Below are 57,671 nucleotides of genomic sequence, written 5' to 3' on the forward strand. Positions count from 1 at the left end.
TCGCGCATGTGCAAACCTGGAATCGAACGACATGAACCCTTAATGCTACCTTCACCACCATCAGCAAATGCGATCACTGGGCGGTGATATTTGTCTTTGATACGCGAAGCTAGAATACCAATTACGCCTTGATGCCAATCACGTTGAAACAGAGCCAAACCAGAAGGCAAATCGTCTTTACCAAATTCAAGGCGCTCACAAAAAGCCATCGCTTCTTGTTTCATGCCCTCTTCGATCTCTTTACGTGTTTGGTTCAAGCCATCTAACTCGCTCGCCATTCGACGCGCGGCATGGATGTTATTACTCATTAGCAGCTCAACACCAAAGGACATGTCATCCAATCGGCCAGCCGCATTGATACGTGGACCAAGCGCAAAACCAAAATCGGAGGCAACTAAACGCTTAGCATCTCGCTTAGCAATTTCAATCAAGGCTTGAATACCCGGACGCGCTTTGCCTGCACGAATGCGTTGTAGCCCTTGGTGTACCAAGATTCGGTTGTTTTCATCAAGTGGTACCACATCCGCAACAGTACCCAGTGCCACTAGATCAATCAGTTCCATCAACTTGGGTTCTGTCATGCCGTGTTGAGCAAACCAGCCCAACTTACGCATATGAACACACAATGCCATCATCAGGTAAAAGGCGACACCCACACCGGCTAGCGCTTTTGAAGGAAATGCGCAGCTTTCTAGGTTGGGATTGACCATTGCATCTGCAATCGGTAATTCAGAACCAGGCAAGTGATGATCAGTAACCAGTACATCAAGGCCTTTCTCTTTAGCAAAGCGAACACCGTCAATTGAAGATACACCGTTGTCGACTGTCATGATCACTTCAGCACCAAGTTCGATCGCCTGTTCGACAACCTCAGGGCTCAAGCCATAACCATCTTCAAAACGATTGGGGACCAGATAATCAACATTAGAGCTGCCCAACATTCGCAGAGCAAGCACAGACAACGCGGAGCTTGTCGCGCCATCGGCATCAAAGTCACCAACAATGATGATGCGCTTTTGCTGCTGAATGGCTTTGAACAACAATTCAACCGCAGCATCAATACCGCCCAGTTTTTGATAAGAGTGCAAACCTTTCGCAGCTGTCTCTAGCTGGTCAGCACTGTCGATTCCGCGACTCACATAAATGCGCTTTAACAAGTCAGGTAAGTGAGCAGGTAAGACTGAAGTGTCGACCTCAGGACGGCGTTGGATCTCTATCATATAAAAATGGGCCTGATATCAATCAGGCCACTCCTTAAATCAAAAACAGGGGGGAATAATAGGTAATAAAAAATGAAGATTACTGCTCTAAACGCTGAATAAGTTGCGCTGGAGGTAAGTAACCACTCACCAACTCACCACTTGCTAGCACGATAGCCGGAGTGCCATTGATGCCAAGCTCACGACCGAGTTGGTATTGTTTAGCAATGATCTGCTTTTGCTCTGCTAGGTCTTTACCAGACGCTGGCATTTGACGATTGACTTTAGCATCATGCATAGCTGTTTTTGGATCATCAGACGCCCAGATTGCCGCCATTTGATCGGCAACTTGCCCTGTCGCACCTTGGCGTGGGTAAGCCATGTAACGAACGGTGATACCCAGATCGTTGTAGCCTTGCATTTGGCTGTGCAGACGAACACAGTAGCCACACGTAATGTCAGTAAATACTGTCACAACGTACTTTTCGTTATCTGCTTTGTATTCGATAACCGTATCCGACATCGCTGCGACTTTTTCAGCATTCAGTGGAGCTTGACGCTCAGCCAAAACATCACTGAACTTACCGTTTTCATCCAAAGAGTAAAGTGTACCGGCTAGAAAGTGATCCCCCCCAGGAGAAGAAAAGATAATGCCGCTGTTGGTTTGAACTTCTAAAAGACCATCGATATCCGAAGGAACAATCTTATCGACCTTAATACCGATTTTTTCAAAACGCTTAGTTAACGCAGCTGTATCAATAGCTTGAGCTGGAGCAGCTTCTACGGCTGTTGATGTTGTTTCTACTTTCGCTTCTGATGCATTACATGCAGTAATCATGAGAGGAAGCGCTAGTAGAGGAAGACGGCGTAATACGCTCATTAGGTTCACCTTAAAAATAAATGGATTTAAGCACGTGGGTGATGCTGAGCGTGAATTTGCTTCAGCCTTTCAGTCGCCACGTGAGTATAAATTTGGGTGGTCGATAAGTCACTATGTCCAAGCAACATCTGTACGACCCTGAGATCGGCACCATAGTTCAGTAAATGAGTGGCAAAAGCATGTCTCAATACGTGTGGTGACAATAGATCCGTATCGATACCAGCAATAACCGAATAATGCTTAATACGGTACCAGAACGTTTGACGAGTCATTTGCTTCGCGCGTTTACTCGGAAAAACCACATCCGAGCTGTTATCACCGAGTAATTGTGGACGACCTTGTTCAATAAAAGTCTCTATCCAATCGACGGCGTTTTCGCCCATTGGCACCAAGCGTTCTTTACCGCCCTTACCAATAACACGCACCACGCCCTGTCTTAGGCTGATGTTTTCCATTGTCAAACTGACGAGTTCCGTAACACGCAAACCGGTTGCATAGAGTAACTCAAGCATCGCCTTATCGCGAAGCTCAATGGGGTCGTTTGGATCTGGCGCTTCAAGCAGCGAATCCACTTGCTCTTCACTCAAATCTTTTGGCAAGCGCTTCGGCAGTTTTGGACTGATCAACAGCGCACTAGGATCGTCGGCTCTTACTTTCTCGCGGTGTAGATATTGAAACAAGCGACGAATGGCCGACAACATACGAGCACGGGAAGTCTGCTTAAAGTCAGCATCGGCTAACCAACCTTGATAATCCTGTAGTCCTGAAAGACTAATAAAATCGAGGCGGTAATTGTTCTTTTCCATCCACGTTAGAAGCTTAGACAGGTCGGTACGGTACGAGACAAGCGTATTCTCCGATAATCCTCGCTCCATCCACATAGCATCTAAAAACTGTTCTACTAGACCGTGGTCTGCGCTCTGCCCTTGAGGCGACTGCATAGTGTTACTCACAATATTGGAAACTGTTTTGAGAGTATGCCAGAGCAAATATGAATGCCATAAAAATTACGACTTGAGCGGATAATCGCTGCAATCGAAGTCGATTTATGGTTAGAATTCGCCATCTGAAATTAAAATTGAACGTTTGCTATGAAAATTGGATTATTTTACGGCTCAACCACCTGCTACACAGAAATGGCAGCAGAGAAAATTCGCGGCATTATTGGTGAAGACCTAGTTGATATCCATAACGTGAAAGAAACCCCTCTTTCATTGATGGCGGACTACGATCTTTTACTGCTCGGTATCTCAACTTGGGACTTCGGTGAAATCCAAGAAGATTGGAATGAACTGTGGGAAGACATTGCAACCACGCCAATGAAAGGCAAGGTTGTAGCGCTGTTTGGTTTAGGTGACCAAGAAGGCTACGGCGAGTGGTTCTTAGATGCGATGGGTCTATTACATGATGAGCTGAAAATCGCTGGCGCTGAGTTTGTCGGTTTCTGGCCAAACGATGACAGCTACGAGTTCGAAGCGTCTAAAGCTCTCACTGAAGACCAATCTCAATTCGTTGGTTTGGCGCTTGATGAAGATTCACAATACGAACTGAGCGACGACCGTATCGCTAGCTGGGTTGAACAAGTACTGGTTGAGTACAGCGAAAAGCTATAACCAAACAGAAGTACACTCAGCTAAGTAACTCAGTAGCGAAGTAGCGAAGTAGCGAAGTAGCAGAATATTAAAAGATCACAGAATACAAAAAGGCCTCATTACTGCGAAGTAATGAGGCCTTTTCTATTTCATGTCGAAGGACAATGTCATCTCAACGGAAGATTAAACAGTCTCTTCAGCCATCTCTTGCTCTGTTGATTTACCAACGAAGAACATACAGATGATTGCGGCAGTTGTTGGAAGCAACCAACCCATACCGATTTCGAACAACGGCAGCATGTTCATTGCAGATACATCTATACCTGCAACTTTAGCACCATCGATAAGAGCAAACAGTAGAGACACTAATACCACTACGCGGTAAGCCGCTTTTGGATTAGGAAAACGGCTGCGCAAGAATGTCAGTGCGACCAATGCGATTGCTACTGGATAAAGTGCAAACAGAACTGGAACAGACAGATAGATTAACTGAGAAAGGCCAACGTTCGCTACGGTTGCACAAGCTACACCGTTGATGATTACCCAGGTCTTGTAAGACAGAGGTGTTAGCGAGCTGAAGTAATCAGAACATGCTGATACAAGGCCAATCGCCGTCGTTAGACAAGCCAATAGTACGATCACAGAAAGCACGAGTTGACCTGAAGGGCCAAACAAAGATTGGACGTATAAGCTTAAGATAGCGCCGCCATTATCTGCACCCGCTGCAACTGTTGCGCTTGTTGCGCCCAGGAAGAACAGAGAGATGTAAACAAATGCTAGACCCGCTGCCGCAATACAACCCGCACTGATTAGGTACTTAGTTGTTGCTGCGCGGTCAGTCACGCCTTTACTGCGAATTGCGTCAACAATCAGCATGCCAAACATCAAAGCAGCAAAAGTATCCATGGTGTTGTAGCCTTCAAGGAAACCTTTGGTCAGTGGCTGAGTGATGTACTCACCGTGAGCCGCAAGGACATCACCTTGTGGGTTAATGAACACAGCAACTGCCAGTACAACCAAACCAACGAATAGTGCAGGCGTAAGTACCTTGCCAATAACGTCAATAAGCTTACCTTGTGACCATGAGAAGAACATCGCTACCACAAAAAATGCAATCGAAAAGAGAGTTAGATGAACTTGAGTCGCATCAATGAAGAACGGCTTCACCGCCATCTCATAAGCAACAAGACCGGTACGTGGTGCAGCAAATGCAGGACCGATGATGATGAAGATCAGCACAGCCATGATAGTTGCTGCTTGCTTAGGAAGATCTTTCGTTAGATGACCCCATGAACCACCAGCCACTGCGACCGCAACGATAGTGATTAACGGCAGACCAACGGCAGTCAGCAGAAAACCAGACATCGCTGGAAGAAAGTGATCACCAGCTAATTGGCCAGCTAGAGGTGGGAAGATGATGTTACCCGCACCTAAGAAAAACGCAAAAAGCATAAAGCCCAATGCCATTATATCTGTTAGTTTTAGACTCTGTTTCACAGATAATCCTTAATTATATTTATGAGTTTATGTTGTGCTTACATGAATGTTACAGCGAGAAGCTGCCAATCAATCTTTAAAATAGTCGCGCATAATGACGAAACACTCGGCTAGCTGCAAGTCACCATAAAAAAACACCATATAAATTTGCATATATAAACAAAAAGTAGTGAATTAAACTAAATATACGCAGATTAACATAATTATCAACCAATCATTGTTAGCAACAATAGATGAGCAATTAGAATATTAATTTACACAAACAGTTAACATTAGAGCTAATCACTTAAAATATCTCGATAATCAGAATATTCATGAAAGACAAAACGATAAATACTAAAAGCTTCAATTTTAAGAGGTTCTCTATTTACGGAGGACAGAGCGGCATGCCTGTTAGCACCGATGGAGTACTACTCGGCTCATGGATTAACCTTGCCCCTGAATCATTAGTACTCGATATAGGGACAGGAACAGGGCTATTAGCCTTAATGGCAGCACAACGTTTTGAGGATGCTTCAATCTCTGCGATCGATATTGATCAGCACGCCATTGATGCTGCCACAGTCAATATTGAGCAGTCGCCTTGGCAAGATCGCATATCCCTTCATCACGACAGCGTGTTAACCACGGATTTCTCGCAACAATTTGATGCCATAATTTGTAATCCGCCCTACTTCAACTCTGGTGAACAGGCACAGCAAAGTCAAAGAGCCACCGCTAGACACACCGACAGCTTGGATCACCTTCAACTTGCCCAGTGTTGTTTCGAGATAACAACTGATGCCGCCACCGCCAGTTTTATACTGCCGACGCCCGAAGGAGAAGGCTTCATAAAACTTGCCGAGCAATGTGGTTGGTACCTAGCAAAGCGCCTTGATGTGAAAACAACCGACAAAAAACCGCCAAGCAGAATCCTGTTTGAACTATCTAAAGATCCTGTTAGCGAGCAAGATTTGCAGCGTGAATCGCTTACGATCCATCACGATGGCGGTTATAGCGAGGCATTTATTGCCCTTACTAAAGATTTTTATCTCAAGATGTAGCAAATACCATGTGATCCTAATCACTAATGCTTCTATAATGTCCGACTACTCTTTTTTATCGTCTGCTTTTTGAGGCAGAAACATTTATTGCTTGTGGAGAAACAACAGTGATCAGAACCTTTGCAGAACTCGATCTAAACCAAGAGCTGCTTAAAGCAATTGACGAAATGGGCTACGAACGCCCAACACAGATACAAGCTGAAGCAATCCCACAAGCGTTAGATGGAAGAGACGTTTTGGCTTCTGCGCCAACAGGTACTGGTAAAACAGCATCATTTGTATTGCCAGCACTGCAATACCTACTGGATTTCCCACGTAAGAAATCTGGCCCTGCACGTATGCTTATCCTGACGCCAACGCGTGAGCTAGCAATGCAGATCACCGAACAAGCACGTGAGCTTGCTAAATACACCAGCCTAAATATCTTTACGATCACGGGCGGTGTGATGTACCAAGAGCACGCAGATATCTTAAGCACGACTCAAGATATCGTAGTCGCAACACCTGGTCGTCTGATGGAATATATTGAAGGCGAGCGTTTTGACTGCCGTGCGATTGAATGGCTGGTTCTCGATGAAGCTGACCGTATGCTAGACATGGGCTTTGGTCCTGTTGTTGACCGTCTGTCTGCAGAGTGTCGCTGGCGTAAACAAACTTTACTTTTCTCAGCAACGCTAGAAGGTAAAGGTATTGAAGGTTTCACTGAAGACCTTCTGAAAAACCCAGCAGAGATCGATGCAAAATCGTCATTGCGTGAACGTAAGAAGATCACTCAATGGTATCACCGTGCCGATTCAGCTAAGCACAAGCTTGATATCCTAAAACATATCATCACAGAGCAAGCTGAACGCAGCATCATCTTCTTGAAGACTCGTGACCGCCTAGGTGACCTACGAGCTCAATTAGAAAGTGCACAGATCCCGTGTGTATGGATCCAAGGTGAAATGCCTCAAGATCGTCGTAACAACGCGATTTCTCGTTTCCGCGATGGTTCTATCAACGTACTGCTGGCAACTGACGTCGCAGCTCGTGGTATCGACCTTCCAGATGTAAGCCACGTTATTAACTACGACATGCCGCGTACAGCAGATGTATACCTACACCGCATCGGCCGTACGGCTCGTGCAGGTAAGAAAGGTAACGCGGTTTCTATCATTGAAGCGCACGATCAACTAATGATTGAACGTGTGGCTCGTTACACTGAAGATGCGATCAAAGAGCGCTTCATCGAAGGCATGCGCCCAACGCATAAGAAAGCCGCGGTAACAAAGAAGAAAAAACCGAAGAAAGAAGACAAGAAAGCGGTCGCGAAGCAAAAAATTGCTAAGAAAAAGAAAATCGCTAAGAAAAAGAAAGCCGTTAAGAACAAGTAATCGAACCGCCTTTCAATGATTCAATAAAAAGCCCCATGCAGTTATCTGCATGGGGCTTTTCTTTGTCTGGCTTATTATTGTCTGGCCTGTTATCAGGCTAAATAACTCGTTTCTAATTTTAATTACAGGCTAAAGCCGAAGTAACTCGTTAACCAAGAGTGACTAATTAACCAAGAGCTATTAGTTTTGCTCTTCACGCTTGAAGACTAACTCTTTCGCGTTCGACTCTTCTTCAACGAAGTAGTAACCCGCAGTATCAAACCTGGTTAGCGCTTCCACTGAATCGATTTTGTTCTCAATGATGTAGCGAGCCATCATGCCACGCGCTTTCTTGGCGTAAAAACTGATCACCTTGTACTGGCCATTCTTGCAGTCTTTAAAAACTGGCGTGATGATTTGACCATCAAGGCTCTTCGGCTTCACCGCTTTAAAGTATTCGTTCGATGCTAGGTTGATCAACACATTATCGCCTTGAGCATTCAACGATTCATTCAGCTTGTCTGTGATGATGTTGCCCCAGAACTGGTACAAGTTGGTGCCACGCTCATTAGCTAAGCGTGTGCCCATCTCTAGGCGGTAAGGCTGCATCAAATCCAATGGCTTCAATAACCCATATAAGCCAGAAAGCATACGCAGGTGATTCTGTGCGTAGTCAAAATCATCGTCCGACAGTGTTTCAGCATCTAAGCCTGTGTAGACGTCACCTTTGAACGCCAAAATAGCTTGGCGAGCATTCTCTTGGGTAAAGGTCTCGCTCCATTGCTCAAAGCGCGCTACGTTCAGCCCAGCAATCTTATCGCTTACCTTCATCAGTGCTGATACATCAGCAGGTGTCAGCTTACGACACACTTCAATAAGCTCTGCAGAGTGCTCAACAAACTCTGGCTGGCTGAAGCGCTCAGTCGCTAATGGTGATTCGTAATCTAATGTCTTGGCTGGAGAAACGACAACTAACATAACTTTACCCTAATCGGTTATCTAACTGGATGCAGCTAGAGTATAGAAAAAACATCAACTTGTCTTTATGACTCTTCCTATTACTTTGATAGACAGATCTAGCTGTAAGTCGCTTACAAAGAAGAATCTCTTACAAAGAAAAATCGATAATAAAGAAAATATCGCAGGCAAAGAAAAAGGCTAAGGTCGAAACCTTAGCCTTTCTAATGATTTTAGGATGAGTGATGAATCACTCCAACAAGATTACTTCTTCTTGTTGTTAACCCAAATACCATCTTCCAATTGAGCCTTAAGCTCTGGGAAATCATCCGCATCGAACGTGGGTACTTTACCCGCGTCTAATTGACGGTTGTAGTCTTTCGCTAGCTTAATCACGATGCCCGATAGCAAGATGATCGCTACCAAGTTAACAATCGCCATTAGGCCCATCGATACGTCAGCTAATGCCCATACCGTTGGCAGTGTCGCGAGAGAACCGAACATAACCATACCCAGTACAACGATACGGAACAGCACTAGGCCCTTCTTGTTGTTGTGCTCTAAGAAGATAAGGTTTGTTTCTGCGTACGAGTAGTTTGCAATGATTGAAGTGAAAGCGAAGAAGAAAATCGCTACCGCTACAAAGATACCACCCCATTCGCCGACTTGTGCTGTTAGTGCACGTTGCGTGAGTTCGATACCCGTTACTTCACCGTGCGGTACATACTCACCAGACATCAGGATGATTGCTACTGTTGCAGAACAGATAACAATCGTGTCCATGAACACGCCTAGCATTTGCACATAACCTTGTGATGCTGGGTGCGGTGGGTAAGGCGTAGCAGAAGCTGCTGCGTTTGGCGCAGAACCCATACCCGCTTCATTCGAGAACAAACCACGTTTGATGCCGTTAATCATCGCTTGTGCGATTGCGTAACCTAGGCCACCCGCTGCTGCTTCTTGCAGACCGAATGCACTCTTGAAGATAAGAGCCAGAACTTCAGGCACTTTCTCAATGTTCATTAGCATTACGTAAATAGCGATAGCTAAGTAAGCCAGTGCCATAATTGGAACAATGATTTCTGCAGTGCGAGCAATCTTACGGATACCACCGAAGATAACGAATGCAGAGATGATTACGATACCAACACCAACGTAGCTGCGCTCAAAGTCGAATGCCGTGTTCATTGCGCTTGCAATCGCGTTCGCTTGAACCGCGTTGAATACAAGACCGAATGCAATGATTAGGAAGATAGAGAATAGAACCCCCATCCAACGCATACCTAGGCCTTTCTCCATGTAGTATGCAGGGCCGCCGCGGTAGTTACCGTCGTTATCACGCGTTTTGTATAGCTGTGCCAGTGTGCTTTCTGCAAACGATGTTGCCATACCTAGCATGGCAATTAGCCACATCCAGAAGATAGCGCCAGGGCCACCAGCGGTTAGTGCTACAGCAACACCAGCCATGTTACCCGTACCGACACGTGCTGCTAGACTAGTACAAAGTGCTTGGAAAGAGGAGATACCTGCACTGTCTGCTTTACGGCTGTTTCTAAGAACAGAAAACATGTGGCCGAAATGGCGGAATTGAATGAAACCTAGTCGTACAGTGAAGTAGATACCCACACCAACGAGTAAGTAAACTAAGATAGATCCCCAAAGGAGATCGTTCATCAAATTGATTAAGTCTGTCACGTGAACCTCGTAATTGAGTTTAAGCACCGATCTTGCTTCCTAGCCTTCCTCTAGATCACCTATGCCAGTGTCAATAGTTGTGTCGGCATTAGATTTATATTTATTTGTTGCGATCTAGATTGTAAATGTCGCTTCATGCATCCATTTTACGTATCGGTGTATTTTTTGACGGGCGGATAATGCAGCGAGACGGCCTAAAAATCAATATGAAAATAAACACATATTAAAATGACATTTCACTAATAAGACACCTTTTGTTAACACAACTTTCAACAATAGCGCCTAATAAAAGTCACATTGTCAGGACATAATATCAACAAAAACTAAGGCACTATCAAAACAAAAACACCATCCTGTAAAAATGACGTCAGCCTAGGTTTTACAAGGTATAGTGAAGATCTGTGTTTTTTCTAGGGTAATGAGATCCCTATACTACACGGCACAATGCGCACTTAAATGCACTGTAGTCAAAATGCTATTCCATTTGCACAATGAATTAACATTCAATCCCCCCTAATTTAATCGTTTACTTAAGTTTGTTTGCTTGTTTTTTGTACACGAAAATCCCCGAAATGTGTGAGCATGCATAATAAAACAGAACAAAAACTTCATACATTTGAAACAAATGAGAAACAAATCAAGGTTATTGTGAACTTAAATATGATATTTAATGGTTCGTAAGAACGAATCCCACGGAAGGAGATATGCTTATGGATAGCTTTCAATTCGATGAATTATCAGAACTAGAAATGCCTCGTACCACTCAAAAAACACGCTCTAAACCACTCAAACGTAAATGGCGTGAAATTGAGGCAATCAATGATCGTAGACAGCTTGAGAAAGAGCTTAGAGAGATGAACCTAGGTCTCGATTTTAGCCTTGACGATATAAAGCTTTAATCAGCACGATAAGAAATCGGATAGCAAAAAGCACCTGTATAGGTGCCTTTTTTATTTTACGAGGTATTTAATCCGCTCAAAGCGTCATTTGGGAACTAGCCCTCTAAAATAGAGAGCATCTAAAATAGTCACGCTTCAACATGACAACTGGCTAAACGCACTCTTGTTCATTTTGTCGAACACGAGCCGCGAGTTGGCGGTATTCATCAGCAATTGTCTCTCCAAAGACAGGGTCGTCTTCAGGTTGAAGCCATTGAGACTCCACCTCTTGCCAATCTTTAACTGTGAACGACTCAACAATCATTGGTAACACATGCTTCTCTTCATATTCCATGTGTTTTCGTTGAGCTTTAACAAAAGCTTCAAGCTGCTCAATAAATACTTGTTGAGGAACCACCGCATCTTGAAGGATCATATCGACCACACCTAAAAAGTCCGCCGTTTTCTCAGAAAGCAATTGATGCTCCAGTTCCAAGTCTTCAATCACTTGATCACTGCCATATTGCTTAAGGTAGTAACGATAAATAACATCTTCTTTCGGGTGATGCACCTTGTCTGAATGGTCCATGAGATAATGAACCACCTCTGCGATCAGGCTATAGTTTATTTCTCGCTCCTGTTTCAGAAACTCTAACTTACTATTGAGTATCGCGAGCAAACGAGCCATATAGCCATGCTCTCGTCTTATCCTTTCAATCATCATAGTATTGCACTCCATTACACCTACTGTTTATAAGTGTATACGAAGATGCTGATTTATGATTTGACCCTGCTCAGAAAACCACCAACCTATACTTATGTTGGTAAACGCCAGTCGATAGATTGTTGATCCATAGAAGAAAGTAGCTTGTTGGTTGTTGAGAAGTGCTGACAACCGAAGAAACCACGGCGTGCTGATAATGGTGATGGATGAGGTGCAACCAACACATGGTGCTTGTCTGCATCAATCGCTTGGCCTTTCTTCTGGGCGTGTGCGCCCCACAACAAGAAGATGATCGGTTCAGAGCGCTGATTGAGCTCTGCAATAACGGCATCGGTAAAGGTTTCCCAACCACACTTAGCATGTGAGTGGGCTTTTGCCTCTTCTACTGTAAGGACAGTGTTCAACATCAACACCCCTTGAGATGCCCAAGAATCGAGGTAGCCATGACTCGGGATCTCAAAGCCCTCTATATCTTGTGCAAGCTCTTTGTACATATTACGTAGAGAAGGAGGGATTTTTACACCTGGCAGTACAGAAAAAGCTAAGCCATGAGCTTGGTTAGCGCCGTGATAAGGATCTTGCCCTAGGATAACCACGCGTACGGACTCGAAAGGCGTCATATCGAAGGCACTGAACACCTGCTCTTGAGGGGGGTAGACGGTTTTCCCACTATTGCGTTGCTGTTCAACAAACGCGAGGACACTCTGAAAGTACTCTTTGTCACGTTCATCATTAATAATGGATTCCCAAGTCTTTGGTGCGCTCATCGTTTTACTTCCCAATCATCAAGGTTTCTAGGGGCTTTCGCCAGACAAAAAATAGCTGTATCGGCTAACTGTCCTAAATAAGGCTTTAGGGCGTGTTGACCTTTCGTGGTTAAATTTTGTTCGAGATAAAAGCGTTTTAATCGCGGCGAGGGAGAAGTAGCATAGTCATTCTAAGAAAATCTCCCTCAACAAAGAGTAAAACGCTTTTAGCCGAACCCTCCGGGCAGCGTTTGCTAGTCATTTCTACTGCGTTAGCGGCTTCTCATGTAGGCTAGCTACACGTCAAAGCCTCTGCCTTGTATAAATACCCAGCAACTCGCTGCAAAAATCAGCTCGAAAGATCAACACGCCCTATTTATACCTCATACAGCTATCAATAAACATGATGTGTAGGGTTCACTTGTTGATGAATCATAATAATCAGTTCAAGTTGTGTTTATCTCGATTAACCACTTTTCTGCTGTGTACGATGGTGACCGTGGTTATGCACATGACGGTTTGGGGTTGGTAAACGGCGAGCAGCAGATACAGTTGAAGTTTGGGCTTGTGAATACATAAAGGCACCTCCTCTAAGACATCGTGAACTACATATTCACTTTAATACTATGAAAGAAAGGTGCCAATTTTTAGGAGTAGAAGGAAATTAATTATTCCCTCTATTATTACGCTTCTTCGCTCGCTAGCGTTGCTGAGCGATGAAACATTCTAAGTTGTTGAATTTCCTCTTTCCAGATCGTCGAATCAATGGTTTCCAAGATAAGAGGGATACCATTAAAGCGAGAATCCGAGGCAATATACTCAAAACAATCCCAGCCAATCTCGCCTTTTCCTAAAGAATGATGTCGATCGACTCGGCTCGCAAACTCAGCTTTTGAATCATTGATGTGCATTGCTCTTAGATAGTGCATACCCACAATGCGCTCGAACTCAGCAAAAGTCTGCTCACACGCTTCTTTTGTTCGTAAGTCATAACCGGCTGTAAAAGTATGGCAAGTGTCTAAACACACACCAACGCGTGATTTATCTTCTACTTGGTCGATGATCTCTGCTAGTTGCTCAAACTTCCAGCCAAGGTTCGTCCCCTGCCCTGAGGTATTCTCAATCACCGCAATCACATCAGGCACCGCTTGATGAGCCAAGTTGATAGACTCAGCGATCTTGGCCAAACATTCGCTTTCTGAGATTTTCTTCAAATGACTCCCAGGATGAAAATTCAAAAGCGTGAGTCCTAGTTGGTTACAACGCTCCATTTCATCAATAAAAGCCGCACGTGATTTCTCTAGCTTCTCTTCTTCTGGTGCTCCTAGGTTAATAAGGTAGGAGTCATGAGGAAGAATATTCTCAGCACTAAAGCCCAACATCTTACAGTTGGCTTTAAACGCACTAATGGTTTTCGCTTCCAGCGGCTTTGCTGCCCACTGTCTTTGGTTTTTGGTGAACAGTGCAAAAGCATTGGCGCCAATCTCTCTTGCGCGCATTGGCGCCTGATCAACACCACCAGCAGCAGACACATGCGCACCAATAAACTTAATATTAGTTTCAGGTTTTGAAGATGAATTATTGTTTGTCATTAAATCACTTTACACTTTCAGGATGCTTAATAATTAAAGGGTCGTATCACTTACAGGTCAATAAAAACACAACAAATGTAGTAAATTAACAACAAATTCCACTGTTAAATATTTTTTATACTTTAAAATATTTTGTAATTACTTTGTTTTCAAAGGTTTTATTGATTTAACTCAAAGTAATCACCTTGAAAAAAATGAGGTTTTTGGTTGTTTTTTGACTTAAATCAATATTAAACTACCACAAACTAGGTATATATTACTCAGCTCAATAAAATTCGAAAGTTAACACCATAATCAAACCACATAAAGTGGACTAGGAGATAGTTATGATCCAAGGTATTCAAATTACTAAAGCAGCAAACGACGACCTACTAAACTCAATCTGGCTACTAGACAGCGAGAAGAACGAAGCTCGTTGTGTTGTTGCTACTTCAGGTTTCGAAGCTGACCAAGTTATCTCAGCAGCAGACCTAGGCGAGTACGAAAGCCGTGAAGTTGCTATCGAAGCAGCACCACGCATCGAAGGTGGTCAACACCTAAACGTTAACGTTCTTAAGCGTGAAACGCTAGAAGATGCCGTTGCTCACCCAGAGAACTACCCACAGCTAACTATCCGTGTATCGGGTTACGCTGTACGTTTCAACTCTCTAACTACTGAACAACAACGTGACGTTATCGCACGTACGTTCACTGAGTCTCTATAATTTTTAGAGCTTGAATTAGAATACAAAAACGGCGCTCATTGAGCGCCGTTTTTATTTGTTCAACAATACTGGTGTAGGTTACGGTTGAACTCGACGAAGCACTGCTTTTAGCGCTTCAAAATCGTTATCTAGATCTTCAGACAACAACTCCATCACCGCGTGTTTTGCTAGCGGACCTGGCAGTTCAATGTCAGTACCTAAGATGTCATCAACCACTTCTTTGAATTTCGCAGGGTGTGCCGTACATAAGAACAGGCCTGTCTCGTTCTCTTGCAGTTGCTCTTCCAATAGACGGTAAGCAATCGCACCATGAGGTTCACACAGGTAACCTTGAGCTTTTAGATCACGTACTGATTCAGCACTCTGCTCATCAGATACTTTACCTTTACCCAAAGTATCCAGTCCCCAACCTTTCAGTTGGCAAAGCTCTTCGATACGTGGCCAGTTGTTTGGTTGGCTCACGTCCATCGCGTTCGATGTTGTCGCAACCGTTGGTTTTGGATCCCATTGACCTGTTTCTAGGTAACGGGGAACCGTGTCGTTTTCGTTGGTTGCTGCAATGAAGCGTTTAACCGGTAAGCCTAGCGCTTTCGCTAATAGACCCGCAGTTAGGTTACCAAAGTTACCACTTGGTACAGAGATAACCAGATTTTCACGTTGCTCTTTGGTTAGCTGAGAAGCCGCCTCAAAGTAATAACAGATCTGAGCCATCAAACGGCTGATGTTGATTGAGTTTGCTGAGTTTAAGCCAATTTCTTTACGCAGTTCAGCATCGTCAAACGCGTCTTTTACTAATGCCTGACACGCATCAAAATCGCCATCAATCGCTACAGTGTGAATGTTCTTACCTAGCGTACAGAATAGCTTTTCTTGCAGTGGGCTGATCTTGCCTTTCGGGTATAGGATAACAACGTTGATGTTTTCCATGCCGTAGAATGCGTGTGCAACCGCAGCGCCAGTATCACCCGATGTTGCCGTTAAGATTGTGATTTGACCGCCATCAGAAACCGCAGCCAAAGATTGAGCCATAAAACGGCCACCGAAATCTTTAAATGCTAACGTTGGACCGTGAAACAGTTCAAGTGCGTAAACACCGTCTTTCACTTGGTTGATCGGTGCTGGGAATTGGAATGCCGCATCCACTAGTTGATCGATCTGTTCTTTTGGTAACTCATCACCAATTAGAGCAGAAAGAATCTTTGAACTACGAGGGACAAAGTCCTCTGCAAGTAGTGCATCGATGTCATCGAACTTAGGCAGCTCTGATGGGAAAAATAGACCTTGATTACGACCTAGACCTTGACGAACGGCTTGGCCAAAAGAGACTTGCTCATCGTTTTCTTTGATGTTGTACAGCTTCATAACTCACTTCCTGTAACGATCGAACCTTGTTTATCTAAGCGACAAACGTGGACGAATCCTTCTTCATTTTGTACGTAGTGTTGTTCTAACCAGCGTGCAACACGCTCGGCGACATCTTGTTCTTTGCAAATGCTAAATAGCGTAGGGCCACTACCAGAAATTCCAGTAGCTAATGCTCCTGCTGACGTTGCATATTTACGTGCATCAGCAAACCCTGGAAGCAGTTTCTCACGATATGGTTCAGCAATCACGTCTTTGATCATCTTAGCGGCTAGCTCCGGCTGACCAGAGTGACAAGCATGAATAAAGCCCGCTAAATGACGACCATGGGCAATCACATCTTGACGGCGATACTGAGAAGGCAAGATCTCTCGCGCTTCAGCCGTTGAAACCTTGATGCCCGGGTACGCCATTACCCAATACCAATCGTCAAAACATGGAACCTCTTGGCTAATAATGCCAAGCTCTTCCAACATTAATTGCACACCACCAAGGTAACATGGCGCTACGTTATCGTAATGTATGCCACCTGAAATCTTACCTTCCATTTCACCCATAAGAGCAAGCAGTTCAGTTTCATTCAACGGTTGACCATGAAAACGGTTCAAAGCATCTAGTGCTGCGACAATTGAACATGCACTTGATCCTAAACCAGAGCCGATAGGCATGTTCTTCTCTAGCGTCATCTCTAGAGACTTAACTGAGATACCTTTCTTGTCTAACTCGCGAGAGAACACAACCCAGCAGTCGTAGACAATATTTTCTTTGGTTTCAGTTGGCAGCTTAGAAACAAAGCTGCCTGCTGTTTTTAGCGAGAATGGTTCATCACCGGCTTTCACCATTACTCGGTCACCAAGCAATGTGCCATCCACTGGAGACACAGCGGCCCCCAGCACATCAAAACCTACACTGACATTGCCGATTGATGCAGGAGCATAAACGACAACATCCATATCACTTGAACTCATTCCTAAACTCCTAATTTCCAACCAAGAGTACGCATCACATCAGAGAATACGCCTGCTGCTGTAACTTCAGTACCTGCACCGTAGCCACGCAGAACGAGCGGGATTGGCTGGTAGTAACGGCTGTAGAATGCCAGAGCGTTCTCGCCATCTTTAATCTTAAACATTGGGTCATCGCCATCAACAGCTGCGATACGAACCTTACATTTACCTTCAGCGATCTCACCCACATAACGAAGTACTTTGCCTTCTTCTGCTGCGATAGCTGACTGCTCTTTGAAGTATGCATCCGCTTCTGGCAAGCGAGCCATGAACTCGTCAACTGTACCTGAGTCATCAAAACCCGGTGGCAATGCTTGGTCAACTTCAACATCTTCAAGCTCAAGTGCCATACCCGCTTCACGAGCAAGAATAAGCAGCTTACGCGCAACGTCCATACCAGACAGATCATCACGAGGATCCGGCTCAGTGAAGCCGTTATCTTTAGCAATGTTGGTTGCTTGGCTGAGTGTCATACCCTCATCCAGCTTACCGAAGATGTAAGACAGTGAACCAGAAAGAATACCGTTGAACTTCTCAAGCTCATCACCTGCAGAGATTAGGTTCTGTAAGTTTTCGATTACCGGTAGACCTGCGCCTACTGTTGTCTCGTACATCAACTTACGACGAGAGTTACGCGCCACTTCACGAAGCTGATGGTAGTAAGCCATGCTTGCTGTGTTGGCTTTTTTGTTTGGTGTTACAACGTGGAAACCAGCCGCGAGGAAATCTGCGTATTGTCCTGCAATACCTTCGCTAGACGTACAGTCAACCAACACAGGGTTGATGATGTGATTACGTTGAACAAGTGCCGCTAAACGCGCTAGGCTAAACTCTTCTGTCGCACTCGACATACGATCACGCCACTGTTCTAGCGGTAGACCATCGCTGTCTAGCAGCAAGCCTTTGCTGTTTGCTAAACCACATACGCGAATCACGATGCCTTTTTCAGCCAGTTTGCCTTGTTGACGTTGGATCTGGTCAACAAGCTCACCACCAACACCGCCAACACCGACAACGAAGACGTCAAGGAAGTGCTTAGAGTTAAATAGGTTTTCATGACACGCTTTGATTGCTTCTGAGATTTTATCTTCCGGGATAACCGCAGAGATAGCGCGCTCTGAAGAGCCTTGAGCAATAGCAACGATGTTAACGTTCACTTCAGCTAAAGAAGAGAAGAACTGAGAAGCAACGCCACGTGATGTACGCATACCGTCACCCACCAGCGTCACAATCGCAACATCATCCATGAACTCAACTGGCTCTAATAGGCCATCTTTAAGTTCGAGTTCAAACGCATCTGATAACACTTGCTTCGCTTTCACTTTGTCAGCCGATTCAATACAGAAGCTGATGCTGTACTCAGAAGAAGATTGAGTAATAAGAACGATAGAAACGCCTGCAGAAGACATCGCGCCGAATACACGACTCGCCATGCCTACCATGCCTTTCATACCTGGGCCTGATACGTTAACCATCGTTAGGTCACTTAGCGTAGTGATACCTTTGATCGCCAGGTTATCTTCGCCAGTGTCTTGGCCAATCAAAGTGCCGGCACCCTGTGGGTTGAAGCTGTTTTTGATCAGGCATGGAATATGGAATTGTGCGATAGGTGCAATTGTTTTCGGGTGTAGAACAGAAGCACCGAAGTAAGATAGCTCCATCGCTTCTTGGTAGCTAAGTGATTTAAGAAGACGGGCATCATCCACTAAGCGTGGGTCACAGTTGTAAACACCATCGACGTCAGTCCAAATCTCACAGCAATCAGCACGTAGACATGCCGCTAGAACTGCAGCTGAGTAGTCAGAGCCGTTACGGCCAAGCGTTACTAGCTCGCCTTTTTCATTACCAGCAGTAAAGCCCGGCATGATATTTACGTGACCTTTAGGAAGCGGTGATTGGCGGAAGTTCTGAGTTGAAACATCCACATCCACCATAGCTTCAAGATGATCACCTTGAGCATAGAGGTATTCCACAGGGTCAATCAGGCTTGCTGGTTGGCCTTTCGCTTCCAGCACCGCTTTCATTAGCTGGATTGAAACTCGCTCACCTTTACTAATGATACGAGCATTTACGTGATTCGGGCACATGCCCAGTAGGTTAATACCATTCACGAACTGCTTAAGTTGAGCAAGAGAGGTATCGACTTGCTCTTGAAACGCAGAGCCATCTACTGACGGCAATACCGCTTGAATCTCTGCAAACAGCGCAGAAAATGATGATTCTATCTCTGAAATCTGTGTGTCAGCTTCACCGTTTTTCAGTGCAGCTTCAATAACAGCGACCAACTTATTGGTTGTTTTTCCTGGAGCCGATAGTACAACGGCTAGCTCTTCTTGCTGGGCATTATTAGCGATGATATCAGCTGCTCGTAAAAAACGATCTGCATCAGCTAATGATGAACCTCCAAACTTTAAAACGCGCATCCCTTTCTCCATAAGTCATAAAAATGGTACAAAAAAAGGCCTGTATCTTGTTGGATACAGGCCTTTTTTTTAAAATCCGTTACTTAGCAGCCTGCCCCAACAATGTGAATGTCGGTAATAATAATGGTGGTGGTCATTACTAGGTGGCTTACATGCTGCATATCAAATTCTCTGCTTGTGCTTTACTCTACGTGTATCAATTTTTACTACTATGCGTCAATGAAAAGTTGCGTTTTTTTTACATTCACACCGTTTTTCAGAGCAAACCTTCATTTAAGAGATAAAACACCCTGCATCAACCTGCCATTCAGAGAGTGGATTAACTCATCAAACAAACAGAAGTAATCAGTTGCATATATAGTCATAACAAAATGCTCTATCGATAGTACAGCGAACATACAAGTCCTGTGCTTTAATTGAACAATAACGTTCGAAAAACAATAATAATGACATCAGGAGTGGGAAATGAAGAGATTACTTATTCTTTTAGTCTTTGCTATGCCTGTTGTTTGTTCAGCGAACAGTTTACCGCTACTGAGCAGTTTGCCTTTGCTCCCCAGTCAAATCGATAGCTCTGCCCATAAGTTTTTTATCTCCACGCAAAGTGCATCGAGTGAAAGCTTTGATACTTGGACAGTAGACAGTGGCTATTCTTATAGCTTGTTTTCTGATGTGGATCTTTATTTCGGTACACGAATCAACACTGCTGCACTGAAATATGAGAGTGGATTCTTGAGTGGTGTTAGTTATCAGTTTTCCGAAAGAGTCTCTTTCAACAGCTCTCTACACACCTATAACAATGAAACCGAAGACAGTGAGAAATCGGTAGCCGCAGAGCTTTCTAGCCGCGTGCAGCTAACCGACAATCTAGATATGCATGCCACCCTTGATTATGAAGAGTGGCAACAAGGTGTTGAGGTAGGATTAGGGTTTCGCTTCTAATCTATCCCACTTCTTTATTGATGAGCCCGTTAAGATTCAATCAACAATTCCGTTGAAATTAACACACCATTCCAATCGGCATAAATGTAATCACCGGGCTGAATCAGTTGATTGTGTATAGAGAGCGTCACATTCACTTGCCCAACACCGTGCTTCTCGGTTTTAAATGGAGAGGCTCCGAGAGCTTGAATACCAAGATCCATCTGCGCCATCATCGCAACATCACGCACCGCACCATTCACAATGACGCCTTCCCAACCATTTTCGATGGCTAGAATAGCCAATTGGTCGCCAAGTAACGCTTTTTGACACGAGCCATTACCGTCTACAACGAGTACTTTGCCGCAGCCATCGGTCTCTAAAACTTCACGAACCTTGGAATTATCGTGATAACAACGAACTGTTACAATTTTCCCCCAGAACGCACCACGCTGGCCGAAGTTCTGTAATGGCATATTCAGTAGCGTGACTTTGCTTTCAAACTCATCACATAAGTCAGGTGTTATATCGTGCATATATCCTCCGTGAGTAAGGCAAACCTATTAAGTCAGGTGAGCCTCTATGCTTTTATATATTATTAAAATTAATCCTTTGTTTTCATTGCTCTATGCCCAATTTAATACGAAATAAAAGTTGATTGAGCATATTTATCTACTAGACTCTAAGGATAGCTTTCAGCTTCCTTGGTTCATAGTCCGGTCTTTAGCAAGTAAGATGTGCGAAACATCTCGAATAATCATTCTTATTTTGGTGCTAAATAGTCACCATAACATTGGTTAAGTTGTAGCCATACTATTAAAGTTTGTTGCGATACGGCAATTGATGTAAATCAACAAAGTGAATGGAATTAACATTCTCGCGTTGTTAGCATGCTGTTAACATTATAGAATCCTCTTAAATCACTAAAAGAATGATTGAAAGGCGTACTGGATCTACGTTATTGGGCAATACTTCAAGGAAGGCAGATAGCTGGAAGTAAGTGTTTTTTTGAAAACTTTAAGTTATCATCAAAAATACATTACCTGTATGTTATGTTTTGCCTAGAATTTATTCTATTAGCACAGTTTCGTCACAAATTTAGGTACCGCCAAATGCAAACCCCGCAGATTCTTATCGTTGAAGATGAGCAAGTAACTCGTAACACTCTAAAGAGTATTTTTGAAGCAGAGGGATATGCTGTTTTTGAGGCTAGCGACGGTGAAGAGATGCACCAAGTGCTATCTGACAACCAAGTTAACCTTGTAATTATGGACATCAACCTTCCAGGTAAGAATGGCCTACTACTTGCTCGTGAACTGCGTGAGCAAGCAAACGTAGCGCTTATGTTCTTAACAGGTCGTGATAATGAAGTTGATAAGATCCTTGGCCTAGAGATCGGCGCAGATGACTACATCACTAAGCCTTTCAACCCTCGTGAGCTGACTATCCGTGCACGCAACCTTCTGAACCGTTCAATGAGCACAAGCTCTGTTCAAGAAGAAAAGCGTAGCGTTGAGAAGTACGAGTTCAATGGTTGGGTACTAGATATCAACAGTCGTTCTCTGGTTAGCCCAGATGGCGAAGGCTACAAGCTACCTCGTTCAGAGTTCCGTGCTCTACTTCACTTCTGTGAGAACCCAGGTAAGATCCAAACACGTGCAGACCTTCTTAAGAAGATGACTGGCCGTGAGCTTAAGCCACACGATCGTACTGTAGACGTAACAATCCGTCGTATTCGTAAGCACTTTGAATCTGTTTCTGGTACGCCAGAAATCATCGCGACGATTCACGGTGAAGGCTACCGCTTTTGTGGTGACCTAGAAGACTAATTCGATTCGCGCTTCTGGCCGTTTAGTTCTTGCCGTCGATTAGTACTTCTAAACCGATAGCACTCTAACCAGTTAGTACTTATAAACAGTTAGTACTTCTAGCAATCGAAGCGTGATCAATCGTTATTAAAAAGGGAGAATGCCAACGCATTCTCCCTTTTTTATTGTTTATTGTTCGCTAAGGCTTTAGTAAACCGTATCTACCTTAACGTCTTTCTCGACTAACCACTTCACGGTTTCGCCATCTTTGAGTTCAATCGCAACATCAACAGGCTTATCACTGTCGATCTCTAACTGCCATACAAAAGCTACTTCCCACTGCGTTTCACTGTGTGTTCTTAAATCTAGATCGTCAGCTGTTACCAACAAGGTATCTGCACCCTGTTTAACCGTCACACTCTCAACCGCAAGTGTTGCTGGTAATTGTGAGTCAGATTCTAGGTAGATAGCACCATGTAGAGTCTTGTCTTGAGCCTCCCCAATCGTAGGCATTTTGTTGTGCCACAGGTTGCTTTTCATTGTGACTGTCGCTGCAGATACTTCTACTTGATTATCTTGCTGCCATTCTACTTGTGGTGCAGAACAACCCGCTAATGCCACAACGCATGCGGCGAATGCTAATTTTTTCATTATTCTTCTACCTTTGATTTAACCAACTCTTTAAGACTTCAATATCATTTTGGTATTCGTTATTTATTTCATCAACCCAATCTGAAATGTTCTCCCACCACGCAGGCATATCTGGAGATTGAGCTTTCTGAGCAACTTGCTGTATGCGTTTCAGGCCAATGGAACCTGCTGCACCTTTAATCTTGTGTGCCTCAGAAACGATACTGTCTTGATCTTTCGCAACCATATTGGAATTCAATATTTCCATATATTCCGGCATCATATCTTCAAACATCACGATGCTATCCAAAACAGGTTTCGACCCGACAATGTCAACATAAGACTCTAGCATATCAATATCAAGCAAAGTGGTATCAATCGTTGAAAGAGCCGGCTTACTCGCTGTTACTTTCTCAACACCTGCTACTTTTTCAACATCCTTTGCTGTATCAATACCCTCGGCTTTCTCAATAACCTCTGGGGCATCCTCAATCAACTCGCTGATGACATCCTGGATTGCACGAACCGACAGTGGTTTACTGATCGCTTCATCCATGCCTTTCTGGAAATACTCTTGCTTATTGTTTAATACATTCGCGGTTAATGCCACCAAAGGCGGCAATTGGCTATATTTCTCGCGGTAGTATTGGGCAATGTCGAAACCAGTCATATCTGGTAACTGGATATCCAGTAATACCAAGTCATAATCTTTCGGGTTGAAAACGATTTGTGCCTCTTTACCCGTCATTACGACTGTCACTTCATGCCCTAGGCTTTCAAGTAAAGAACGAGCTACTGTGATATTGAGCTCAATGTCTTCGACCATGAAAATCTTAAGGTTGGACTGCTTTCTTGGCGTTTTGATCAAAGCCTGAGTATCGTGATTAACTGGAACTCGAATCGAAATCGTAAAGGTACTACCAAACCCCTCTTCACTGGTGACTTCAATGTTACCGTCCATCATATTGATCAGCTGTTGAGATACAGCAAGACCAATTCCGGTACCGACAGCGTGTAAATTGTCAGTTCCCGATTTCACCTGATAGTACATCGCGAAGATCTTCTCGATTTCACTTTCAGGGATACCTATCCCGGTATCTTCTACTTCCATCGTGATGTTGGCAAAATCGCCATCAATTTCAGCGCTGACCGTCATCACGACACCACCATCTTTGGTGAACTTCATCGCGTTGCTTACAAGATTCCACAATACCTGTCTAAGACGAGTACCATCCACCTCAACTGCAGAAGGGAGATCGGACAATCTTTCTAGATCAAACCTCAACCCTTTCTGCTCTGCCATTAACGCAGAAATGCTTTCGATCTCAACAACGAAATCTTCAAAATTGATAGGGGTTGGGAATAGCTCAAGCTTACGGCGGTCGAACTTATCCATGTCGATAATATCGTTAAAGATATTACCCAATGTTACCGCGCTCACCTTGATGGTTTGCATCTGTTTACGCTGCTCGGTGGTCAGTTGGCTATCAAGCAGCATACGGCTCAAGCCAATGATACCGTTGAGGGGCGTTCTTAACTCGTGACTAATGGTAGAAATAAAGGTGGTCTTATCGCGACTGGCTTTCTCTAGTGATTCTTGGTGCTCTTTACGCTCGGTAATATCACGACCAAAACCAACCAAGCCAAGGTGGCGACCATCTTTACTGTAGAAAGGCACCTTACGCAGCTCGAAGTAACTCTTACGTCCATCGGGGTATTCAAGCCATTGGTCATAGGTCAAAGCTTGGTTGTCAGCAAAGACTTTCTTATCGGTTTCAACAACTTGCTGGGCTACCTCTTTGCTGTAGACATCCCAAGGCGTCAAACCAACTAGCTCTTTTTCTGTTTTGCCCGTGAGTTCTTCAACCGCTCGGTTGCAACCTGAAAACACACCATCTTCATTGCGATAATAAATGAGGTCAGGCGAGGCATCGATAAACGAACGCAACAGCGCCGTACGTTCTGCTAATTCAAGCTGAGTTCGCTCACGCTGAAACACTTCGTTCTCAAGATCATGCATTGCTTCTGCACGCGCTTCTTCGGCTTTTTCACGATCTTCAATTTCTTGGTTGAGCTTTTCGATATTGAGTTGCAGTTTATTGTTGAGTTCTTGATCTCGCTCTCGCATGTCACCCAGCTTAGAGACCAATTTAGCCAACCTTTGGCGAGACTCTTCCAGTTGATCGACCACGACTGAGAGAAAATAGACCGCCCAAGGTGTGATCACTAAACCGAAGAAAACCGAACGGACAATGTCGATATCATCAACATTACCTTTGAGTGCGAGGGTGATACCGACTTGTACAACAACAGCAAGGGCAACAAGCGCTAGGGCGAGTAAGATAGAAAAGCGGACAATCCCCAATTTTACGAGCAGATCCACGTAATACTGGGCAAGATTTTTCATGGGTTTCATTTAGCGCTCCACGCGATAAGACTAGCAACATTCTACCTTGTTTGAAGAAAGTAGGTAAGCTAGCTACATCACACGCAGCAAGAGATTAGCGGTAATATCGAAGGTTAATCAACCAATATTAATACTAACCAAGCAATATCAATACTAGCCAAGCCACATAAATATTAGCCAAGCCACATAAATATTAGCCAAGTAATATAAATGCTAAACAAGAAAAAGACGGAGTCACTAAGTTACCCATTCTATAAAGTTAGTGAATAGAGTATGGATGCACTATCGAACGATTTCGACCATCAGATTTCGCTTGATACAACGCACTGTCAGCCAAGGCAACAGCAGACTCCATTTCGTCATCAGGTGTTGGTATATAAGAGACAATACCAATACTCACCGTGATGGAGTCTGACACTGTCGACTTCTCATGAGCTAATCCTAGTTTTTGCACTTCATCATGAATTCGACGAGCGACCATAAGCGCACCTTCTGTGGTTGTGTTTGGGAGAATAAAGCCAAACTCTTCACCACCGTATCGAGCCACGCAATCCGAAGAGCGATTCAACACCTGCTTAAAGGCTTGTGAAACCTGAATCAAAGCATCGTCACCTTGTTGGTGTCCATAGAAATCGTTATAGCCTTTAAAGAAGTCGATGTCACACAGCATAATCGTCAACGGCAATTTCTCACGCACATGATGATGCCACAATGTAGACAGCTGCTCATCGAAGCGACGTCGATTGGATACCTGAGTTAAACTATCCATAAAACTGAGGCGCTCAAGCTCTAAATTGGCTTCTTCAAGTTTCTGCTCGGCGAGGTAACGTTCTGTGATATCACGTGCCATGATCAGTACACCATTGGTACTCGATGCAGGGTCTCTAAAAGGCGACTTCACTACATCATACCAAGTAAACTCTCCATCACTTGAAACCAGTTTGTCGATGTAACGCAACGAGTTACCTTGATGAAGCACTTGATGATCACTCTCTGATACGCGCATATAAATGCTATTTGGTACTACGTCTTGTAGACGTTTACCCACTAAATCACTGACTTCAGAAATACCCAACGCTGCCACAAATGGCTTATTACACGCCTGGTAAACCATGTTTTCGTTGAAGATACCAATCGAGTCAGGGCTCGCTTCCAAGATGTTTTGTAAAATGGTGTCACGTTGTGCAAGTGCAACTTCAGTATCTTTACGCTTTTCCATTTCCCCACGCAGTTGTTGCTGCATGTCATGCCAATCCGTCACATCGTGACTTATCGAGAGCGTACCTATGGTTTCCCCACTTTGCGAGAGCAAAACACTTTGATAGGTTTCAAGGAGACACCCCTTACCATCTTGGTCTGTGGTCCATGAGCGCTCACTGACACGACCTTTTAAGGCACCACTAGACACACTTAAAGTGCCCTCTTCAGGGCGACCATGCCAAAACTTTTTAAACGCTCGATTACTCGCGACCAATTCACCCTTTTGATCGATGACATAGACCAACTCAGATAAAGAATCCAAAGCGGTACGAGCAACATTGAGATCACGAACCTCTTGGGAAATCTCTTCGTTGGTACTTTTATAAGGGGAAGCATGTATCATCCAAGCCTTTCTACTTCTAAAGTGGATCTTACGACCCACCAAGTTGATCTTAAAAGATTCAAATTCAGAAAGAACCCAAGACGAGAGATATTCAAACGTTCGAGAGTTGATGTGATCAGTGAGGTAATGACGAAAACTATTCTCAGCTTCCACTGTTGGAAAACGAAAGTGAGTACCTATTTGGCGGATACCAAGCAACTGCATGGCTTGGCGATTGGCGTACAAGATCTCACCACTTCGGATGTCAACAAAATAAAGAGGTGAAGGTGTAGCAAGAAGAAGCTGTTCAATATATGACTGGTAACGTAAATAAATATGCCAGCAGATGAGACCTATCAGCAATAGAACAACGATATATATACCGTAGCCATACGCCCTATCCCATAACCAAGTCATTACCAGTTCCATCTGCTCTCAATCTATACTTATAAATTCTGTGAGGGAAATGTTACCACTATTTGTTGGTTTTATCTGCTGTTACCTACAGTCACCCATCCCTATCAATTGGTCGCGTTTAAAACAGGTTGCGTGTACTCGAATGCAAAGCCTGTTTTAATGCCTTGTGCGCCAGTTTTATCAAGCAAACGACCAATCTCAGTCATCGCCAACCAACGGTTCTCACACCATAAAGGGGAGAGTAGTGTCGGGCGTCTCGCCGCAGAAGATACACGATGATAAACCACGTCCGCTGGTGTGCGTTGAATGATCTCACTCGCGATATCAATGTACTCCTCAAGGCTTGGTGCTTCTAGCTTTCCTGCCTTCCAGGCTTTAGCCATAGTACTGCCTTCAACAATATGAAGCCCGTGAAGCTTGATACCATCAGTGCCAGCTGCTAATACCTTCTCTAGAGTTTCAAGGTTATCCGCTTTGGTTTCTTTGGGCAGGCCGACAATAAGGTGAGTACATACCTTGATTCCTAAAGCACGTGCGCGCTGGGTGATCGTTTCATACACAGTGAAATCGTGTCCGCGGTTAATTCGCTTGAGGGTTTTATCATTGGCTGTTTGCAGGCCGAGCTCTAGCCAAATTTCGTAACCTTGCTTAACGTACTCCGCGAGCAGGTCCAGTACTGCATCAGGCACGCAGTCTGGTCTCGTGCCAACACAAAGGCCAACAATCTCTGCTCCGGGTGCTTTTAGAGCCTCTTCATACATATTCTTGAGTACCTGCACTTCAGCATAAGTGCTGGTGTATGCCTGAAAGTAAGCAAGATACTTCTTAGCACGGGCAATCTCACCCGCACGGTCTTTTAATTGATCGGCAATACTTTGAACTTGAGTTTGTTCATCGGCAAAAGAAGCTACATTGCAGAAGGTACAACCGCCACGGCCAATTGTCCCGTCTCGGTTTGGGCAACTAAACCCACCGTGAAGTGTCAGCTTGTGAACCTTCTCGCCATAACGACGTTGGAGATCTTGGCCGATAGTATTAACTAACTCGTGTAATTGCATATTTTCAAAGCACTCAAGTAAATAAGAATGAATATCAGTCTTTTTTGAAAAAAAATTACATCCCTGCAAAATTCGACCAATTAGTTTACGCAAGGATTTTTGCGAGCAACCTATCAAATATCAATAAACATGCAAAAAATAAGCTCTATTTGCCTAATGTTGCACATTTGTTAGGCATTAAATTCAAAACAAAACGAAAAAAATGGTCTACATCGGTTAACTTTCATTGCAATTCGCCTAGACAAAATTGTAGGATACTTACACATATTGGCTATTTCTGAGTGTTTACTTACATCGAAAACTTGCCAATAAGTCGGTGATGTCCATACCCCACCTATATAAACCACTAGTTTGTGGTCAAAAACAAACGGATATCACTAAGGATTGTTTTTCTCGCAATACTTTTCCTGCGAGATACGGAAAGGATTCAAACCGCCAGCATAGGCAGGTTTAGACCCATAAATATAAAAGGACAAGGCTAACTTTATACAAAGAAGTTGCGCCTAGATTTAACTGGAAGGATGTATCTATGGTAGATCAAGAGCAGAACTCACAGGGTCTGTATACTCCTGAATTGGAGCATGACGCTTGTGGTATCGGTTTTGTTGCTCATCTTAAGAATCGCAAATCTCATGATGTAGTAACTCAAGCACTCGATATGCTTGCACGTATGGAACACCGTGGCGGCCAAGGCTGTGATCCGTGTTCTGGTGATGGTGCAGGTATCCTGCTACAGAAGCCACACGAATTCTTACTAGAAGAAGCCGTAAAGCTTGGAATTAAACTGCCATCTTTTGAAAAATATGGTGTTGGTGTTGTACTTTTCCCTAAGGATGAATACAAACGTGCACAGTGTCGTGACATTCTAGAACGCAATGCACAGCGCCTTGAGTTAGAAGTTATCGGTTACCGTGAACTTCCAACTGACAATTCAATGATTGGTGCTGACCCACTAAGCACTGAACCTCAATTTGAACACGTATTTATTTCTGGCGGCCCTGGTATCACACCAGAAGAGCTTGAGCGTAAACTGTATGTTCTACGTAACTACACTGTTCGTGTATGCCTAGAAAGCGTGTCAAACATCGGTGACGACTTCTACATCAACTCTATGTCTTACAAGACATTGGTGTACAAAGGTCAGCTAACAACAGAACAAGTTCCTCAGTACTTCCTAGACCTGCAAAACCCAACTATGGTGACAGCTCTAGCACTTGTACACTCTCGCTTCTCTACCAATACATTCCCTCGTTGGCGTCTGGCTCAGCCTTTCCGTTACATAGCGCATAATGGCGAAATCAATACGGTTCGCGGCAATCTAAACTGGATGAAAGCACGTGAAGCAATCCTAGAGTCGGATCTGTTTACACAAGCTGAAATCGACATGCTGCTTCCTATCTGTCAGGAAGGTAGCTCGGATTCATCAAACTTCGATATGGCGCTTGAGCTACTTGTTCTTTCAGGTCGTACTCTGCCACACGCATTAATGATGATGATCCCTGAAGCATGGCAAGAAAACAAAAACATGGATCCAACTCGTCGTGCGTTCTACCAGTACCACGCGAACGTAATGGAACCATGGGATGGCCCGGCATCAGTATGTTTCACCGATGGTGTTCAAGTTGGTGCAACACTTGACCGTAACGGTCTGCGCCCTTCTCGCTACACAGTAACGAAAGACGACTTCCTAGTGATGGCGTCTGAATCTGGTGTTGTTGAGATCGCTCCCGAAAACGTTGAATACCGTGGTCGTTTACAACCAGGTCGTATCTTCGTTGCTGACCTTGAGCAAGGCCGCATCATTTCTGACGAAGAAGTGAAAGACGGTATTGCTAAAGCACAACCCTACGAAAAGTGGGTTGAAGAGAACCTTCTGAGCTTGAAAAAGCTACCGGATGCGAACAACGAATTTAACCAACCTTCTCCAGAAAAGTTGCTTCATAAACAACAATCGTTTGGTGTGAGCTCTGAAGAAGTAAACGAAATCATTCTACCTCTTGCGAAAACAGGCTACGAGCCACTTTCTGCAATGGGGGCTGACTGGCCGCTAGCGATTCTTTCCCATCAATCGCAGCACCTTTCAAACTACTTCAAGCAATTATTTGCACAAGTAACTAACCCGCCAATCGATCCAATTCGTGAGCGTATGGTTATGTCTCTGAACACTTACCTAGGTAAGGATCAGAACCTACTTGCTGAAACACCTGAACACTGTCAAAAAGTAGAACTTGAGTCTCCTGTGCTATCTAACTCTGAGTTAGAGAAGCTACGTGCAATCGATAACGAGCACCTTCAAGCGAAGACGCTGGATATCGTATTCCAAGCAAACGGAGACAACGGTAAGTTAGAGCGCGCACTTAAGCGTATCTGCCAATACGCAGAAGACGCCGTGATTGATGGCTACTCTATCATCCTACTGACAGACCGTGCGGTTAACTCTACCCACGCCGCTATTCCAGCAATGCTGGCAGTTGGCGCGGTTCACCACCATCTTATCCGTAAAGGTCTAAGAGCTAAGTGTGACATTGTTGTTGAAACGGGCGATGCTCGCGAGACACACCACTTTGCAACGCTTATCGGCTACGGTGCGAACGCAGTTAACCCATACCTAGTTATTGAAACGATTGTTGAACTGCAACGTACGAAGAAGCTAGATCCAAACGTACACCCGCGTGAGTTATTCGATAACTACCGTAAAGGTGTCAACGGCGGTCTACTGAAGATCTTCTCTAAGATGGGGATCTCTACGCTACAGTCTTACCACGGTGCACAAATCTTTGAAGCACTTGGTGTAAGCAAGTCAGTAGTGGAAAAATACTTCACTGGTACTGTTTCTCGTATCCAAGGTCTAACGATCGATGATATCGCACGAGAAGTGCTAGTTCGTCACCGTGTTGGTTACCCAGCTCGTGAAATCCCAGCTCAGATCCTTGATGTTGGCGGTGTTTACCAGTGGAAACAACGTGGTGAGAAGCACCTATTCAACCCTGAAACGATTTCTCTACTTCAAGAATCGACGCGTAATAAAGATTACGGTCAGTTCAAGAAGTACGCAAAAGCAGTCGATGACCAAGGCGACAACGCAGCAACGCTACGTAGTCAACTGGACTTCATCAAGAATCCTGCTGGCTCTATTCCTCTTGCAGAAGTAGAACCCATCGAGAACATCCTTAAGCGTTTCGCAACCGGCGCAATGAGCTTTGGTTCAATCTCACATGAGGCTCACTCAACACTGGCTGTTGCAATGAACCGCATTGGCGCGAAATCAAACTCAGGTGAAGGTGGTGAAGATCCAGCACGTTTCGAACGCAAAGAAAACGGTGACTGGGAACGTTCAGCAATCAAACAGGTGGCTTCTGGTCGCTTTGGTGTAACGTCTTACTACCTATCTAACGCTGATGAGCTTCAAATCAAGATGGCTCAAGGAGCGAAACCTGGCGAAGGTGGTCAACTACCTGGTGATAAGGTTGATGATTGGATCGGTGCAACACGTCACTCGACTCCGGGCGTAGGTCTTATCTCTCCACCGCCACACCACGATATCTACTCAATCGAAGATTTGGCTCAGCTGATCTACGATCTGAAAAACGCGAACCGTAACGGCCGTGTCAACGTGAAGCTAGTATCAGAAGCTGGCGTAGGTACGATTGCATCGGGTGTAGCAAAAGCGAAAGCTGACGTAGTACTTATCGCAGGTTTTGATGGTGGTACGGGTGCATCTCCGATGTCTTCTATCCGTCACACTGGTCTGCCTTGGGAACTGGGTCTAGCAGAAACGCACCAAACACTACTGAAAAACGGCCTACGTAACCGTATCGTTGTTCAGTCTGATGGTCAGATGAAAACACCACGTGACCTTGCAGTCGCAACGTTACTTGGCGCTGAAGAATGGGGCGTAGCAACAGCTGCTCTAGTTGTTGAAGGCTGTATCATGATGCGTAAGTGTCACAAGAATACATGTCCTGTTGGTATCGCAACACAAAACAAAACTCTTCGTGAGCGTTTCGACGGCCGCGTAGAAGACGTAGTAACGTTCTTCCAATACATGGCTGAAGGTCTACGTGAAGTAATGGCTGAACTGGGCTTCCGTTCTATCGACGAGATGGTTGGTCAATCGCACAAACTTAAAGTTCGTGATGACATCGGTCACTGGAAGTACAAGAACCTAGATCTAACACCAGTACTGCACATTGAGCAGGCTCGTGCAGAAGATGGTATCTACAACCAGACAACACAGAATCATAATCTTGAAGACGTTCTAGACCGTAAGTTGATTCAGGCTGCAATCCCAGCGCTTGAGAAAGGTGAAGCGGTTACCGCTCAGTTCCCTATCATCAACACGGACCGTTCAGCAGGCACGATGCTGTCGAACGAAATCTCGAAGGTTTACAAAGACCAAGGTTTACCACAGCCAATGAACGTTAAGTTCCACGGTAGTGCAGGTCAATCGTTCGGTGCGTTCCTTGCGAAAGGCGTTAAGTTCGAAGTAGAAGGCGACGCGAACGATTACTGGGGTAAAGGTCTGTCTGGCGGTACTTTGGTACTGTACCCAGATGCGAAATCTACTATCGTTGCTGAAGACAACATCGTTGTGGGTAACGTATGTTTCTACGGTGCAACCTCAGGTGAATCTTTCATTCGCGGTATGGCTGGCGAACGTTTCTGTGTTCGTAACTCTGGTGCGAAGGTTGTTGTTGAGGGTGTTGGTGACCACGGTTGTGAATACATGACAGGTGGCGCGGCAATTATCCTTGGCTCAACGGGTCGTAACTTTGCTGCAGGTATGAGTGGCGGTGTCGCTTATGTTTGGGATAAAGCAGGCGACTTCGAAACCAAGCTCAACGCAGAACTTGTAGACCTAGATCCAATTGAACAAGAAGATAAAGATCTTCTACTAGATATGCTAACGAAGCATGTTGAATTCACAGGAAGTGAAGTTGCTCAGTCTTTCCTAGACAACTTTGAAGTAAGTGTCGCATCACTAGTTAAAGTAATGCCACGCGACTACAAAGCAGTTCTTGAGAAGCGTAAAGCTGAAGCACAACAGGCACAAACGGAAGAAGTGGAGGCAGTATAATGGGTAAGCCTACTGGATTTTTAGAACACGGTCGTGAGCTTCCAAAAAAGCTCGACCCGTCAGTTCGAATTGAAGACAACAAAGAGTTCGTACTTAACGAAGAGTTTGGTGAAAAGATCAGTACTCAAGCATCTCGTTGTATGGACTGTGGCGTACCTTTCTGTCACAACGGCTGTCCGATTGGTAACATCATCCCAGAATTCAATGACGCGGTTTATCGTGACAGCTGGGAAGAGGCTTGGAACATTCTAAGCTCTACCAACAACTTCCCTGAGTTTACAGGTCGTGTTTGTCCTGCTCCTTGTGAAAGTGCCTGTGTTCTTGGCATCAACCAAGACCCAATCACTATCTGTAATATCGAGAAAACGATTGTAGAAACTGCGTACCGTGAAGGGTACGCAAAGCCTAAGACACCACGCTCTCGTACAGGTAAAACTGTCGCGGTTATCGGTTCAGGTCCTGCTGGCTTAGCCGCAGCTGAGCAGCTAAACAGCGCTGGTCACTCGGTAACGGTATTTGAACGTGACGAGAAAGTCGGTGGTCTACTTCGCTTCGGTATCCCAGATTTCAAACTGGGTATGGACGTGATTGATCGTAAGATCAACCTAATGGCTGAAGCTGGTGTTGAGTTTAAAGTGAACCAACACATCGGTGTTGATGTTAATGCTCAACAGCTACGCCAAGAATTTGATGTGGTATTGCTAACGGGTGGTTCTACGGTTCCACGTGATTTACCAATCCCAGGTCGTGAGCTGAAAGGCGTTCACTTTGCCATGGAATTCCTTGGTCAAAACAACCGCCGAGCCAACGACTTAGATCTTAAGACAGAAGAACTTCACGCAAAAGATAAGCACATTGTGGTTATCGGTGGTGGTGATACGGGTTCTGACTGTGTGGGCACATCAAACCGTCATAAAGCAGCAAGCATTACTCAGGTTGAGATCATGCCGATCCCACCAGAGAAACGCCCTGCAAATATGCCTTGGCCTCAATACCCAATGATCATGAAAACGACCACTTCTCACGAAGAGGGTTGTGAACGTCATTGGAACATCCTGACTAAAGAGTTCATCTCTGACGATAACGGTAATGTAACCGGACTTCGTATCGCTGACATCGTTTGGCAAGACGCGAAACCAGGCGAACGTCCAGGTTTTGATGAAGTAGCGAACTCTGAACGTGTTATCCCTTGTGACATGGCATTCCTTGCAATGGGCTTCTTACACCCAGAGCCAACAGGCGTGCTTGCTCAACTAGACATTAAACTGGACGAGCGCGGTAACGTTGCTTCTGAAGGTTTTGCAACCAACCAGAAAGGCGTTTTCGCTGCTGGTGATATGCGTACTGGCCAATCTCTGGTTGTACGTTGTATTAATGAAGGTCGTGAATGTGCAATTGCCATTGATGACTTCTTAATGGGTAACTCAAACTTAGAAGCGAAAGCAGATTCACTCATGCTTTCCGCATAATATTTCTCAGGCTAACGTCGATGACGTTAGCCTAGAGGAAAAGCAACACCCTTCCTAACTTTTATGTTTGGCTAGCACTCGATGCTAGCCTTTTTTCTATCTGCCTTACGGCTCCTGCGACATTCCCTTCGTGGCACATGTTAAATTCCATTAACATCCACCTTTTATATCCCTTTGATATCATTCTACTATTTTAGATTATTACGTGGTTAATCGCGTTTACGCGTGATAATTAACCATGAACTTGACCTTAAACACAATTAGCTATACGTTGTAAAGCTGGTGAAAATAAAACCAATCGGTTTTGTTAACACAACCAATAACGTTTTAACTAGCTAAAGACAAACTATAAGCTTATAAAAAATAACAAGTATATGAATAGTTAGTCATTTACTGTCTGGATGACAGAGAAGCAAAAGGGAGAATTGCAATGGCTCTATATGATCCTAGTCTTGAAAAAGACAACTGTGGATTTGGTTTAATAGCGCAAATGGAAGGCCAACCGAGTCATAAGTTGGTACGAACTGCTATTTCAGCCCTCGATCGCATGACACACCGTGGTGGTATTGCTGCGGATGGTAAAACAGGAGATGGCTGTGGCTTATTACTACAAAAGCCAGACTCTTATCTCAGAATTATTGCAGAAGAGAATAATTTCAAGCTCGGCAAGCAATACGCTGTCGGCATGATTTTCTTCAGCCAAGACCCAATCAAAGCGCTATCCGCGCAAGACATCGTCAATAAAGAGCTCGCTCAAGAGACTTTAACCGTTGCAGGCTGGCGTGTCGTGCCGACCAACACCGACGTATTAGGCCCAATCGCCAAAGATTCTGTTCCCAATATTCAGCAAGTGTTTATCTCAGCACCTGCAGGGTGGCGTGAACGCGATATTGAACGACGCCTTTACATCGCTCGTCGTCGAATTGAAAAGCAGATCACAGAAGACAAAGATTTCTATATTTGTAGCCTTTCGACACAAGTCATGGTTTACAAAGGCTTGTGTATGCCGGCCGATCTTCCAAGATTTTACCTCGATCTTGCTGACTTACGTATGGAATCAGCAATATGCCTGTTCCACCAGCGCTTCTCAACCAATACTCAGCCGCGTTGGCCACTGGCTCAGCCATTCCGCTATTTGGCGCACAATGGTGAGATCAATACCATCGAAGGTAACCGTCAGTGGGCTAAAGCTCGTGCCTATAAATTCTCTTCACCACTGCTGCCCGATTTACAAACGGCCGCCCCCTTTGTGAATGAGACAGGCTCAGATTCATCAAGCCTAGATAACATGCTCGACCTGTTCCTTGCCGGTGGTATGGATGTATTCCGAGCGATGCGCATGCTCGTGCCGCCCGCTTGGCAAAACCACCCAGACATGGATCCCGATCTGCGTGCATTCTACGACTTCAACTCCAAGCACATGGAACCGTGGGATGGCCCTGCGGGTATCGTACTGTCTGACGGCCGTTATGCGGCATGTAACCTCGACAGAAACGGCTTACGCCCTGCTCGCTATGTGATCACAAAAGACAACCTAATCACCTTGGCATCTGAAGTCGGTATCTGGAATTATGCGCCAGACGAAGTGGCAGAGAAAGGACGTGTTGGCCCTGGTGAATTACTCGTTATTGATACGCGTCGCGGTAAGCTATGGCAGTCGAACGAGATCGACAATGATCTTAAAGGCCGTCACCCATATAAAGAGTGGATGGATAAGAACGTTCACAAATTAACACCGTTTTCCGCACTAGCAGATGACCAAGTCGGTAAGCGTAATTTTGATGATGACACCCTAAAGACCTATCAAAAACAGTTTGCAATGAGCAACGAAGAGTCAGACCAAGTACTGCGTGTACTCGGTGACATGGGACAAGAAGCGGTCGGTTCTATGGGCGACGATACGCCAATGGCAGTGCTGTCTTCTAAAGAGCGCCTAATCACCGACTATTTCCGTCAGAAGTTTGCTCAAGTCACCAACCCACCGATTGATCCTTTGCGTGAAAAACACGTTATGTCTCTGGCAACCAGTATCGGCCAAGAGATGAATGTGTTCTGTGAAACCGATGGGCATGCTTACCGTGTGACGTTTGATTCACCCGTTCTGCTTTATTCTGATATGCAGCAACTTCTGCAATTAAATCAAAAGCATTATGGCCATACGATTCTTAGCATGCACTATGACCCAGCAGAAAAAGATCTCGAACAAGCCATCAACGACTTGTGTGATCGTGCGGTTCAAGATGTACGTGACGGCGCCGTTTTGGTTGTGCTTTCAGACAAAGGTTTAGAGAAAGGTAAGCTACCCGTTCCAGCAGCAATGGCTGTCGGTGCAGTACAAACTCGACTCGCAGACACCAACCTACGTTGTGATGCTAACATCGTGGTTGAAACAGCAACCGCACGTGACCCACACCAATTTGCAGTATTGCTTGGTTTCGGCGCCACCGCGGTTTACCCGTATCTCGCTTATGAAGCTCTGGGCAAAATGTTGGACGATGGTTCATTAGATAAAGACTATCGCACTGCATTGCAAAATTACCAAAACGGTATCAACAAAGGTCTGTATAAGATCATGTCGAAGATGGGTATCTCGACAATTGCTTCGTATCGCTGCTCGCAGTTATTTGAGGCGGTCGGTTTACATACCGATGTCGTTGATTTGTGTTTCCGTGGCGTAACGACTCGTATCCAAGGTGCTAGCTTTAGCGACTTCCAACAAGATATCTATAATCTATCTCGTAAAGCATGGACTAAGCGTAAACCACTGGAACATGGTGGCTTACTCAAATACGTACATGGCGGCGAATACCACGCCTACAACCCAGACGTAGTCAGCACCTTGCAAACCGCAGTAAAGACAGGTGAAACATCGGATTATCAATCTTTTGCGAAGCAAGTTAATGCTCGTCCTGCTGCTATGCTGCGCGACTTAATGAGCCTCAAAAAAGCCGATCAACCTCTACCTCTAGAACAAGTCGAGCCAAGTAGCGAGCTCTTTAAGCGCTTCGACTCGGCGGCCATGTCGATTGGTGCCTTGAGCCCAGAAGCTCATGAAGCGCTAGCCATGGCGATGAACCGCTTGGGTGGTTACTCCAACTCTGGTGAAGGTGGTGAAGATCCACGACGCTTTGGTACTGATCGTAACTCCCGTATCAAGCAGATAGCTTCCGGTCGCTTTGGTGTGACGCCACATTACTTAACCAATGCGGATGTTCTGCAAATCAAAGTTGCACAAGGTGCGAAGCCGGGCGAAGGTGGCCAACTACCGGGCCATAAAGTCACAGCAGAAATCGCCAAGCTGAGATACTCAGTTCAAGGCGTAACATTGATCTCCCCTCCTCCACATCACGATATTTATTCTATCGAAGATCTGGCGCAGCTGATTTTCGACCTTAAGCAAGTTAACCCTAAAGCCTTGGTTTCAGTGAAGTTAGTATCTGAACCGGGTGTAGGCACCATTGCCACAGGTGTAGCGAAAGCTTATGCCGACTTGATTACGATCTCCGGTTACGACGGTGGTACTGCAGCAAGCCCGCTGACTTCAGTGAAATACGCAGGTTGTCCTTGGGAGCTTGGCTTAGCCGAAACTCAACAAGCACTCGTCGCCAACGGGCTTCGTCATAAGATCCGCCTGCAAGTCGATGGTGGTTTAAAAACCGGCCTCGATGTTATCAAGGGCGCGATTTTAGGTGCAGAGAGCTTTGGTTTTGGTACCGCACCTATGGTGGCGATGGGTTGTAAGTTCTTGCGAATCTGTCACCTAAATAACTGTGCGACAGGTGTGGCGACTCAAGATGAAACCCTACGCCGCGAATACTTCAAAGGCCTACCAGACATGGTGGTGAACTACTTTACAGGCCTAGCCGATGAAGTTCGCCAGTACCTTGCAGAACTTGGCGTAGAAAAACTTACTGATCTGATTGGTCGTACTGACTTGCTTGAAGCCGTTCAAGGCCTCACTGCGAAACAGAGCAAACTCGATCTCTCTTCAATACTCGAAGCTCCAGTATCTCCAGAAGGTCACCCACTGTTTTGGACTGAGCCAAACGCACCATTTGATAAGGCTCAGCTCAACCAACAGATCCTTGATGATGCAATTGATGCGATTGAGAAACGTCAATCCACCAGCCTTTACTACAACGTGATCAACACCGATCGCTCGATTGGCGCTCGTATCTCTGGTGAAATTGCCAAACGTTACGGTAACCAAGGCATGGCTGGCTCACCAATTAAGTTGTATCTCGATGGTACAGCAGGCCAATCCTTTGCGGTTTGGAACGCCGGAGGCGTAGAGCTATATCTGACAGGCGATGCCAATGACTATGTTGGCAAAGGCATGGCTGGCGGCAAAGTGGTTATCAAGCCGCACCAAGGCACCGCATTTACTTGTAACGAAGCGACCATCATAGGCAACACTTGTCTGTATGGCGCAACCGGAGGCAAGCTATTTGCCGCAGGTACTGCGGGCGAACGATTTGGCGTGCGTAACTCAGGTACCGTTGCTGTGATTGAAGGTGCGGGTGACAACGCCTGTGAATACATGACTGGCGGTATTGTTGCCATTCTTGGCGCAACTGGCGTCAACTTCGGCGCGGGTATGACGGGTGGTTTTGCTTATGTCATGGATAAGAATGAAGACTTCCAAGGCCGTGTGAACAACGAATCGGTCGAAGCGCTTTCTCTGTCTGATCTATTTATCCACCAAGAACATCTACGCGGCCTGATTGCAGAGCACTTAGAAGAGACTGGCTCAGTACACGCTGAAGCTATTCTGGCGAACTTTGATGAATGGATTCCGAAGTTCTACCTAGTGAAGCCAAAGACGGCGGATCTTAACACCTTGCTCGGTCACCAAAGCCGTAGCTCTGCTGAACTTCGTGTTCAAGCGCAATAATTGGAAGGAGCCAATCATGAGCCAGAATGTATACCAATTTATTGATGTGAATCGCGTAGACCCAGCGAAGAAACCAATCAAGATACGTAAGATTGAGTTTGTAGAGATCTACGAACCTTTCACTAAGCAACAAGCCAAAGCGCAAGCTGACCGTTGTTTAGACTGTGGTAACCCTTACTGTGAATGGAAATGTCCAGTTCATAACTACATCCCTCAGTGGCTTAAGCTTGCCAATGAAGGGCGCATTATCGAAGCCGCTGAACTGTCTCACCAAACCAACAGCTTACCTGAGGTGTGTGGACGAGTTTGTCCTCAGGATCGGCTGTGCGAGGGATCTTGTACCCTCAACGATGATTTCGGCGCAGTAACCATCGGCAACATTGAAAAGTACATCAATGACAAAGCGTTTGAGATGGGCTGGAAGCCAGACATGTCTCACGTTGAATGGACCGACAAAAAGGTCGCGATCATCGGCGCAGGCCCAGCAGGTCTTGCAGCAGCTGATATCTTAGTTCGAAACGGTGTGAAGGCCGTGGTATTTGACCGCTACCCTGAGATCGGTGGCCTGCTGACGTTTGGTATCCCATCGTTCAAGCTTGAGAAAGGCATCATGGAAAACCGTCGCCGTATCTTTAGTGGTATGGGGGTCGAATTTAAAATGAATACCGAAGTCGGCAAAGACGTTCAACTACAACAACTTGTCGATGATTATGATGCCGTTTTCTTAGGTGTCGGCACCTATAAAAATATGCGTGCTGGATTAGACAACGAAGAAGCTCCGGGCGTTTATGATGCCCTACCATTTCTTGTTTCCAATACCTACAAGGTCATGGAACTGGATAACCCAACGCCATTCATCGACATGAAAGGCAAGAAAGTAGTCGTGCTTGGTGGTGGTGATACTGCAATGGACTGTGTCCGAACGTCGATTCGTCAACACGCTGCTAATGTTGTTTGTGCTTATCGCCGAGATGAAGCGAACATGCCGGGCTCTCGCCGAGAGGTGAAAAATGCGAAAGAGGAAGGCGTGAAGTTCATGTTCAACCTTCAACCATTAGCACTGGAAACCGATTCATCCGGTCATGTGACTGGCGTTAAAGTGATGAAAACAGCCTTGGGTGAACCAGATGAGGCAGGCCGCCGTCGTCCTGAACCGGTTGAAGGCAGTGAGCATGTTCTTGAGGCTGATGCCGTGATCATGGCATTTGGTTTCCAACCTCATGCAATGGAATGGCTAGAACCATTTGGTGTAGAGCTCGACCAATGGGGTCGCATCAAGGCTCCCGGCACACAAGAGTTTCAATACCAAACCACCAACAGCAAGATATTCGCTGGTGGCGATGCCGTTCGAGGCTCTGACTTAGTGGTAACCGCTATCGATGAAGGCCGTAAAGCCGCAGAAGGGATCTTGGATTACCTAGAAGTGTGATTGGGTTTCCTTTATTACTCAGTTCGTTACTATAAAAAAGGATCCAATGATGGATCCTTTTTTGAATTAGATTCGTTTATCACAAGCATCACGAAAATACGTAAAACAATTACAAATAAGCCAATACCGATAACTACAATTAGAATTAAAAACAAGCCATAGGAAACACTATGAAAAAAGCCGCTCTCCTTTCTCTATCTCTTTTAACTCTAACCGCTTGCAGCCAAGGAATCACGGACATGAAAGACAGAACTTCATCACCTTGTGGAGACAAACCAAACTGCGTTTCAACTCAAGATGACCGTGAACAGCATGCATTGGCCTCGTTTGAGTTATCAGATTCAGCAAAATTAGATGCCATTGAGCAGGTTGCGCAGACCTTACCGGGCGCAAAAACAGCCAGTAAAACGGAAGACTACCTACGTGTTGAATGCACCTCGCGTATCATGCGCTTTGTCGATGACTTAGAGCTTAAGATCACTGATGGCAAACTGATCGTGCGTTCAGAGTCTCGCACTGGCCATTCTGACTTTGGCGTAAACCGAAAACGTGCTGAACAACTTCGTGCTAGCTTGAAAAGCGAAGGCTTAATCAAATAGATAAAAGAATACACAGATAAATCGTCTGTATTCGGATGAGAAGTGCTTCTGGGCAGTCGCTCGACACTTCTCTTCCATGTTACAATTTCGCTCTACTGTTTAAATATTTTTTATTAAGAGACTACACATGAAAATCGGCATCATTGGCGCAATGGAGCAAGAAGTTGCGATCCTAAAAGCAGCAATTTCAGACATTACTGAAGTTAATAAAGGCGGTTGTACCTTTTTCTCTGGTCAGCTAAATGGTGTTGACGTTGTTTTGCTTCAATCAGGCATTGGTAAAGTAGCAGCCGCTGTTGGTACTTCAATCCTGCTAAGTGAATACCAACCAGGTGTCGTTCTAAACACTGGCTCTGCTGGCGGTTTTGATTCAACACTGAACCTTGGCGATGTGGTTATCTCTACTGAAGTTCGTCACCACGATGCTGACGTTACAGCTTTCGGTTACGAAATTGGTCAAATGGCAGGTCAACCAGCAGCGTTCAAAGCTGACGACAAACTGATGGCTGTTGCTGAACAAGCTCTAGCACAAATGGAAGATAAGCACGCCGTTCGCGGTCTTATCTGTACTGGCGACGCATTTGTTTGCACAGCAGAACGTCAAGCGTTCATCCGCAAGCACTTCCCATCAGTGGTTGCTGTAGAGATGGAAGCATCGGCTATCGCTCAAGCTTGTCACCAATTCCAAGTACCATTCGTGGTTGTTCGTGCAATCTCTGACGTTGCAGACAAAGAATCACCAATGAGCTTCGAAGAGTTCCTGCCACTAGCAGCACAAAGCTCTTCTGAGATGGTTATCAAGATGGTTGCCCTACTAAAGTAAGCGACTAGACATGCAAACACTGTTTGATCAGGTATTTGCAAATGGCGTGCTCCTTGTAATGTGGGGAGCACTGCTTTTTCATTTAATTTTACCTATCCCCCATGCCGCACATCCCACGACCTTATGGCATAAGTTTGCTGAACTTTTAGCAACCAAGGTTAATAACAATCAAAATTATTCCCAAAGCTTAATCTCAGGCACTTTAGCTTGGGGGTTAATGGTCTTGCCGACTCTGGTTATTCTATTGGCACTGCAGCCACTGGTTTGGCAATCACAACTGTTTGAATTAGCGCTGTTGTTACTCGCTATTGATTGGCGTAACAATGAAAAGTTGGCAAATCAGTTGATCAAAGCACTTGGCCGAGAAGATAAAGCCGCGGCTCGCCAGTTATTGGCTCCGATTGTTAACCGTCAAACTGAATCACTGTCATCACTTGGACTTGGCAAAGCCGCGGCTGAAACTATCATCATGGGTTACGCTCGTAATGTGGTTTGTGTTTTATTCTGGTACGCCATTGGTGGTGGAATCGCCGCGTTAATGTATCGCCTGATTGTTGAGTTAGCGCGTGCATGGTCACCAAGTCGAAAGCGATTTTCTCCATTTGGATCAACGGCAATCAAGATTGTCGCTATCCTAGAATTCATACCAATGCGCTTGTTTGCCTTGATGATTGTATGTGGCGATAAAGCGTCTCACACATTCAAGATGATGCTCGTTCAGAGTCGCTCTTGGCCATTGCCCGGCCCTGCATGGTTGATTACAGCTGTCGGCAACAAGCTTGAGCTGTCACTGGGCGGTCCTGCGATTTACGACAACACCAAAGCTATTCGAGCAAAATTAGGCGGCAGAGTCGCCCCTTCAGCGCTGCACTTGTCTCAAGTTCAAAAACTGCTGTTTGGTCGCATCGCTATCTGGATATTTTTACAAAGCCTAATCTTACTATTTGTTCACCAAGGGATTTAGAGTGAAACCATCAGCACTTGTTACAAGCCTTACTATTTTGTTTTCCAGCTTATGGCTGCCTTTGTCATTTGCAGAAGAAACACTACTGACTTCAGAAAAAGTTCAACCAGCTCAACGTGTGGTTAGCCTTGCTCCTCATGCCACTGAACTCGCATACAGCGCTGGTTTAGGTGATAAGCTTGTTGCGGTGAGTGAGCGAAGTGATTATCCACTACAAGCTGACAAACTAGAGAAAGTGGCGAATTACCAAGGCATCAAGGTTGAGAAGATCATCGCCCTGCAACCGGATCTCATTCTCGCATGGCCAGCTGGAAACCCGCCCAGAGAACTCGCGAAACTGGAGCAATTTGGTTTTAATATTTATTACTCAAAAACCAAGAGCCTAGATAACATCGCGACCAATATTGAGCAACTTAGCCAATTCGCAAGCGATCCAAGTATTGGCGAAAATAACGCTCAACAATACAGAGAGCAGCTCAACGCGTTGAGACTAAAATATAAAGATGCCGGACCCGTAGACTACTTTTATCAGCTCAGTGAGAAGCCGATCATCACTGTTGCTCAAGGGCACTGGCCAAGTGAGGTGTTTGAGTTTTGTGGCGGCCACAATATTTTCGAAGACAGTGCTTCTCCTTATCCTCAAGTTGGTATTGAGCAAGTTGTATTAAGGAAACCGCAAGTGATCTTCACTTCTCAGCATGCAATTGAGAATGGAACCATGTGGCAAACTTGGGAGGACGAGATCCCAGCAGTCGCTCAAAATCAAATTTGGTCACTCAACTCTGACTGGATTAATCGCCCGACGACGAGAACTTTGAAAGCGATCCAACAAGTATGCGATTTCTTCGATAGAGCTAGGCAAAATCACTAACTATTTGCTGCGTTTTTTCGTACAATTCGCCACCGACCTGTCCCTACAATTTCAACCATAAGAGCACCAGTATCATGGACTCCATGCTGCTTTATATTATCGATTTATTTGGCACTGCCATTTTTGCTGTCTCAGGCGTATTTGTCGCTGGCCGTCTTAAGATGGATCCCTTTGGTGTCGCCGTTTTAGGTAGCGTAACCGCGATTGGCGGCGGTACAATTCGTGACATGGCATTGGGTGCAACTCCCGTATTTTGGATCACCGATACCACCTACCTTTGGGTCATCATCACCACCTGCTTGCTGACCATGATTATAGTAAGACGTCCCAAGCGTCTGGCCTGGTGGATCCTGCCAGTATGTGATGCGATAGGCTTAGCTGTATTTGTTGGCATTGGTGTTGAGAAAGCACTGATTTATCAAGATTCTGCATTGGTTGCTATTATCATGGGTGTTATCACAGGCTGTGGCGGCGGTATTATCCGTGACGTGCTTGCACGCGAAGTGCCAATGATTCTAAGAAGTGAAGTCTATGCGACCGCTTGTATCATTGGTGGTACTTTCCATACCATGGCGCTCAACATGGGACACGACTCAGAAACCGCCTTTTTGGCCGGCGTGTTCACGACACTATTGATTAGGCTTGGCGCTATTCGTTGGCACTTATCACTGCCAACCTTTGCTATCAAATAAGCTATCGTTACAAAGTGAAAGGCTCCGCAAAGGAGTCTTTTTTAATCCAGCTCGCTCTGCAATCCATTCGAATGCTCTCGTGACACTTTGCGTTCACAATTTAAAATACCTAACTGAGTTCAAACCTTTAGTTTCAAATCTAGAGAATGAATGTTGTTTGAGGTAAGTTGAAACAATCATTCCCAACTTTCATGAATATCACTCAATGTTACTCGAAGGAATCGAAACTCTATTGGTGCTGAGTAAAGCAAAAACCATGAGCCGCACAGGCAGTTTGCTTTATATCAGCCAATCAGCGGTCAGCAAACGGATTGCGAATTTAGAAAAGAAGCTAGGTAAAAAGCTCATCGAGCCGAGTGGCCGACAGATAAAACTGACGCCGGATGCGATTGCATTAATCGAGAGCATAGGCCCTACATTCAATGAACTTAGAGGGCTTATCTACGAGCAACAAGAGTTGGAAGACACCACCCTTATTACCTTAGATAGCTCTAAATCTTTGATCGCAGGTTATCTAGGTGAAATGATGGGGAAATTTATCCAGCAAGATAAATACATCACCATCACCACTAACCATACACCAAGAATTATCGAGCGAGTGCAGTCTGGTAAGGCGACCTTGGGGTTGTGTGCCGGCTTACTGCCGCCGCATCATGGATTGATGACCTTCCATCTATTTGATGAGCCGTTTTACATAGTGAGTAAGTCGCCGCTAACGGAGCTTCCTCCATTGGTGATTACCAACGATATGACCAACCCTGCCAACTCTTATCAGCTCTCAGTGTTAGAAAAGTTTGGTATTAAACCCTTGATGGAGATGGATGCCTATACCGCAGCAGCCCAGCTAGCGCTAGGAGGAACGGGGCCGGCTTTGATCCCGCTTTCTATCGTAAAAACACTCAACATTAAGCCTCAATACCTGTTTAGCTTTCCCGAATTGCAAGGATTGATTAGACCGATTCATATCTGTGTGAGACCAAATAGCTATCAGTCCCCACGAGTTAAAATACTGATAGAATCCATTGTTGATGCTGTTCCCAAAGCAGTTTAGACGCCATTAACATCGACATCACGATCACAAGAGGGCGAATCCATTTCTGCCCTTTTGTTACCACTACTTTAGCGCCAAGTTGAGCGCCCATAAAACCACCAACTGCCATCACTAATCCTAATTCCCAAATTGGCAAGCCAGCTAAAATAAAGAAGAACAATGCGGCTATATTCGATGTGAAGTTAAGTATCTTGGTGCGTGCCGTTGCATCCACTAAAGAGAAGTGACCGATAGCGACAAAACATACCGTGAAAATTGAACCTGTTCCTGGGCCAAAAAAGCCATCGTAGAAGCCAACTCCGCCACCAATACACAAAGCAAACATCGCCTCAGAGATCTTCTGCTTTCCTTCAGACGCTCTAGTTTGGGGTGCTAACAGGAAATAGAGAGAGATAGCGATAAGCAGCAGCGGTATCACGCTAGTCAGTAAACTCGCATCAATGTGCTGGACTAACTCGGCACCAATTGCAGAGCCAATAAAAGTACAAAAGATCGCGAGGCGCATCTCTTTAATACTAACGATGCCGTTGCGCACGAAATACCAACTGGCAGAAAAACTACCAAATGAGCTTTGAAGTTTATTGGTTGCCAGTGCTTGCGTTGGTGGCACTCCGGCCGCTAGCAATGCAGGTAGAGTCAACAATCCACCGCCGCCAGCCATTGCATCAATAAAGCCTGCCGCCGTTGCAACAACAAACAAGATAGCCAATATTTCTAGAGTGATTTCCATATACCCAACGCCTTAAATTCTCGTATAGCGACAAGTTACCACTCACGGCAGATGAGCAATAACGAAACACAAGATTGTAACCTATTCCAAATATTCATCATTTAGCCATCACCAGATTTTCACCAGATAACAGACATAAAAAAGCCCACTCCGAAGAGTGGGCTTTGAGCATTTATATCCGCTTAACAGCGATACGCGTTAGTCTATTAAGCTAGAGAAGCTTTAACTTGTGCGTGTAGCTCTTGAACTGAAGTTACTGACGTTTTTGCGTCTGCAGTGTGCGCCATACAAGTCGCGAATGCAGCGTTTAGCGTAGTCGTGTAGTTCACTTTCTCAGCCAACGCGCCACGACGAAGAACTTTAGAATCTTCAATCGCTTGACGGCCAGCTGCAGTGTTCACGATGTACGTGTACTCGTTGTTCTTGATACGGTCAAGAATGTGAGGACGACCTTCGTGTACCTTGTTTACTAGACGTGGGTTGATACCCGCTTCGCCAAGGATAACAGCTGTACCGTGAGTTGCGTCTAGCTGGTAACCAAGCTTAGATAGCTTAGATGCTAGGTCAACAACACGCTCTTTGTCGCCTTCGCGAACAGAAAGCAATGCACGACCGCCTTCAGGGTAGATGTGACCACAACCCAATTCAGCTTTAGAGTATGCTTCAGCAAACGTTGCACCAACACCCATAACTTCACCAGTAGAGCGCATTTCTGGGCCTAATAGTGGGTCAACACCAGGGAATTTGTTGAACGGAAGAACAACTTCTTTCACTGAGTAGTATGGTGGGATGATTTCTTTCGTAAAGCCTTGAGACTCTAACGATTGACCTGCCATCACACGAGCTGCAATCTTAGCGACTGCTGCGCCTGTTGCTTTCGATACGAACGGCACTGTACGTGCTGCACGAGGGTTAACCTCGATTAGGTACACTTGGTTGTTCTTAACAGCAAACTGCGTATTCATCAGACCACGAACACCCAACTCGAACGCTAGCTTTTCAACTTGCTCACGCATTACGTCTTGGATTTCTTGGCTTAACGTGTAAGCCGGAAGAGAACATGCTGAGTCACCTGAGTGAACACCCGCTTGCTCGATATGCTCCATGATACCCGCAATAACAACGCGCTCACCGTCACAAATCGCATCAACGTCCACTTCAACAGCATCATCTAGGAAGCTATCAAGTAGTACTGGAGATTCGTTTGAAACGCTAACTGCTTCGTTGAAGTAGCGGCGTAAGTCTTGCTCATCGTATACGATTTCCATCGCTCGACCACCAAGAACATAAGAAGGACGAACAACCAATGGGAAGCCGATTTCGCGAGATTTCTCTACCGCTTGCTCCATTGTTGTTACTGTCGCGTTTTCTGGCTGAAGTAAGCCTAGACGGTCTACAGCAACTTGGAAACGCTCACGGTCTTCTGCACGGTCGATTGCGTCAGGGCTAGTACCGATGATTGGTACGCCAGCAGCTTCAAGAGCACGTGCCAGTTTAAGTGGTGTTTGACCACCGTACTGAACGATAACGCCTTTTGGCTTCTCAACGCGAGCGATTGCTAGTACGTCTTCCAGAGTTACTGGTTCGAAGTACAGACGGTCAGACGTATCGTAGTCTGTAGAAACTGTCTCAGGGTTACAGTTAACCATGATAGTTTCGTAGCCATCTTCACGTAACGCTAGTGATGCGTGTACACAACAGTAGTCAAATTCGATACCTTGGCCGATACGGTTTGGACCGCCGCCTAGAATCATGATTTTTTCTTTGTCTGTTGGGTTTGCTTCACACTCGTCATCGTAAGATGAGTACATGTAAGCCGTGTCTGAAGAGAACTCAGCTGCACACGTATCTACACGCTTGTATACCGGGTGGATATCGTATTGGTCACGTAGACGACGGATTTCGCTTTCTGCTACACCTAGAATCTTAGATAGGCGCGCATCAGCAAAACCTTTACGCTTAAGCTTGTTTAGCTCGTCTTTATTTAGACCAGCAAAGCCTTTCGCTTTAAGTTCTTGCTCTAGCTTAACGATGTCTTCGATTTGAACTAGGAACCAACGGTCGATTTGCGTTAGGTTGAATACACCGTCTACCGACATACCAGCACGGAATGCGTCAGCGATGTACCAAATACGCTCTGCGCCAGCTTCTTTAAGTTCGTGACGGATAGTCGTTAGAGCATCTGGTGCGTCTAGGTCTACCATTTCGTCAAAACCAGTCGCACCAACTTCTAGGCCGCGAAGTGCTTTTTGTAGAGATTCTTGTTGGTTACGGCCGATAGCCATAACTTCACCAACAGACTTCATTTGCGTCGTTAGACGGTCGTTAGCACCTGCAAATTTCTCGAAGTTAAAACGAGGAATCTTAGTTACTACGTAGTCGATTGTTGGTTCGAATGATGCTGGCGTTGCGCCGCCAGTGATGTCATTCATTAGCTCGTCTAGCGTGAAGCCAACAGCCAGTTTCGCTGCAATCTTAGCGATTGGGAAACCTGTTGCTTTAGAAGCTAGTGCAGAAGAGCGAGATACACGTGGGTTCATCTCGATGATAACCATACGGCCATCTTTCGGGTTGATACCAAACTGTACGTTTGAACCACCTGTTTCAACACCAATCTCACGCAGTACTGCTAGAGATGCGTTACGCATTAGTTGGTATTCTTTATCTGTCAGCGTTTGAGCTGGAGCCACAGTGATTGAGTCACCTGTGTGAATACCCATTGGGTCGAAGTTTTCAATCGCACATACGATGATGCAGTTGTCGTTTTTGTCACGAACCACTTCCATCTCGTACTCTTTCCAACCGATAAGTGATTCATCGATAAGAAGTTCATTAGTTGGAGATAGATCCAAACCACGACGACAGATTTCTTCAAATTCTTCTTTGTTGTAAGCGATACCGCCACCAGTACCACCCATCGTGAACGATGGACGAATGATACAAGGGAAGCCAACCATGTCTAAAACTTTGTAAGCTTCTTCCATCGTTTTCGCTGTATCAGCAGTTGGACACTCAAGGCCAATTGCTTTCATTGCTTTATCGAAGCGTGAACGGTCTTCTGCTTTATCGATAGCGTTAGCCGTTGCACCAATCATTTCAACACCGAACTCTTCAAGAACGCCGTGCTTTTCTAGGTCTAGCGCACAGTTCAATGCAGTTTGGCCACCCATAGTAGGTAGAACTGCATCAGGCTTCTCTTTAGCGATGATGTTACGCACAACTTCCCATTGAATAGGCTCGATGTAAGTTGCATCTGCCATGTCTGGGTCAGTCATGATTGTCGCTGGGTTCGAGTTTACAAGAATAACTCGGTAACCTTCTTCGCGAAGCGCTTTACAAGCTTGAGCACCAGAGTAATCGAACTCACATGCTTGGCCGATAACGATCGGGCCAGCACCTAGAATAAGAATACTTTTAATGTCAGTACGTTTTGGCATTGTCTACTACTCCGAATTACGCTGTGTGCTGTTTGATTAGTTCAATAAAGTGGTCGAATAACGGCGCTGCGTCTTCTGGACCTGGGCTCGCTTCAGGGTGACCTTGGAAGCTGAATGCTGGTTTGTCTGTACGGTGAATACCTTGTAGAGAACCATCAAATAGTGATTTGTGCGTTGCACGTAGTGTCACTGGAAGGGTTTCTTCGTCAGCAGCAAAGCCGTGGTTTTGCGAAGTAATCATCACAACATCACGATCTAAATCTTTAACCGGGTGGTTTGCACCGTGGTGACCAAACTTCATCTTCACTGTCTTAGCGCCTGACGCAAGAGCAAGAATCTGGTGACCTAGACAGATACCGAAGATTGGTAAGCCTTTTTCTAGGAACACTTTTGTCGCTTCAATTGCGTAAGTACATGGTTCTGGGTCACCAGGGCCATTTGAAAGGAAAACACCGTCTGGGTTCAGAGCAAGTACTTCTTCAGCTGAAGTCTCAGCAGGAACAACCGTTAGGCGGCAGCCGCGGTCAACAAGCATTCGTAGGATGTTTCGTTTTGCACCGAAGTCATAAGCAACAACGTGGTATGGCAATTCTGAGTCTGCTTTCGCTTCAGGAAGTCCACCCGTAAGCGTCCACGAACCTTGTTTCCATTGATACGCTTCTTTTGTTGTAACTTCTTTCGCAAGGTCCATACCTTTCAGGCCAGGGAATTCTTTTGCTTTAGCTAGAGCCAAAGCTTCGTCTAAATTTCCATCATTTACTGAAGAGCCAGCTACGATACAACCGTTCTGTGCGCCTTTTTCACGAAGAATACGCGTCAGCTTACGAGTATCGATATCAGCGATACCAACAACGTTTTGCGACTTAAGGTAATCAGAAAGGGATTGTTCATTACGGAAGTTAGAAGCGATTAGAGGGAGATCGCGAATCACAAGGCCTTGAGCGTGGATTGAAGAAGATTCTTCGTCTTCGGAATTGGTTCCGGTATTGCCAATGTGAGGGTAAGTAAGAGTAACGATTTGCTGAGAATAGGAAGGATCAGTGAGGATTTCTTGGTACCCCGTCATCGAGGTATTAAAAACGACTTCACCAACTGCAGAACCTACAGCGCCAATGGCTTCACCGTGAAATACTGTCCCATCTTCTAGGACGAGTAGTGCTGACTTCTTCAAGACAACCTCCAGAAATAAAAATGCATTAAAATTGATTTAATTTGCAAATCTACCTTCCTGCAACACCAAAAACTGCGTGTTTATGGAAATTAGACAAATTGGCGGTATTTTAGTGTTCTGCGTGATACGTGTCAACATTTAACGCAAAAGAAATTAAACATTTGTAAGAACTAATTCAATTTTCCCCATCAAAGCTTCAAAAGTTCAACTTTCATACTCTATTAATAGGAATATTACGATTTTCTAATTTTCACCCCTCATTTTAGCCAACCATAGAGTGATAAAAATATCAGCAACAAAACGCAATCGATAAATACCAAGAGAAAACATGACAATTTAAAGATCTAAAACAAAAAACACACTAAAGACCACATAAACAGCACAAAAATAGAGGAAAAATGACGATAAGAAGAAAGTAGAAGGAAGATCGTAGAAGGGAGATTACTAAGGAAAAGGTACCAAATAAAGAAAGCGCCGGCAATTGCCAGCGCATAAATATCTATTTACAGGTCATTCAAACCAAGCACATCCGTCATGGTATAAAAGCCTGCTGGTTTATCATTTAACCAAACCGCGGCCTTGATTGCGCCATTAGCAAAGGTCATTCTATCAGTGGCTTTATGGGTAATTTCCACTCGTTCACCGATATCAGCAAACATAGCGGTGTGTTCACCAATAATGTCACCGGCACGAATCGTCGCGAAACCAATCTCATCTTTAGTACGCTCACCAGTAATACCTTCGCGTGACCATACAGCTACATCGTTCAGCTCGTTGCCCATCGCACCCGCAATAGCTTCGCCCATACCAATCGCAGTACCTGACGGTGCATCGACTTTATGACGGTGATGAGCCTCAACGATCTCGACATCACAATAGTCGCCCATCACTTTAGCGGCCTTCTCTAGCAGCTTAAAGACCAGGTTTACACCAACGCTGTAGTTAGGTGCCATTACGATCGCCATCTCTTTTGAAGCAGCATCAATCACCTGCTTCTCTTCTTCAGAGAAACCCGTCGTACCGATAATCAGTTTTTTACCGTGACGTTTACAAAGTTCAATATTCGCTAATGTGCTAACAGGGGCAGTAAAATCGACAATCACATCAAACTCTTCGATGGCTTTAGACAAATCATCGACTAAAGCAACATCAAAACGACCTTCACCGCATAACTCGCCGACATCTACGCCGACCAAAGATGACTCTGGACGCTCTGAACCAGCTCCAACACTTGCTTCTGAATTATGATGAGCGGCTTTCACCAAGTTGCGACCCATGCGGCCCGCTGCTCCTGCAATTGCAATTCTTACCACTGCGAATATCTCCATTGTTTTGGTTACCGTTGCCACTTATCTCTTGCAGCAACGTTCAATCGACTAATCTCTTTAAACTAACAACAATCTCAAACTCAGGCTAGCAATTACGAAAACTCTTTTATTACTCGCTCTAAAATTGGCACATTTGCCTCTGGGAAGGCGTATTGATTCAATGATTCTAGGCTTACCCATTCACCTTGTTGACCTTCTTTGCCATAAGGTTGTTCCTCAAAGTCAGTCACAAGGATGAAGTCGAACTTAAGCGACTTATCGGTGTAATCAAACTCAAGGTGCTCAAACAGAGACTGTTCTGTCACCTTGATGCCAATCTCCTCATCAAGCTCACGAGTCATCGCTTGTTCAATGGTTTCGCCCACTTCAACCTTGCCACCAGGGAACTCCCAAAAACCGCCCTTGTGTTTGTCGTCCGGACGTTTAGTGATAAATACCTGTGACTTATCTTGGTTAAAGATAATGCCAGCTACAATATGGATTCTTTTCATGTGTTGGTGTTCCTTAATAAAACGCTTAACTCACATAGTCCCTGAATACGTCATCCTCAAGAAGGAGGAACGACTGAGTTGGGGATCTAAAACAATATGAGCCTAACTAAACGAGATTCCCTACTACGCTCGTTCTCGCTATAGGGAATGACGACTTCCTTGCGTAACAAAGTAAGCCATGAAATTTACATACAAAAAGAGCCGCCTAAGCGACTCTTTTTATCAAAACTATATTAAGGCAAAGCTGTATTGGTTGAGAACGAGGAGGCGACGCGGAGTTTACAAGTGTAAATGAGCATCGCCGACGAAGTTATCAGCCACTACAGCGAAGCATTAGTCAATTTTACCGTGACACTGTTTGTATTTTTTGCCACTTCCACATGGGCATGGTTCATTACGACCCACTTTACGCTCATCACGCACTACCGTTTGTGGAGATGCCGCTTCAGCTTCATCGTCAGCTAGCTGGTTTTCAGCCGTTGCATGTTGTGCTTGTGCACGACGCGCCGCTTCTTCAGCTTGAGCTTGACGTTGAGCTTCCATCTTTTCAACTTCTTCTTGTTGCTGAACGCGAACTTTAGAAAGGATGGTAACAACGTCTGTTTTTAGTACATCTAGTAGGCCTTCAAACAGTTCAAACGACTCGCGCTTGTACTCTTGTTTCGGGTTCTTCTGAGCGTAACCACGTAAGTGGATACCTTGACGAAGGTGATCCATCGCAGCCAAGTGCTCTTTCCAAAGACCGTCTAGCGTTTGTAGCATCACAGATTTCTCGAAGTTACGCAGTACTTGAGCACCAACCACTTCTTCTTTCTGTTTGTACGAATCAACCGCCATACCAAGAATACGCTCACGCAATGCTTCTTCATAAAGCTTGTCGTCTTCGTCTAACCAACCTTGAATATCAAAGTCTAGATCGAAGTCATTCTTCAGACGATCTTGTAGACCCGCGATATCCCACATGTCTTCAAGAGACTGAGGTGCGATGTATTCATCAATCACTGATGCTAGTACATCTTCACGGTTGTGTTCGATCATTTCGCTGATGTCGTCAGAACTCATCAGTTCATCACGAAGCTCATAAACCACTTTACGTTGGTCATTGGCTACATCATCGTACTCAAGAAGCTGCTTACGAATATCGAAGTTACGACCTTCAACTTTACGTTGTGCTTTTTCAATTGAGCGAGAAAGCATCTTAGATTCGATAGCTTCGCCCTCGTCCATACCACTTTGGATAAGACCAGCCATACGATCCGATGTGAAGATACGTAGCAGAGAATCTTCCATTGATAGGTAGAAACGAGAAGAACCCGCATCACCTTGACGACCAGAACGACCACGTAGCTGGTTATCGATACGGCGAGATTCATGACGCTCAGTACCAATGATGTGCAGACCACCTGACTCAAGCACTTTATCATGGATTACTCTCCAGTCAGCTTTGATCTTCTCGATCTGCTCTTTGGTTGGATTCTCTAGCTTCTCAACTTGTGCCTGCCAGCTACCACCTAACACGATATCGGTACCACGACCAGCCATGTTAGTTGCGATAGTTACCGCGCTCGGCATACCAGCTTGTGCAACAATCTCAGCTTCCATTTCATGAAACTTAGCATTTAGAACGTTGTGCTTAATTTTTGATTTTTTCAATGCGTTAGACAGCAGTTCAGATTTCTCGATAGAAACTGTACCAACCAGTGATGGCTGACCAGCCGCTACACGGTCTTTGATGTCTTCAATGATCGCATTGAACTTGTCTTCTTCAGTACGATAAACCACATCTGGCATATCGTTACGAACCATAGGCTTGTTGGTTGGGATAACCACCGTTTCTAGGCCGTAGATAGACTGGAATTCGAACGCTTCTGTATCAGCAGTACCTGTCATACCTGACAGTTTTTCATACAGACGGAAGAAATTCTGGAATGTGATCGATGCTAATGTTTGGTTTTCATTTTGAATCTTCACACCTTCTTTAGCTTCAACAGCTTGGTGTAAACCTTCAGACCAACGACGACCTGGCATAGTACGACCAGTATGTTCATCAACGATAACCACTTCGCCTTCTTCAGTAACGATGTAGTCGACGTTTTTCTCAAACAATACGTGTGCACGAAGCGCAGCATTCACATGGTGCAATAGGCTGATATTGGTTGGAGAGTAAAGTGTGTCACCCTCTTCCATCAAGCCGTTTTTGACCATTAGTTCTTCTACAAACTCTTGACCGTTTTCAGTCAGGTGAACCTGTTTTGATTTTTCGTCCATGGTGTAGTGACCTTCACCACGGTACTCTTCTGAATCTTCTTTATCTTGACGCTCTAGAGAAGGGATTAGAGTGTTAATGCGCGTATAAAGGTCAGAACTATCTTCAGCGGGGCCAGAGATAATTAACGGAGTACGAGCTTCATCAATTAAGATTGAGTCAACCTCATCGACTACAGCAAAGAAGCGCTCACGTTGAACTCGGTCTTCAGCACGGAAAGCCATGTTGTCACGAAGGTAATCAAAACCAAACTCGTTGTTTGTTCCGTATAGGATGTCAGCTTGGTACGCTTCTTTTTTCTCTGGCGGAGCCATGTTTGCCACATTCACGCCAACAGTCATGCCAAGGAATTCAAATAATGGGCGGTTTGTTTCCGCATCACGCTTCGCTAGGTAATCGTTCACCGTTATTACGTGAACACCTTTGCTTGGTAGCGCGTTTAGATAAGCTGGTAGGGTTGCGGTAAGTGTCTTACCTTCACCAGTACGCATCTCTGCAATTTGGCCAGCATTTAGAACCATGCCACCAATCATTTGCACGTCAAAATGACGCATGCCGTAAACACGCTTCGACGCTTCACGTACCGTAGCGAATGCTTCAGGTAGAAGTTGATCTAACGATTCACCTTTATCTAAGCGCTCACGAAACTCAACCGTTTTTGCTTTTAGTTCATCGTCTGAAAGAGCTTCAAACGTTGGTTCGAAGTTATTAATTTCTTTTACAATTTTTCTAAGGCGGCGCAGTGTTCTGTCATTGCGACTGCCAATTACCTTTGTCAGCAGCTTAGTAATCATGTGCTTGGAATCTCTTCGTTCTCAGATCGTCCGCGATCTATTTTAAATGCCGTCAGTCTCTACTAGCTATAAACTAGTCTTTAGTTACTAACCAAGGATACTGAGATAAATCTAGTATCTTTGATATTGTACTTGAGAGTAGAGTTTTCAAGGCTTCAGTTAAAATTAATGCCCTCTAGTGTAAGTAATTTTCACACCAACGACCATTTATAACCCCATTTGTTTGATGTGCTTGGTACTTTTCTTTCTAATTGTTGATGGATTAGCCTGACTGTAGCCAAATACTAGGCAACTTTTAAATACTGACGACACTGTATCTGGAAAATAGATACAAAAAAACCAGGTCAATGACCTGGTTTTCAAAATCTTATATTGTCGTAAACAACAATTACGCTAGAACCATTCCTGGTTCAGCAAACGCAACAGGAGAGCCAACCTCTTCTTCGAATGTTGCCCATTCCCAAGCTTCTGCATCAGCAAGTACTGCGCGTAGTAGTTGATTATTTAGGCCGTGACCTGATTTGTATGCTCGGAACTCACCGATAATAGCGTGTCCACACATGTAAAGGTCACCAATCGCATCTAGCACTTTATGCGTTACGAACTCGTTTTCGAAACGTAGACCTTCTTCATTAAGAATTCGGTATTCGTCTAGTACGATTGCGCAATCAAAGCTACCACCCAAACACAAGTTTTGTGATTGTAGGTATTCAATATCACGCATGAAGCCGAAGGTACGAGCACGAGAAATTTCTTTCACAAAGCCTTGTGAAGAAAAATCAAACAACAGGTGCTGTTCATCAGATTCAATTGCTGGATGGTTGAATTCGATTTCGAAGTCCATACGGAAGCCGTTAAATGGCACAAACTCTGCCCACTTATCGCCATCTTCAAAACGAATTGGCTTTTTGATTCGAATAAAACGTTTCGCTGCATTCAGTGTTTCTACACCCGCTTGTTGTAGCAAGTATACGAATGGGCTTGCGCTACCATCCATAATTGGGATCTCTGGTGCATCGACTTCAACAATAATGTTGTCGATACCCATACCCGCTAGAGCTGCGTTAAGGTGTTCCACTGTAGAGATACGTACGCCTTCGTCATTAACAAG

At 44.9% G+C, this 57,671-nt stretch carries 41 protein-coding genes and 1 other annotated feature (2 of these 42 cut by a window edge); of the genes, 17 read left to right on the forward strand and 24 right to left on the reverse strand.

Annotation, left to right across the window (positions count from 1 at the left end):
* The 3 genes from recJ to xerD form a co-directional block, all read right to left on the reverse strand.
* Positions 1–1,220 carry the 5' portion of a single-stranded-DNA-specific exonuclease RecJ gene (gene recJ / locus ACED59_RS09480; protein ID WP_012603262.1) on the reverse strand. The gene continues 517 nt to the left of window position 1, outside the view, so only the first 1,220 of its 1,737 coding nucleotides appear in the window; its start codon is at positions 1,218–1,220; the stop codon falls past the left edge of the window.
* A gap of 79 nt (positions 1,221–1,299) precedes the next feature.
* A complete protein-coding gene (locus tag ACED59_RS09485; protein ID WP_017098339.1) occupies positions 1,300–2,079 on the reverse strand; it encodes a thioredoxin fold domain-containing protein in 780 nt (259 codons plus the stop codon).
* A 26-nt stretch (positions 2,080–2,105) separates the two neighbouring features.
* Positions 2,106–3,020 (reverse strand): site-specific tyrosine recombinase XerD, encoded by a 915-nt coding sequence (xerD, locus tag ACED59_RS09490; protein WP_009848426.1) that lies wholly within the window; start codon positions 3,018–3,020, stop codon positions 2,106–2,108.
* Between the two features lie 150 nt (positions 3,021–3,170).
* On the opposite strand from xerD, the gene fldB reads away from it, so the two are divergent.
* The gene (fldB, locus tag ACED59_RS09495) at positions 3,171–3,692 is read left to right on the forward strand and encodes a flavodoxin FldB (RefSeq protein ID WP_009848425.1); all 522 of its coding nucleotides are present in this window, start codon (positions 3,171–3,173) and stop codon (positions 3,690–3,692) included.
* A 162-nt stretch (positions 3,693–3,854) separates the two neighbouring features.
* Here fldB and brnQ read toward each other — a convergent pair whose 3' ends face one another.
* Positions 3,855–5,168 (reverse strand): branched-chain amino acid transport system II carrier protein, encoded by a 1,314-nt coding sequence (gene brnQ / locus ACED59_RS09500; protein WP_017098337.1) that lies wholly within the window; start codon positions 5,166–5,168, stop codon positions 3,855–3,857.
* Positions 5,169–5,482: 314 nt separating this feature from the next.
* On the opposite strand from brnQ, the gene ACED59_RS09505 reads away from it, so the two are divergent.
* Positions 5,483–6,211 carry a tRNA1(Val) (adenine(37)-N6)-methyltransferase gene (locus tag ACED59_RS09505; RefSeq protein ID WP_017098336.1) on the forward strand — a complete coding sequence of 243 codons (729 nt, stop codon included), beginning with the start codon at positions 5,483–5,485 and terminating at the stop codon, positions 6,209–6,211.
* Between the two features lie 107 nt (positions 6,212–6,318).
* Positions 6,319–7,584, forward strand: coding sequence for an ATP-dependent RNA helicase SrmB (srmB, locus tag ACED59_RS09510; RefSeq protein ID WP_009848422.1), 1,266 nt, complete (start codon positions 6,319–6,321; stop codon positions 7,582–7,584).
* A gap of 180 nt (positions 7,585–7,764) precedes the next feature.
* Here srmB and yaaA read toward each other — a convergent pair whose 3' ends face one another.
* Positions 7,765–8,541: a peroxide stress protein YaaA gene (yaaA, locus tag ACED59_RS09515; protein ID WP_017098335.1), complete on the reverse strand. Its 777-nt coding sequence runs from the start codon at positions 8,539–8,541 to the stop codon at positions 7,765–7,767.
* A 243-nt stretch (positions 8,542–8,784) separates the two neighbouring features.
* On the reverse strand, positions 8,785–10,215 hold the full coding sequence (locus ACED59_RS09520) for a sodium:alanine symporter family protein (protein ID WP_009848420.1): 1,431 nt from the start codon (positions 10,213–10,215) through the stop codon (positions 8,785–8,787).
* A gap of 710 nt (positions 10,216–10,925) precedes the next feature.
* Here ACED59_RS09520 and ACED59_RS09525 point away from each other — a divergent pair.
* Positions 10,926–11,114, forward strand: a complete 189-nt coding sequence (locus tag ACED59_RS09525) for a DUF3545 family protein (protein ID WP_009848419.1) — start codon at positions 10,926–10,928, stop codon at positions 11,112–11,114.
* 151 nt (positions 11,115–11,265) lie between these two features.
* Here ACED59_RS09525 and ACED59_RS09530 read toward each other — a convergent pair whose 3' ends face one another.
* From ACED59_RS09530 to nfo, 3 genes are all read right to left on the reverse strand, one after another.
* Positions 11,266–11,817, reverse strand: a complete 552-nt coding sequence (locus ACED59_RS09530) for a hemerythrin domain-containing protein (RefSeq protein ID WP_017098332.1) — start codon at positions 11,815–11,817, stop codon at positions 11,266–11,268.
* A gap of 92 nt (positions 11,818–11,909) precedes the next feature.
* Positions 11,910–12,584 carry a uracil-DNA glycosylase gene (ung, locus tag ACED59_RS09535; RefSeq protein WP_017098331.1) on the reverse strand — a complete coding sequence of 225 codons (675 nt, stop codon included), beginning with the start codon at positions 12,582–12,584 and terminating at the stop codon, positions 11,910–11,912.
* A gap of 662 nt (positions 12,585–13,246) precedes the next feature.
* Positions 13,247–14,155, reverse strand: coding sequence for a deoxyribonuclease IV (gene nfo, locus ACED59_RS09540; RefSeq protein ID WP_017098330.1), 909 nt, complete (start codon positions 14,153–14,155; stop codon positions 13,247–13,249).
* 326 nt (positions 14,156–14,481) lie between these two features.
* On the opposite strand from nfo, the gene grcA reads away from it, so the two are divergent.
* Complete coding sequence (grcA, locus tag ACED59_RS09545; RefSeq protein ID WP_009848415.1) at positions 14,482–14,859, forward strand: autonomous glycyl radical cofactor GrcA; 378 nt, start codon at positions 14,482–14,484, stop codon at positions 14,857–14,859.
* Positions 14,860–14,937: 78 nt separating this feature from the next.
* Here grcA and thrC read toward each other — a convergent pair whose 3' ends face one another.
* The 3 genes from thrC to thrA are packed head-to-tail and all read right to left on the reverse strand — an operon-like array spanning position 14,938 to position 19,651.
* Positions 14,938–16,221, reverse strand: a complete 1,284-nt coding sequence (thrC, locus tag ACED59_RS09550) for a threonine synthase (protein WP_017098329.1) — start codon at positions 16,219–16,221, stop codon at positions 14,938–14,940.
* On the reverse strand, positions 16,218–17,174 hold the full coding sequence (gene thrB / locus ACED59_RS09555; RefSeq protein WP_032499913.1) for a homoserine kinase: 957 nt from the start codon (positions 17,172–17,174) through the stop codon (positions 16,218–16,220). The genes thrC and thrB overlap by 4 nt, the downstream gene beginning before the upstream one ends.
* A gap of 17 nt (positions 17,175–17,191) precedes the next feature.
* Positions 17,192–19,651: a bifunctional aspartate kinase/homoserine dehydrogenase I gene (gene thrA / locus ACED59_RS09560; protein ID WP_012603240.1), complete on the reverse strand. Its 2,460-nt coding sequence runs from the start codon at positions 19,649–19,651 to the stop codon at positions 17,192–17,194.
* A 29-nt stretch (positions 19,652–19,680) separates the two neighbouring features.
* Positions 19,681–19,799: a sequence feature (Thr leader region), on the reverse strand.
* 317 nt (positions 19,800–20,116) lie between these two features.
* On the opposite strand from thrA, the gene ACED59_RS09565 reads away from it, so the two are divergent.
* The gene (locus tag ACED59_RS09565; protein ID WP_017098327.1) at positions 20,117–20,593 is read left to right on the forward strand and encodes a hypothetical protein; all 477 of its coding nucleotides are present in this window, start codon (positions 20,117–20,119) and stop codon (positions 20,591–20,593) included.
* A gap of 29 nt (positions 20,594–20,622) precedes the next feature.
* Here the strand turns inward: ACED59_RS09565 and ACED59_RS09570 are convergent, their stop codons facing one another.
* Positions 20,623–21,108, reverse strand: a complete 486-nt coding sequence (locus ACED59_RS09570) for a putative 4-hydroxy-4-methyl-2-oxoglutarate aldolase (protein WP_017098326.1) — start codon at positions 21,106–21,108, stop codon at positions 20,623–20,625.
* Positions 21,109–21,684: 576 nt separating this feature from the next.
* On the opposite strand from ACED59_RS09570, the gene arcA reads away from it, so the two are divergent.
* A complete protein-coding gene (gene arcA, locus ACED59_RS09575; RefSeq protein WP_004741534.1) occupies positions 21,685–22,401 on the forward strand; it encodes a two-component system response regulator ArcA in 717 nt (238 codons plus the stop codon).
* 186 nt (positions 22,402–22,587) lie between these two features.
* Here arcA and ACED59_RS09580 read toward each other — a convergent pair whose 3' ends face one another.
* The 4 genes from ACED59_RS09580 to ACED59_RS09595 all read right to left on the reverse strand — a co-directional run bounded on the left by ACED59_RS09580 (position 22,588) and on the right by ACED59_RS09595 (position 28,474).
* Positions 22,588–23,031: a hypothetical protein gene (locus tag ACED59_RS09580; protein ID WP_012603236.1), complete on the reverse strand. Its 444-nt coding sequence runs from the start codon at positions 23,029–23,031 to the stop codon at positions 22,588–22,590.
* 7 nt (positions 23,032–23,038) lie between these two features.
* Positions 23,039–25,426 carry an aerobic respiration two-component sensor histidine kinase ArcB gene (gene arcB, locus ACED59_RS09585; RefSeq protein ID WP_017098325.1) on the reverse strand — a complete coding sequence of 796 codons (2,388 nt, stop codon included), beginning with the start codon at positions 25,424–25,426 and terminating at the stop codon, positions 23,039–23,041.
* A 250-nt stretch (positions 25,427–25,676) separates the two neighbouring features.
* Positions 25,677–27,428, reverse strand: a complete 1,752-nt coding sequence (locus tag ACED59_RS09590) for a diguanylate cyclase (protein ID WP_012603234.1) — start codon at positions 27,426–27,428, stop codon at positions 25,677–25,679.
* Between the two features lie 92 nt (positions 27,429–27,520).
* Positions 27,521–28,474, reverse strand: coding sequence for a TIGR01212 family radical SAM protein (locus ACED59_RS09595; RefSeq protein WP_122046590.1), 954 nt, complete (start codon positions 28,472–28,474; stop codon positions 27,521–27,523).
* Positions 28,475–29,003: 529 nt separating this feature from the next.
* On the opposite strand from ACED59_RS09595, the gene gltB (ACED59_RS09600) reads away from it, so the two are divergent.
* The 10 genes from gltB (ACED59_RS09600) to ACED59_RS09645 all read left to right on the forward strand — a co-directional run bounded on the left by gltB (ACED59_RS09600) (position 29,004) and on the right by ACED59_RS09645 (position 46,343).
* A complete protein-coding gene (gltB, locus tag ACED59_RS09600; RefSeq protein ID WP_017098323.1) occupies positions 29,004–33,551 on the forward strand; it encodes a glutamate synthase large subunit in 4,548 nt (1,515 codons plus the stop codon).
* A complete protein-coding gene (locus ACED59_RS09605; RefSeq protein WP_017098322.1) occupies positions 33,551–35,020 on the forward strand; it encodes a glutamate synthase subunit beta in 1,470 nt (489 codons plus the stop codon). The genes gltB (ACED59_RS09600) and ACED59_RS09605 overlap by 1 nt, the downstream gene beginning before the upstream one ends.
* 430 nt (positions 35,021–35,450) lie before the next feature.
* Positions 35,451–39,914, forward strand: a complete 4,464-nt coding sequence (gene gltB, locus ACED59_RS09610) for a glutamate synthase large subunit (RefSeq protein WP_371704902.1) — start codon at positions 35,451–35,453, stop codon at positions 39,912–39,914.
* Positions 39,915–39,930: 16 nt separating this feature from the next.
* Positions 39,931–41,343, forward strand: coding sequence for an FAD-dependent oxidoreductase (locus tag ACED59_RS09615; protein ID WP_029223987.1), 1,413 nt, complete (start codon positions 39,931–39,933; stop codon positions 41,341–41,343).
* A 170-nt stretch (positions 41,344–41,513) separates the two neighbouring features.
* Positions 41,514–41,942: a DUF1499 domain-containing protein gene (locus ACED59_RS09620; protein WP_017098320.1), complete on the forward strand. Its 429-nt coding sequence runs from the start codon at positions 41,514–41,516 to the stop codon at positions 41,940–41,942.
* A 127-nt stretch (positions 41,943–42,069) separates the two neighbouring features.
* Positions 42,070–42,765, forward strand: coding sequence for a 5'-methylthioadenosine/S-adenosylhomocysteine nucleosidase (gene mtnN, locus ACED59_RS09625; protein WP_017098319.1), 696 nt, complete (start codon positions 42,070–42,072; stop codon positions 42,763–42,765).
* A gap of 10 nt (positions 42,766–42,775) precedes the next feature.
* On the forward strand, positions 42,776–43,729 hold the full coding sequence (locus tag ACED59_RS09630) for a cobalamin biosynthesis family protein (protein ID WP_017098318.1): 954 nt from the start codon (positions 42,776–42,778) through the stop codon (positions 43,727–43,729).
* Between the two features lies 1 nt (position 43,730).
* Positions 43,731–44,600 (forward strand): vitamin B12 ABC transporter substrate-binding protein BtuF, encoded by an 870-nt coding sequence (gene btuF, locus ACED59_RS09635; protein ID WP_017098317.1) that lies wholly within the window; start codon positions 43,731–43,733, stop codon positions 44,598–44,600.
* 74 nt (positions 44,601–44,674) lie between these two features.
* A complete protein-coding gene (locus ACED59_RS09640; RefSeq protein ID WP_009848396.1) occupies positions 44,675–45,292 on the forward strand; it encodes a TRIC cation channel family protein in 618 nt (205 codons plus the stop codon).
* A 205-nt stretch (positions 45,293–45,497) separates the two neighbouring features.
* Positions 45,498–46,343 carry a LysR family transcriptional regulator gene (locus ACED59_RS09645; RefSeq protein WP_017098316.1) on the forward strand — a complete coding sequence of 282 codons (846 nt, stop codon included), beginning with the start codon at positions 45,498–45,500 and terminating at the stop codon, positions 46,341–46,343.
* On the opposite strand, the gene ACED59_RS09650 is transcribed toward ACED59_RS09645, so the two are convergent.
* The 7 genes from ACED59_RS09650 to lpxC form a co-directional block, all read right to left on the reverse strand.
* Positions 46,294–47,073, reverse strand: a complete 780-nt coding sequence (locus tag ACED59_RS09650) for a TSUP family transporter (protein WP_017098315.1) — start codon at positions 47,071–47,073, stop codon at positions 46,294–46,296. The two genes, ACED59_RS09645 and ACED59_RS09650, sit on opposite strands and share 50 nt — an antisense overlap.
* A gap of 206 nt (positions 47,074–47,279) precedes the next feature.
* On the reverse strand, positions 47,280–50,510 hold the full coding sequence (gene carB / locus ACED59_RS09655) for a carbamoyl-phosphate synthase large subunit (RefSeq protein ID WP_017098314.1): 3,231 nt from the start codon (positions 50,508–50,510) through the stop codon (positions 47,280–47,282).
* Between the two features lie 16 nt (positions 50,511–50,526).
* The gene (gene carA / locus ACED59_RS09660) at positions 50,527–51,681 is read right to left on the reverse strand and encodes a glutamine-hydrolyzing carbamoyl-phosphate synthase small subunit (RefSeq protein ID WP_017098313.1); all 1,155 of its coding nucleotides are present in this window, start codon (positions 51,679–51,681) and stop codon (positions 50,527–50,529) included.
* A gap of 503 nt (positions 51,682–52,184) precedes the next feature.
* Positions 52,185–53,009, reverse strand: a complete 825-nt coding sequence (gene dapB, locus ACED59_RS09665; RefSeq protein ID WP_020628676.1) for a 4-hydroxy-tetrahydrodipicolinate reductase — start codon at positions 53,007–53,009, stop codon at positions 52,185–52,187.
* A 92-nt stretch (positions 53,010–53,101) separates the two neighbouring features.
* Positions 53,102–53,500 carry an 8-oxo-dGTP diphosphatase MutT gene (gene mutT / locus ACED59_RS09670; RefSeq protein ID WP_017098312.1) on the reverse strand — a complete coding sequence of 133 codons (399 nt, stop codon included), beginning with the start codon at positions 53,498–53,500 and terminating at the stop codon, positions 53,102–53,104.
* A gap of 333 nt (positions 53,501–53,833) precedes the next feature.
* Positions 53,834–56,560: a preprotein translocase subunit SecA gene (gene secA, locus ACED59_RS09675; protein ID WP_017098311.1), complete on the reverse strand. Its 2,727-nt coding sequence runs from the start codon at positions 56,558–56,560 to the stop codon at positions 53,834–53,836.
* 388 nt (positions 56,561–56,948) lie between these two features.
* Positions 56,949–57,671, reverse strand: the 3' portion of a protein-coding gene (lpxC, locus tag ACED59_RS09680) for a UDP-3-O-acyl-N-acetylglucosamine deacetylase (RefSeq protein WP_009848388.1). The gene runs 195 nt beyond the window's last position; only the last 723 of its 918 coding nucleotides appear in the window; its start codon lies beyond the right edge, outside the window — the gene reads right to left on this strand; it ends in the stop codon at positions 56,949–56,951.

The organism is Vibrio sp. FF266, assembly GCF_041439695.1.
GTDB classification, from domain to species: Bacteria; Pseudomonadota; Gammaproteobacteria; order Enterobacterales; family Vibrionaceae; genus Vibrio; species Vibrio tasmaniensis_A.

Bases quoted from the DNA above. Each gene is read 5' to 3' on its own strand.
- ACED59_RS09485 (WP_017098339.1), bottom strand. From the start codon at position 2,079: ATGAGCGTATTACGCCGTCTTCCTCTACTAGCGCTTCCTCTCATGATT.
- xerD (WP_009848426.1), bottom strand. From the start codon at position 3,020: ATGCAGTCGCCTCAAGGGCAGAGCGCAGACCACGGTCTAGTAGAACAG.
- fldB (WP_009848425.1), top strand. From the start codon at position 3,171: ATGAAAATTGGATTATTTTACGGCTCAACCACCTGCTACACAGAAATG.
- ACED59_RS09505 (WP_017098336.1), top strand. From the start codon at position 5,483: ATGAAAGACAAAACGATAAATACTAAAAGCTTCAATTTTAAGAGGTTC.
- yaaA (WP_017098335.1), bottom strand. From the start codon at position 8,541: ATGTTAGTTGTCGTTTCTCCAGCCAAGACATTAGATTACGAATCACCA.
- ACED59_RS09525 (WP_009848419.1), top strand. From the start codon at position 10,926: ATGGATAGCTTTCAATTCGATGAATTATCAGAACTAGAAATGCCTCGT.
- ACED59_RS09530 (WP_017098332.1), bottom strand. From the start codon at position 11,817: ATGATGATTGAAAGGATAAGACGAGAGCATGGCTATATGGCTCGTTTG.
- ung (WP_017098331.1), bottom strand. From the start codon at position 12,584: ATGAGCGCACCAAAGACTTGGGAATCCATTATTAATGATGAACGTGAC.
- nfo (WP_017098330.1), bottom strand. From the start codon at position 14,155: ATGACAAACAATAATTCATCTTCAAAACCTGAAACTAATATTAAGTTT.
- grcA (WP_009848415.1), top strand. From the start codon at position 14,482: ATGATCCAAGGTATTCAAATTACTAAAGCAGCAAACGACGACCTACTA.
- thrC (WP_017098329.1), bottom strand. From the start codon at position 16,221: ATGAAGCTGTACAACATCAAAGAAAACGATGAGCAAGTCTCTTTTGGC.
- thrB (WP_032499913.1), bottom strand. From the start codon at position 17,174: ATGGATGTTGTCGTTTATGCTCCTGCATCAATCGGCAATGTCAGTGTA.
- thrA (WP_012603240.1), bottom strand. From the start codon at position 19,651: ATGCGCGTTTTAAAGTTTGGAGGTTCATCATTAGCTGATGCAGATCGT.
- ACED59_RS09565 (WP_017098327.1), top strand. From the start codon at position 20,117: ATGAAGAGATTACTTATTCTTTTAGTCTTTGCTATGCCTGTTGTTTGT.
- ACED59_RS09570 (WP_017098326.1), bottom strand. From the start codon at position 21,108: ATGCACGATATAACACCTGACTTATGTGATGAGTTTGAAAGCAAAGTC.
- arcA (WP_004741534.1), top strand. From the start codon at position 21,685: ATGCAAACCCCGCAGATTCTTATCGTTGAAGATGAGCAAGTAACTCGT.
- ACED59_RS09580 (WP_012603236.1), bottom strand. From the start codon at position 23,031: ATGAAAAAATTAGCATTCGCCGCATGCGTTGTGGCATTAGCGGGTTGT.
- arcB (WP_017098325.1), bottom strand. From the start codon at position 25,426: ATGAAACCCATGAAAAATCTTGCCCAGTATTACGTGGATCTGCTCGTA.
- ACED59_RS09590 (WP_012603234.1), bottom strand. From the start codon at position 27,428: ATGGAACTGGTAATGACTTGGTTATGGGATAGGGCGTATGGCTACGGT.
- ACED59_RS09595 (WP_122046590.1), bottom strand. From the start codon at position 28,474: ATGCAATTACACGAGTTAGTTAATACTATCGGCCAAGATCTCCAACGT.
- gltB (WP_017098323.1), top strand. From the start codon at position 29,004: ATGGTAGATCAAGAGCAGAACTCACAGGGTCTGTATACTCCTGAATTG.
- ACED59_RS09605 (WP_017098322.1), top strand. From the start codon at position 33,551: ATGGGTAAGCCTACTGGATTTTTAGAACACGGTCGTGAGCTTCCAAAA.
- gltB (WP_371704902.1), top strand. From the start codon at position 35,451: ATGGCTCTATATGATCCTAGTCTTGAAAAAGACAACTGTGGATTTGGT.
- ACED59_RS09615 (WP_029223987.1), top strand. From the start codon at position 39,931: ATGAGCCAGAATGTATACCAATTTATTGATGTGAATCGCGTAGACCCA.
- ACED59_RS09620 (WP_017098320.1), top strand. From the start codon at position 41,514: ATGAAAAAAGCCGCTCTCCTTTCTCTATCTCTTTTAACTCTAACCGCT.
- mtnN (WP_017098319.1), top strand. From the start codon at position 42,070: ATGAAAATCGGCATCATTGGCGCAATGGAGCAAGAAGTTGCGATCCTA.
- ACED59_RS09630 (WP_017098318.1), top strand. From the start codon at position 42,776: ATGCAAACACTGTTTGATCAGGTATTTGCAAATGGCGTGCTCCTTGTA.
- ACED59_RS09640 (WP_009848396.1), top strand. From the start codon at position 44,675: ATGGACTCCATGCTGCTTTATATTATCGATTTATTTGGCACTGCCATT.
- ACED59_RS09645 (WP_017098316.1), top strand. From the start codon at position 45,498: ATGTTACTCGAAGGAATCGAAACTCTATTGGTGCTGAGTAAAGCAAAA.
- ACED59_RS09650 (WP_017098315.1), bottom strand. From the start codon at position 47,073: ATGGAAATCACTCTAGAAATATTGGCTATCTTGTTTGTTGTTGCAACG.
- carB (WP_017098314.1), bottom strand. From the start codon at position 50,510: ATGCCAAAACGTACTGACATTAAAAGTATTCTTATTCTAGGTGCTGGC.
- dapB (WP_020628676.1), bottom strand. From the start codon at position 53,009: ATGGAGATATTCGCAGTGGTAAGAATTGCAATTGCAGGAGCAGCGGGC.
- mutT (WP_017098312.1), bottom strand. From the start codon at position 53,500: ATGAAAAGAATCCATATTGTAGCTGGCATTATCTTTAACCAAGATAAG.
- secA (WP_017098311.1), bottom strand. From the start codon at position 56,560: ATGATTACTAAGCTGCTGACAAAGGTAATTGGCAGTCGCAATGACAGA.